Origin of the sequence: Dethiosulfatarculus sandiegensis (assembly GCF_000931935.2) — a bacterium.
GTDB classification, from domain to species: Bacteria; Desulfobacterota; Desulfarculia; order Desulfarculales; family Desulfarculaceae; genus Dethiosulfatarculus; species Dethiosulfatarculus sandiegensis.
Map to the genome: position 1 here is coordinate 155,344 of NZ_AZAC01000010.1, position 57,671 is coordinate 213,014.

Below are 57,671 nucleotides of genomic sequence, written 5' to 3' on the forward strand. Positions count from 1 at the left end.
TCAATATCTCCGCCATCGGCCTGCAGGGCTGGACGGACTTCCCTCTCCAGGGTTTCTTCGGTGAGCTTCATTTTTTGGATATTGGTGAGCCTGCGCGGTTTGGGCTCCGGTCCGGGCTCCTGGTCCAGGGGCTTGGCCCCGCTCCAGATCTTGTCCAGAAGGGCTGCGATCTGGTCGGTGCATTTGCCGCAGCCTCCGCCCGCCTTGGTGAAGTTGGTAATCTCCTCCACTGTGTGAAGGTTGTTGGTCCTGGCTACCTTTTCTATTTCCTTGTCAGTCACCCCAAAGCACTGACAGACAACTTCGCCCTCAAGGGAAGGCAACGGCTCCAACCCCCTGGCGTTTCTGATGGCTGCTTCAAGCGCCTGCTCGCCCATTACCGAACAATGCATTTTTTCCTGGGGCAGGCCTCCCAGGTAATCGGCTATCTGTTTGTTGGTAACCTTTTCGGCCTCATCCAGGGTGAGGCCTTTTATAATTTCCGTGAGAGCCGAGCTGGATGCAATGGCGCTGGCACAGCCAAAGGTCTGGAATTTGGCGTCTTCTATACGCCCTTGGTCGTCCAGCTTGATCATGAGTTTTAGTGCGTCTCCGCAGGCTAATGACCCCACTTCCCCCACTCCGTCGGGTTTTTCAATTTCGCCCACGTTAACAGGCTCGGTGAAATACTTTTTTACCTTGTCTGTATATTCCCACATATTAAAAACTCCTGGCCTGCTTTGGTTCCGTTTATATAAGGCCGATTGGGTAAAAAAAGGCGGCCCGGGGCCGGCCGCCTGGTAATTTTTAGTGCCCTTCAGGGTACTGGCAAAGTTCAATCAATACACCGTGGGTCACCTTGGGATGTAAAAATAAAACCCTGGCTCCGTGGGCGCCGTCAAAGGGTTTGTCTGAAGTGAGGGGAACGCCTTTGGCCTTTAGTTCATCGCAGGCCTGCTCCACATCTTCCACTTCAAAGGCAATGTGATGAATGCCCTCTCCGCGTTTGGCGATGTACTTGTTCATGGTTCCTTCCGGGGTGGTGCTTTGCACCAGCTCCAGAGAGGTCTCCCCCACCGGTAAAAAACCGGTGACCAGCTCTCCCACGGTATCTTGGGAGGTTTTTTCCAAGGGCAGATAATCGGTGAAGACCTTAGCGGCGTCTTCCACGTCCTTACAAGCTATGCCAATATGAGCTAACCGCTTGATTTTCATGATGTTGTTTTCCTCTTTGAGCTGTATTTGATTGATGGTGTGCAGGCGACTTAAAAAATATCACCGCTTAAATATGATAGAACGTGCCTAAAGGCGTTGCAAGTCCTAGAACCTTATTTATTTACTGGGGTATAAAGGGCGGGCTGAGAATGGGTGTTCGGTGGTTATAAGGTTGTCTCTGCCGGTAAGAAGCCGGGCTCCCCTTATCGGGGAGACCGGCTTTTTCGTTAAAAAAACCTGTGAAAGGTCAGGGTGTGGTCACCGGCATGCCCATCAAGGGCCAGATGCCCCAGACCGCAAGTCCGGTGACGAGCATCAAAAGGATACTGGCGGGAATGCCGTAGAAGAAGAACTCGCCACTGGTGAACTGGCCTGAATTATAGGCAATGGCGTTCGGCGCGGCCCCCACCAGCAAGAGAAACGGCATGCCGGCCACCACCAGGGACGAATAGAGGATGATATCCGGAGACACATGCAGATAAGGCGCGATCACCAGGGCCACCGGCAGTGAGATGGCGATGGCCGCCACGTTCATGATGAAGTTGGTCATTATCATCACAAAGAAGGAGATGCTCATCACGAAGATGAACCAGTGGGCCTCCTTGAACATGGCCAGCCAGTTGATGGCCAGCCACTTGGCCGCCCCTGTCTCCCAAAGACAGAAGCCCATGCTCATGGCGCCGCCAAAGAGCAGGATGATGTTCCAGGGCACGCCTTCCAAGTCTTCCAGGTCCAGAATTTTGAAGACAAAGAAAAGCACCGTGGAGACGAGGATAATGCCTGTTTTATCTATAGCTTTGAGTTCCGGTACAAAGGAGCGCAAAGAGAGCATGGCGATCATGCCCAATACGATCAGGGCGGCCATGATCTCTTTTCTGGTCAAGGGGCCAAGATCATGGTTCAACTGGATCGCCTTTTCCCTGAGACCTGGGATGACCTTTTTTTCGGGTTTTAAAAAGATCATGAAAAATACCCACAGGAGAAAGGTCATTATCCAGCCAATGGGGGCCATGTAATAGGACAGCTCGAAAAAGCCCACATCCCTTTGCACAATATCATTGAAAAAGCCAATGGCCACAGCACCCCTGGCCGCACCCAAAAGGGTGACAATACTGCCGGCGCCTGCCACATAGGCCATGCCGATGAAAAGGCCCTTGCCGAATTTGGTGGGTTTGTCGCCTTCACCGTAAAGGGTGTAGATGGCGATGAGAAGGGGGAAAATGGTGGCCGCCACGGCAGTGTGGGCCATGATGTGGGTAAGGGCCGCTGTAACCACAAAGCAGCCCAGATAGATCATGCTGGTTCGCTCGCCCACAATAGCCAGCATCTTGTAGGCCAGTCGCTTGGTAAGCCCGGTTTTGGTGAATACCGTGCCTATCATGATGGAGGCAAAGATGAACATCACCGAAGGAGCCATGAAATCGTTAAAAACCGCCTTGGCCGGGCGCAAGAGGAAAAGGGCTTGCAAAAGGCCGATGGTGAGGCTGGTTACACCTATGGGAACCACTTCGAAAACCCACCAGGTGCCTGCCAGGAGAAAGGTGGCCAAGGCCCCCTTGGCTTGAGGGGAAAGCTGAAAGTGTTTGCCCATGGGATCTATCGCATCGGGCCAGGCCGGAGAAAATTCGACAATTGCAAACAGGGCTATACCGGTGAGCATCAGGATGATGCGCCACCAGTCAATTTTTTTCTTTTTGGTTTTGTACATTATGTCGGAACTCATATCCGGCTCCTTATAGACGGACAGATGGCAACTTCGCAGACCAGCATGTGTTTAAAAATAGTATTCAGAGTTCACAAAGTTTTATTCTGTAGCATATCTCTTTGAACACGTCGCTTAAGCGTAGGATGCCTACGACCTTTCCCCTTTTAGTGACCATAAGCGACTGGTTGTGCCCCATCACAAAGCAGTGGATCGCCTGGTCCAGGGTTGTTTCTATGTCTAAATATTCGTTTTTATCTACCTTGTTCATCATGTCCTTGACCTTCAGGGTTGCCGCTTTCTGGCAGACCTGGTCCAAGGGCGCTTGCAGAAGCTTATAATGCTGCATAATGGAACGGGTGAATTCGGGAGTGAAGCCAAAGCGGGAGAGCTTGGACGTGTCTACGATTTCATCGTATTTCGGTTCCAAGCCTTTTAATATGGCCCACTGGCTTAGCTTGCCGACCAGATCACCGGTTTTTTCATTGAAAACCAGTATGGCCCTGTGCTTGTAAGGCGACTTTTTAAAATTGATCTGGGCTTCTTCCAAGGCCAGCACCGCTTGTTGCAGGATGGCGTCCTCGGAAACCCGTGCATACTCTTCCACTGGGACCATGAGGTCCTTTATTTTCATTTCTTTCATGGCAGACCGTCCTGGATGGTGTTGTCATGACACTGTTGGCGGCATTCTACCCTGTCATCTGTGAAAAGATACACAAAAAAATGCCCCAAAATGAACTTTTATTTAGGGTGTTTCAAAAATTTATAATTTTTTCAGTGCGATACATTGTAAAAAAAACTGACACTTTTTTGGAAAAAATAACTGGTGTTTATAGGGGAATTTTGCTGGGACAAGTGGGTGCAGTCGAAAACCCGTTTTTTAAAAAGTGCATTCGGCTTACTTACCAACTCCTGTGGAAGTTCGCCGAATGTTGCTTGCAAGGGCAAAATTGCTGTCCCAAGGTGAGTTGAAAAAGACTGAACCAGCTTTTTTAACACCCGGCTGTTGACAAACAGCCGGAATGCGGGCCAAGGACACGCCCCTCGAAAATCGGCTATTTATCGAAGACTCCGAATGACGGCCCGCCAAATTGTGAGGCTGTCCTAAGACGAGTAATTCGAGCCGCTTGGCAAAACTCAAGTTTTTGCCAAGCGGCCTCTGACAAAGTCCGCATCAGCCTTTTTCAACATTTTGCTGGATTTCAGAAGGACGCACGCCTTCGGGTTTGGGCAGGCCGTCAAAGTAGACCAGGTTGTCTTGCCCGATTTGAAGCCTTCCCTGGCCCATCAGCTCCAGGGTCAGGGGAAGAACCACCCAGTCGCCCGCTTTTTTAAGCTCTTCCTGATGTTCATCGGCCACCCGGCGCAGTTTTGGGGGATTTTGCAGCAGCTCAGCCAAGGGGCAGGGCAGTTTAACCGGCAGGGGATCGCTCACCATTAAAAGAGGACCTGAATCCACCCCCTGATCTATCCACAAGGTGGATGAGCGCAGCTCGGTCTGTCCCGCTTTGATGGCATCCAACACCGCGTCATCCCCGACAAAGCGTCGCTCCCCGGATTCACTAACCAGGGAGAGGTCTGCGGGATGTACGTTTATGCCGCCGGTCAGGGTAGTGAAACTCATATAACCGCCCAGGGCGATTACATCGATCTCAAATGCTTTGAGCAGGGCTTTTGCCACTTGATCGTATTCATGCCTTGCTTTTAAGCCTTCCGGATGGGCAAGGCTTCTTTTAAGGCCTCTGATTTCATGAAACCGCCTGATATCAAAACTGAAATAGGGCAGCCCATACTCATGGGCAATTTTTTCTCCCTGGCAGGCTCCGTCGGCCCGGTCGCTGAAAATGAATTTGATATGGTAAAAAGGGCTTTTTCTTTCCAACAGGCGTCTTATGTTGCTGCCGCTGCCGCTCATAAAGGCCGCCACCCGAAGCCCCTGTTCACCTGCCCCCTTGTCTGAGGCCGGGTTTTGTGAAAGGCCCATTGACACTCCTTTTTTTGACGGTTCTTAAGGGTTTGAGCTGTAAGTGCATAACTTTGCGTATATAAATTTGAATCACTACATGTGGGAATCTGATTGTGTTAAAAAGTTGTTCAAAAAAGTACAATATATCGTTAATATGGGCCATGCAAAATACGGAGATGGTACAGTGATTACTATGCTTAAGGCCTTGCCTCCTTGGGCCTTCAAGGCCTTGGCTGTTGCAGCAGGCTTGTTTGTGGTTTTTTTGGTCGGACTTTTGGTCCTGAAGTATTACCGCAAATTAACAGATCGGCTGCCGCTTGACTGATTAAGGTGAGTCGGCTGCCTGTCTTGACAAAGCCGGTTCAAATATGAATTTATTAGCTTAATGGATTCATCAAAAGCCTGCCCCTCACTTTCCAGTCTGCCCTGGAAAGTGTCGCTATGCCATCTTAATAAATCAGGCTGAACTGTAGAGTACTGCAAAAAAGATACAACAGTTTGGCGGGTTGTGCACAAAAGCGGTTCTTTGCCGAGGCCTAGTGTACAAAGGGAGAAATCATGCGTAATGCCCTTCGTTTCAGGCTGATGATTCTACCGATTGTTTTTATTTCCATATTTGTGATAACCGGGGTGGCTCTGACGGTGTTTCAGGTCAACTCCCTTTGGAGGGGGCAGGAGCGGCAGATAAGCAAATCCCAGGTCAGAAACCTTAAAAAAAGCCTGAGCACCCTGGAGTCCAGGGCATTGATGGCAGCAGCCCTGGCTGCAGGCGCCCCAGGGGTCCAGGAGGCCTATGATCTGGCGGATAAGGGGCAGGAGGACCAGGCCCGCATAGTTCTCAGAAAAACCTTTGATCGCATACACACCCATGTGACCAGGGCGCTGAACTTGAAGTCCTATAAAATCCATTTTCACCTTCCTCCCGCCAAAAGCCTTTTGAGAATATGGCGCAAACCCGGCAAAAAGGACGGCGGAGACGATCTTACCAGTTTCCGGAATACCGTGCTCGAGGTGAGTAAGACCAAAAAGCCCGTCACCGGCATAGAGATTGGCCGGGGCGGTTTTGTGGTCAGGGGGCTGATGCCCATAGAGGATGATGAGGGTAATTACCGGGGATCGGTTGAGTCCCTGGTGGATTTCGCCCAGGTCTGCCAGCTCTCCCGGGGGACCGAAAACGAGCACACCGCGGCATACATGGTCAAGGATTTTCTTTCCATTGCCCGTCGCCTGGCTGCTCAAAACCCTCCGGAGGTAGGCAATCTGGTCCTGGTTTTCACGACCGACAAAAACGAGACAAGCCCGGTGGTGGACGCCTCCCTTTTGCAGAAGGCGCTTAAAGGCACTGTTTCTATCCACAAGAACGACAAGTACATAACCGCCGAACCCATTATCAACTTCGCCGGTGAGGTTGAGGGGGTCATGGTTTTTGTGCGCGACATTGCCCAGCTCGACTCAAATATGAGCTTTATAAGGAACAGCCTGATCTTCGGCGGGCTGGCTGCCTTGATCCTGCTTTCCCTGTTCTTCTGGCGCTCCAGTGCAGGGGTTATCCGCACCGTCACCCAGGCCATCAAATCCCTGAATAAAAACAGCACCACCATGCATAATTCCTCGGCTGAAATGGCCGACTCCAGCAATCGGCTGGCCGACGGGGCCAGCCAGCAGGCGGCGGCCCTGGAGCAGACCTCAAGCGCCTTGGAAGAGATCGCTTCCATGACCAAAAGCAATGCGGAAAACGCATCCACTGCCGATGCCCATATGAAAGACGCCAACCAGATTATAGGTGGGGCCGGCAAGACCATGACCGAGATGGCGGAGGCCATGGAACAGATAGCGGGCTCCGGGGGCGAGATATCCAAGATTATCAAGTCAATTGACGAGATAGCCTTCCAGACAAACCTTCTGGCCTTAAATGCCGCGGTGGAGGCGGCCAGGGCCGGAGAGGCCGGAGCGGGTTTTGCCGTGGTGGCCGATGAGGTTAGAGCCCTGGCCATTAGATCGGCCGAGGCGGCCAAAAACACCCAGGACCTGATCGGAGAGACGGTCAACAGCATTGAACAAGGGTCTCTTTTGGTGGCCAAGACTCAGGAAGGCTTTGCCAAGGTGGCCGAAGTGGCGGAAAAGGTGACCACCCTGGTCTCTGAGATTGCGGGGGCATCCAAGGAGCAGACCCAGGGAATAGAAGAAGTAAACCGTTCCGTGCGCGAGATGGACACCGTGGTGCAGGGCAATGCGGCCACAGCCCAGGAATCGGCTTCCGTGGCTGCGGAACTAACCGGGCTGGCTGATTCCTTGAATCGAATTGTGGGCGAGCTGGTGCTTCTGGTCGGCAAGGCGGCCCAGTCGGAAACCGGTGAATCCGCCCAAGTTTCTTTAAAAGAAGCCCCGGTGAAGAAACAGATGCTGCTAGAATAACCAAGAGCATCAGCTCTTTTACTTAGAGGTTCTTGACAAACTTGGCAAGACTTCGAGTTTTGCCAAGTTTGGGTTGAAAAAGGCGATCTTTGCTGTTTTCAAAACCCGAGAAGGGCCTTTTTTGGCAAAGCCTTTTTCCGGTCCCGAATTCCCGTTGAGGATGAAGCGCAACCTTGCCGGGAATGCCATATGGCAGCGGGCTTTGGTGGGGATAAGTGCCTTTTGACCCTGAGTTGAAAAATCAGGACAAGGAAACCCTGATCAGAATGGTGGAGGAACAGCGCTCCGCCCTGGCCACCTATAAAGAGACCCTTAGTCGCATCTACCGTGAATTCGACGCCAAAATCGAAGAACTTTCCCTGATCCGCCGGGTCTCGGACGCCCTGCGCAAGGCTGCGGATCTGAAAGGCCTCACCGCCGGATTGGTGGAGGTGGTGATAAGTGAGCTTCCCGCCGATTTTGTGGGGCTTTTGCTCACAGACCCGGAAATGACCTGCCTTATCCCTTCTGCCTTGTATGACCGCGGATGGGAGCAACCTGAAATCAAAATAGAAATATCCGATAAAAACAATATCCCCCTGGATCAAGGCGTGCTGGGCAGGGCCGTGGCCAACGGCAGTATTCTGCTTTTGCCGGATTGGGATCTCACCGATGAACAGCCCTGGCCCGGTGTGTTTCCCAAACAGGCCAAAAGCCTGTTGGCTTTGCCGTTGGTGGCCAGGCAGCAGATCGTGGGGGCCATGGTGCTGGTCAGCCTAGCAACCGGAGCCTTTGGTCAGGAACACACCCGGACATTGACCATTATCTGCGACCATGCGGCCCACGCCCTGATCAATTTCCGTTTGATCGATCAGTTGGGCGAGATCAATGAAAGACTCCTGGCCAGTGAGATCAAGGCCCACCAGGCCAGGGAATACCAGCAATCCCTCTTGGATAACGCGGCGGACCTGATCATAGTGGCCGATGCCTCAGGTTGCATAAGCTACACCAATAAAGCTGCCTTGGAGCTGGGGTTTTCCCCCCGTGAGATTGAGGGCAGGCCTCTTTGGGATCTTTTCAGCCAGCCGGAAAAGGCCAGGTCCTGGTTTGCCTCCTCGCGCAAACAGAGTCGGGAATTGGATATGCTGCCGCCCTATGGGGGGGAAAGGCAGGTTTCGGTGAGCTTAACCCCCATAAGCCGCACAGGTGAACTTTTGGTCATGGCCAGGGACATAACCAGACAAAAGGAGCTGGAAAGAAGCCTGCTCCAGGCTGAAAAACTGGCCAGTGTGGGAATATTGGCGGCAGGTGTGGCCCATGAAATAGGAAACCCCCTTTCCGCCATCAGCGGTTATGCCGAACTTCTGGCCAAAAAGCAGATAAACCAGGCTGAAAGGACCGAGTTTTCCAAGGCGATTTCTGAGCAGGCTGAGCGGATAAACCGCATTATCAGAGACCTGTTGGATTATTCCCGCCCCAGCCCGGACCGGAAAAGGGTTCTTCTGGTTAATCAGGCCATTGAAGCTGTTTTGAATATGTATTTCACCGAAAAGCGCCTGTTGAGTCATGCCATGACGATCAAAACCCGGCTGGCCAAGGATTTATCCGGCGTAAACATGGACCGGGATCAGTTGCAGCAGGTGGTCTTGAATTTGATCATGAACGCGGCCCAGGCCATGGATAAGGGCGGTAAACTCAGCATTGTTTCGGAAAATGAGGGCGGGTTTGTAAAAATCCGTTTCATAGACACTGGCCCCGGGATCAAACCTGAGCATCTGGCCCACATTTTTGACCCCTTTTTCACCACCAAGCCGCCGGGCCGGGGCACTGGACTGGGCTTGAGCATTTGTCAGCGCATAGTAAGCCAGGCGGGAGGGCGGCTCACTGTGGAGTCGCAACCTGGCAAAGGTGCTGTTTTCAGCCTTTTTTTACCTGTAGCAGACCAGGAAGGGAATTAAGATGAGCCCGGTGTCCCCAAATCTGAGCGGGCGGGTGCTGGTGGCAGACGACGAGCCTCATGTCCGCAGAGTGCTTGAGGTCATGCTGAACCAGGCAGGTCACGAGGTTTTCTTGGCCCCGGGCGGGGTCAAAGCCCTGGAGCTTTTTGCGGCGGATATTTTTGACCTGGTCATTTTGGATCTCCGCATGCCTGATATGGACGGGCTTACGGTGCTTGAGAAGATCAAGGAACAGGAGCCTGAGCAGACCGTGGTTATGATAACCGCCTACGCCAGCCTGGAGACAGGGCTCATGGCAATGAAACAAGGGGCCTTTGATTACATCACCAAGCCGTTTAAAGAAGAGGAAATACTGGTTTTGGTGGAAAAGGCCCTGGAACGCAGCCGTATGCTGGCCGACAACCGGAAATTGCGTTCAGAGGTGCAGGGGCGTTGGGACTTTGGCCATATAATCGGTGAGTCTCCTGCCATGCAAAAGGTCTTTTCGGTTATGCGCAAGGTGGCCGACACCAGGGCCACAGTGCTGATACAGGGGGAAAGCGGCACTGGTAAGGAGTTGGCGGCCCGGGCTCTGCATTACAATTCCAGCCGCAGGCACAGGCCCTTTGTGGCGGTTAACTGTGCGGCCATACCGGCCAATCTTTTGGAAAGTGAGTTTTTCGGAGTGGCCAGGGGGGCTTTTACAGGGGCCGACCGTTCCAGGCAGGGACTGATGGAACAGGCCCATGGTTCAACCTTGTTCCTGGATGAAGTGGGCGAGTTGCCTTTTGAAATGCAGGCTGGCCTTTTAAGGGTGTTGCAAGAGGGCGAGATCAGGCGGGTGGGAGAGACCAGGTTCAGAAAAGTGGACCTGCGCATTGTTGCAGCCACCAATCGGGATATCAAAAAAGCCGTGGACCAGGGAATTTTCAGGGAGGATCTGTATTACCGGCTGAACGTGGTGCCCCTGATTTTACCGTCCTTGCGAGAGCGAAAAGAGGATATCCCCCTTTTGGCCCGTCATTTTTGCTTAAAGGCCGCTAAAGCACATGGCCTGCCGCCAAAAGGCCTAAGCGCAGATGCCATGGATGCCTTGGTTGAAGCGCCCATGAAGGGAAATGTGCGGGAACTGGAAAACTGCCTGGAACTGGCTGTGCTGATGAGCGAGGCGGGCGAGATCGGTCTGGAGGATCTCTCATTAAGGCAGACAGGTAAAAACAGCGGCCTGATCCGGGCTGTGGTCCCCGAAAAAGAAGAGGATCTTAAAAAAGTGCTTATGCTGGTGACCCAATCAGCCGAAGTACAGATTATTGAAAGGGTGTTGGCCCACACCAAGGGAAACCGCACCCGGGCGGCGAGGCGCCTGGGTATCTCCCGCCGGGCTCTTTTGAATAAAATCAAGGCCCATGGTTTGAAGGTGTGAATATTATTTCCCCTTGGTGTGAATCATCCTGCGCACTTACCAATTTGATAATTTTTGTTACAGGCCAAGGACGGCCAAAGGCTTTGCCCATGCGGCCCAATTGAGTTTTCTTTTTGATTTTTATAAGAAATCAAATGCATTGGAAAACAAGAGGGATTGACTGAAAACACCTTTTGCTTCTTAATAAAAGTGTGAATAAAATTTGTGATTTTCTGGCAATCCCTGGGTGAATAAAGCCGCAAAATACAGTTAAATCAAGAAGTTGTCTTGATTGAGATCTGTTGGCGCAAGCCTTGCATCAGGGAAGGTCTGAATGGTGGATTTTTCAATGTCCACCCCGGAAAGGACCTGACCAACATGGCCTCTGATCACGATCTTAATAAATGCTACAAAGAATTGGGCCTGTCTCCCGGTTCTTCCTTGGCCCAAGTTAAGTTCGCCTATCATCGTCTTGCCAAGGAATTTCATCCCGATCTGAACCCCGGCACCCTGGGGGTGATGATGTCCAGGGTGAATAAAGCCTATCGCATCTTAAAGGCTTATCTGGAAAAAAAAGAGAATTACCAAACATACATATTCCAGAGTTTTGCCGATTCGACAAATGACTCAGGGGTTAGAAGCCGCAAAACCGCAGGCGGCCCTTTGGCAAGCAGCCCGGAATTCGGGCCTGAATTTCATTTAGGCCCTTTGGCCGGGGGCCAAGCCGCAGATGACAATTCCCTGAATCCCGGACCATTGGCCGCGCTTAAAGGGGAGGCCAATAACAGCTCCTGGCGTCTGGTGGGGTTAAGCCTTAAAAACGGGGCTTTACTTTACCGAATAGAGGTTAACGGCACACCAGGCAAGCTCAGCCTGCCGGTGAGAAAGACGCGCCCCTGCACCAGTTGCCGGGGAAGGGGGCTTAACGGGGAGAACCAAAATGAACTTTGCCTTCATTGCGGAGGCAGGGGGCGTATTACCTGTTCTGAGACTATAAGCGTGACCTTGCCTGAAAAATGGCGGTCCGGCCAGACAATCAGGACCTCTGTCAGGCACCAGGGCATGCCCATTGAAGTTAAACTCGTGACTCCATCCAAACGTGGAAGGGAGAGTTAAGAGATGGCCCAACACCAGTCACGGGGGGGTAAATGGGCAAAGGTATTGGTATTGGTTCCCGGTGAGAAAATTTTCAACTTAAACGGCTTAACCAATGAATCGGATTGGGTCGGGAAAAAGGCCCAACCCAGGCCAAGTCATAAGCCAAATCTCAAGTCTCCTTCAGGCTATGGCACAAAGGAAAAACAAGACCACGCGCCGACTGGTTTTTTTCTGGATCGTTATGTTTGTTGATTCGGGATTATGCCCCGGGCAACCCTTTTTAGGCAGTTAAGGGGCGGCCCGAGGATCAACGCATTGTTTTTCTAATTTAAAAATTTAACCTGAAAAATACACGGAAAGGTTTTTTCCAGTGCCGAGTAGTTACGCCGCATGGCAGGCCCGGCGCTGGGAATACCAGCGCAGGGGCATGAGCATCAGATAAAGCGGCAGCATGTAAAGGGCTGCCAGCAGGGTGGAGTCCGGCCCAAAGAATTGGGCAGAGAAAACCACGGTCAGTACATTGTTGATATAGGTGAACCCCACCGCGCCGCTCAAGCCGTCCAGTCTTTCGGGAAACATCTTGGCCGCCAGGATGGGAGCGCCCCCGAAGATCGGTCCCAGGATCATGGCCAAGGTTGTGAGTTCCAAGAGCCTGCCCTGTTGATTGATCAGAAAATCCGCATAAGGCGCAAACACCCCCATATTGATGGTTAAGAAAAGGCATACGGAGATATAGTACTGCACAGCTCCCAGGGCCTTGACCAGTCTGGGTGAGAATTTTTTGATTAAAAAGGCCGCAACAAGGGGCACAAAGATCACCATGCAAAGCATGCGGGCCATTTGGAAAAAGGAAAGCTCCATCTGGGTTCCATAGAGCACTTCCACCAAAGCCGGCATGGTTAAAGGCACGGTCAGGGAGCTCAGCACCAGGGCGTGGAGCACTGGAGTGGTGCGTGCGCCGAGCATGGCGGCGAAAAAGGGAGAGGTGACCCCCACCGAGGTGCCGCTCAACAAAAGAACCGGCAAGGCATATTGCGGCGCGATAATCATGGTCAGACCCCACAGGATCAGGGGCATGACAATGAGCTTCAAAATGGTCCAGAACCCCGCTTCCCATACATGCTCTTTTTTGATCTGGATCAGGACATTGAAATCAAGGGTCAAAAAAGCCAGAAAGAGTATGGTCATCATGCCGAAGATGATATAGGGGGTGATGGCGCCTCCGATTTTCGGAAACAGCACTCCACCCGCCATGCCGGCGAAAGCCATGATAATCAGGCCAATATCCTTGGTGCGCATGTTAAGGGAAGCTCCTTGTAAAATAAAACCAGGCCAGGCAGTATTAACAGGGTGTCTTGAAAAAACCATGCATGGTTTTTTCAAGACACCCTGTTGGTAGTCACTCTGGTTAAAAATAATTTTCCAGGGGAAAAATTGTATTATTCGTTTAAAAAAACCAAAAGATTCCCATATGTATTCTCCAAAAACTTAAAACGCAGGTGCCTGCCTGTCAACCGGAAGCTTGGTTACAGGCAACAAAAGGGAGGCCTTAAATGCTTAAAAAACTGGTTATGGCTAATCGCAGCTATCGCAGGTTTTATCAGGATGAAAAAATCAGCACCGATACTTTGCGGGAGTTGGTGGAGTTGGCCCGCTATTCAGCCTGCGGGGCCAATCTGCAGCCCCTGAAATTTGTGCTGATCAACCAGCCCGAGCTGAGCCAAAAGGTCTTCAGCCGCCTTGGCTGGGCTGCGGCCCTGAAAAATTGGCCCGGGCCGGAGCAAGGCGAGCGCCCGGCCGCTTATGTGGTCATTTTGAGAGATCATGCAATTGACCGGGGCTTTTTAAAAGACGATATTGTGGATCACGCCATAGCGGCCCAGAGCATGCTTTTAGGGGCAGTGGAAAAGGGTTTCGGCGGTTGCATGATCGGCATGGTCAACCGAAAAGGCCTGTCCAAGGACCTGGGGCTTGGCGAACAACATGAAATTCTTTTGGTGGTGGCCCTGGGCAAGCCCAAGGAAACGGTTCAAGTGGATGACCTTGAGCCCGGCGCAAGCACCAATTACTGGCGGGATGAACAAATGGTGCACCATGTTCCCAAGCGCACCTTGGATGAACTGATCGTGGCGGAGCATGGGGATGAGGTTTGATCATCTTCACCTTTTGTGTAGAGATCTGGAAAAATCCGTTTCCTGGTACCGGGATGTGCTGGGGGCAAAGGTGACTTTGCGCAGCGAGGCCACCGGCCGCAAGATAGTGCGTATGGATCTGGCGGGCATGAAACTGGCCCTGTCGCCCTGGAGCGGGCCGGAGCAGGGAGCTGACCGGGTTGCCGGGCCGGGAGCCTATCAGATTGGTTTTATGGTCGATGACCTGGAAAACACCTTGCGGGACCTGCAAGGTAAAAAAGTGAAACCCACGCGAGGGCCGCTTCAGATCAAGCCGGGGCTGTTGGCCGCTTTTATCCAAGACCCCGATGGGGTGGAAGTGGAGCTTATGCAGGAGACCGGCTGAATCAAGGCCGCAAGTGGCTCTAACTGAAAACGCAATTCCAAAATACCGAAGCATCGGCCCGCCAGGCTTGACGGACCGATGCTTTTTTTAGGTGTAGTCAACCCGTTAGATATTACTCCAACAGGCCTGAATATGGGTCTGATCCATTTTTTTGCTCGTCAGGCTCACCAAAAGGCAAAGGATTATGCTCAAAGGCAGGGCTACGATATTGGGGTCCACAAACTGCATATTCCAGAGCCAGGTGCCCTTGTCAGCCAGAAATGCCAGGCTCTTCACCCCGAATAGGGCCTGGCAAAGGCCAATGGGCCCGGATTCCGCGGTATGCACAAAGAGCAGGTAGAACAGAGAGATAAAAAAGCCGCCGACCATGGAGGTAATGGCGCCGGTAAGGGTGGTGCCTTTCCAGTACAGGCCCATGAAATAGGCCGGTAAAAAGCTGGCTGCGCACAGGCCAAAGAAAAAGGCGGTGGCCCGGGCAATGATGGAAGGAGGCAGGATCCAGCTCCAGAAGAGCGTCACCACGATTATGATCCCCACACAGCCGCGGTTGAGGGCGACCGGATTGGAGACGTTAACCTTCATTGCCCGCTCGTAAAAATCCCGGCCCAGGCTGGTGCCGCCTGCGTGATACTGGCTGGCCAGGGTGGACATGGCCGCAGCGAACATGGCCAGTAAAAACAGGATGCCGAACCAGTCGGGCAGGAAGTCGGTGATAAAGACCGGTATGATTTTGTCCATGTTGCCGCCCGCGGCCTGTATGGCAATCTCCCCCGTCTCCCGGAAGAACATCACGTTGCTCAAGGCCCCGACCACAAAGGCCACGCCGGTCATGGAAAGGAGGAATATTCCGCCATAGAGGACCGCCCGGTTCAAGTCCCGGTCCGAGTTAACGGTCATGAAGCGCACGGCCAGCTGGGGCTGGGCCAGAACACCGATTCCCACGCCATAGACAATGGTGGTGTAGATGATAAGCCAAAGGGGCGAGCCGAACTCGGCCCCTTGGGTCCAGCCCAACATGCCCATGGCCTTAAGCTTGGCCGGCACCTGGCCGGCCAGGCCGGTGAGCTCTTTATGCGCGTCGATCAGGCCGCCCAAATGTCCGTAGGTGTAGAAAAGCAGGATCATCATCATGCCGAACATCAAGGAGCCTTGAAAGGCCTCGGTGTACATGACCCCTTTCAGGCCGCCGGTTATCACATAAACCGCCAGGATGGCCGTAAAGGAAAATAAGGCCCAGGCATAGCTTATCCCCAGGTTGACTTCCATCATGCGGGCTATGCCGATCAGGACCGCGGCTGCATAGACCGGGATGAATAAAAATATCACCACCCCGGCAAAGCCCTGTACAAAACGCGACTGATAACGCCTGCCCATCAGCTCTGGAAAGGTGAGCGCCCCCAAGGACACCCCCATGCGCCTGGTGCGTTTGCCTAAAAAGACCATGGCAATAAATATGCCGACCATGATATTCAAAAAGGTGAGCCATAAAAGCGGGAACCCGAACATGCCGGCCGCACCGCCGAAACCGATAATGGCCGAAGTTGAGATGAAGGTGGCGCCGTAGCTCATGGCCATTACAAAGGGGTGCATTTGCCTGCCGGCCAGCATGTAGTCGCTTGCCTGTTTAGTCTCGCGCCAACCTTTGAAGGCCAGATAGAAAATTACGCAGAGGTAGCCCAGGGTCAGGATGATCTTGATAGCCATGACTGCTCCTTGAAATAATCGCGGGGAATTTCAGAGGGGGTGTTTAGTCCTTTTCCTTTTCGTCCAGGACGTTATCCAGTTCCTCGTTCAAGGGCCCGGTGTCATTCCACTTCAGCGCGCCATAGACTACGCAGAGGACCGATGCCGCGATACAAAGAATATAGACCAAGGCCAGTTCAGTACTTGCAATGCCGAGCATTTACCGCTCCTTTTCCAAGGGTGGGGCTGAAAGCACAGTCACTATGTAGCTTTTATTGAGCTATATTGTAACTACCACAGGTCTTGTGTAATTTGTCAAGAAAGTTCATATGTATTATGGGTATTAATGGTTTTAAGCGGGCGGAAAACAGCATGGGAAGGGATTTGTAATGAAAAAACAGGCTGGATATTGGGTGATGTGGTTGTCTGGGCTATTGGGACTGCTTGGGGTGCTTGTGCTTTTGGGGCCGCTGCCGGTTCATGCCAAATCTCTGTTTGATTCAAATAAGCCGGAATATGCTTCTTTGTCGGAAAAAATGCACGCCTTGGAAAAATCCGGCGAACTGCGTAAGGCCCTGGCCTTGATACCCCGGATTTATGCCTGCGAAGATATTCCGGTCTCTGCCTATTACAACACCCTGGCCAACCGGCGGTTGGCCCTTTTGCGGGGGATTTTGGGTAAAAATTCTCATGCCTGTTTACTGAAGGAGTTTTATCAGCTTCTTTCCAGGCCTGATCATGCCTGGCGAGACCTTTCCAGCCTGTCTCATTTGCCTCCGGCCAGATTTTTATATCTGTGCCTGGCCGGATTCAGCAAGAAACCGGTCCTGGCCAAGCCCGGCCTGGAGGGACTTGACCTCAAGGCCTGTGTACAGTCAAACGATCCCTGGCTGGTTTCAGCGGCCATGTTTGTGGGGCGGAAAAAGGTGTTTCAACTTACCTGGCCCGAAGTGAAGCAAAGGGCCAGGGCAAGAGCGGATCTGTGGGACGATATCTGCGCTCGGCAGGCCCTGCTTTTTTGGGCTTCATCCGACCGCCCCGGAGCAGATCGGCCCGAAGCCGTAAAACAGATCCCCGGGTTTTTACTTGGCCCGGACCAGGGAGCACTTAGGGACAGATTGGCCTTGGTGCCCCAGGGTGAGTGCCTGGTCCAGTTAGGGGTGTTTGATCCCCGAAATGCCTGGTTTGTCAGGCAGGATCCATTTTTTGAGGCGGATTTTTTACTGGAAAGAAAAAATTGCGAGCCCCAAAGGCCGGGGAGCACGGCTTTGCAATTAAGGGCCGGTGCCTTTACGGAGATCAGGGCCTCCAAAGGCGAGTTCACAATCAGTCCCAAGGGATCGGATAAAAAGACTTGGTCTCAAACCATCAAATGCCTTTCCGGAAAATGCATCAGGATTCTTTTGCCGGGAGATTAAGGCGCAGGAGGACTTTGACAACAGCCTGAATGCGGGCCATGAAACACCCCCAAAATCAGAGATTTTCGGGGACCCCGAATGACAGCCCGCCGAATTGCGAAGCTTTTATAAGACGGGTAATTCCAGCCCCTTGGCAAAACCCAAGTTTTTGCCAAGGGGACTCTGACAAAGTCCAGGAGGTCTTTGTCAGTAAGCTGGGGACTGCCGGAAAAGGCAGTCCCTTAAAGATTCATTTCATCCTGGCCAGGATTTTTTTGGCCAATTTGGCCTGGCTGGTTTTGGGATGGTTTTTTATCAGTTTTTTTAGGACGATTTTGGCTGTGCGCTTGTCTCCCAAGGCAGAGAAACTTAAACCCTGCTTTAAAAGGGCGGATGAGGCCTTGGAGCTTTTGGGATAGCGTTTGATCACCTGGTTGTAGGCCAGGATAGCCTCTTCGAATTTCTTTTCTTCGTAATAGGTGTCGCCAATCCAGTAGTGGGCGCTCGGCGTGAGCTGGGATTTGGGGAATTTCTTTATAAGTGCTGAATACTGGTCCCTGGCCGCTTGAAAAGATTTTTGCTTGCGCAGCTTATGTCCCAAAGCATAGTAGGCCTTGGCCGTAGTGGGCTTTTGGGCCGATGCCTGGGTATTGGCTGGTTTGGCCTTTGGGGCCGGCGCGGGCTTCAGGGTGGGCTTGCCGCTTTTCTTATCAACCCCAAGGTAGTTTTCCAGCTTTTCCAAACGGGCTACTATCTCGGCCAGTTTGGCCTGGTTTTTTTCTTCCACACTGTTGATGGCCTGGGAGTTGGGCAACTGGTTCATGCGGTAGGCGGTTTCCTCCACCTGCCCCCTCAGTTTGGCCAGTTCCAGGGAAAGGGCATTAACCTTGGCGGTGAGCTCGGCCTGGGGGCGCCTGCTTTGGTCCTGGCGTTTACTTAAGCTGTCTAGGGTTTTTTGGTTGTTGTATACCTGCCCCTGGAGGGCCACAAATTCTTCACGCTCAACAGCGGCACAGCCGCCCATAAAGACTAAAGTGGCCAAGAGGGCAAATAGAAAAGTGCTTTTTTGGTTCATGCCACTTCCCCCTCTTTTTCTTTAGTTATTTGCCAGCAGGCCCGGGCTGCCAAGCACCCGGGCCCGGCCTTTTATTATTTTATAACAAAATGCACCCGGCGGTTGGCGGCATAGGCTTCTTCGGTCACCCCCATAACCAGGGGTTTTTCTTCGCCGTAACTCACGGTTTCCATGCGGTTGGCCTCGATGCCCATGGCCTCGAGATAGGCCTGGCAGGCAAGGGCGCGCTTTTCGCCCAAGGCCATGTTATAGGAGTTGCTGCCCCTTTCATCGCAGTTTCCCTCGATGATGACGGTCAAACCGGGGTGGGACTGCATGTAATTGGCCTTGTCGTTAAGAATTTGCTTGGCCTCGGTCGAGAGGTCGTAACTGTCATAGTTGAAGTGCACATCCTGGTTTGCGAACAACTCGCGCAAGGAGGTCTCTCCCTGGCGGGCCTGCTGTTCCCTTAGCCTGGCTTCGCGCAGGCGGCGCTCTTCTTCTGCTTTTAACTTGGCCTGCTCTTCGGCGCTTAAGGTCTCTCCTGGTCCGGGAACCGCCTTTTTGGCGCAACCGGCGCTCAGAACAAGGCCTGCCATCAAAGCGGCCATCAAGGCCCATACTGCAATACGTTTCACCTTTGCCTCCTTAAAAACTTTTTTGTTCAGCAGCCGGCATTGGGGTCTTTCCTGCTGCGTATGATTTCAGCGGCCGGCCACCCCTCTGGGAGACCAGGAAGGGTCGGTGTTTTCACCGGCTAAACTGGTCAGCCTTTTTATGAGTTGGCCGCCTGCGGTCATTACATAAATCTGATACCGTCCGGTCCTTCTTCCGGCATAGGCTATAAGCCTGCCGTCCGGGGACCAGCTGGGGTCTTCAGCGCCGCCGTAGCCCCTGGTGAGGATCTGCACGTCCTGGCCTTCAGGGGTTATGGTCACTACCTGAAAAGTGCCTTCAATCATGGCCTGGAAGGCAATACGGTCTCCCCTGGGCGACCAGTCCGGCGCAGCGCAATATTTGAAACCAAAGGTCAGGCGGCGGAAAGACCCGTCTGTCAGGTCGGCTATGTAAATCTGCGGAGAACCGCCCCTGTCCGAGACAAAGGCCATTTTCTTTCCGTCCGGAGAGAAGCTCGGTGCAACCTCGATGCCCCAGCCGTTGGTCAGCCTTTTTAAGATGTTGCCCGCCAGATCAACCAGAAAGATATTGGTTTTGCCGGTATGGCTCATGGCTATGGCCAGGTTGTTTCCACCCGGCCTGAAAACAGGGGTTATGTTGACCCCCGGCTTGTTGATAACCATTTTGCCCTGTCCGCCGGCCATGGCATGGATAAAGACCCCAGGCCGCCTGTTTTTGTAAGAAGTGTAGGCAAGAAGCCCGCCGTCTGAGGACCAGTTGGGATAAAGGCAGATATCTTTTCTGTTGGTGAGTTTGCGAACCCGGGAGCCGTCGAAATTCATGGTGTAGATTTCTTTGTTCACCCCTTTGTCATCCTGCCGGGCCCCCACGAAGGCGATCCGGCTGGAAAAAACCGAACGATCTCCGGTAAGGGCAAGCATGATTTCATCGGCAAAGCGATGCATCATGCGGGTCAGGTCTGCCGGTATTCCGTCATATCGCCGACCAACCAGCAATTTGCCGTCTACAACATCAAACAGCCGCATCTCCATGGTGAGCTGTTTTCCCACCAGGCCATAGTTGCCCGTGACCAGAAGCTCGGCCCCCACTCTGGACCAGCGGCGGTAGTTCAGGTTGGTGGGGTCCGGCTGCCCCAAAAAGCTGTTGGGGTTCAGAAAATCAAACAGGCCTGTGAATTCCAGGTCTTTTTGCAAAATCCCGCGGGCCTTGGCGCCAATGGGGGCTGTTTGTTCCAGGGCCTGGAACTCGGGCAGGGCCAGGGGAAGCTTGCGGGAAAAGGGCTTGGTAACGTCAATATAAACCCTGGCTTGGGCTGTATGATACGTAACCAACGGTAATAAAAACAATAAAACGAAAAACAGGCTCAGAGATTTACGCATTATTTCCTTCCCAAATCAGCCGGATAAATCCTCGGGCTTAAATCTTATGCCTACTTCGTGAGATTTCTGTCGCAGTCCCGAAGGCAGGGGGGGATAGGGTGCGGCCCTTTCCACTGCCCTCACGCATGACTGGTCATAGCGGTTGTTACCGGAAGACTGTTCCAGCCAGGCCTTTTCCAAGGAACCGTCCTGGTTAATCCTTATGACCACCACAGCCTCCAGGCCCTGGGGATTGGCCACCAGGGCCTCGGGCACCACCCAGTGACGGCTGATCCTGCCCCAAAGCTGGGTGTAGTAGATCTGGTATTTAAGGGGCACGCCCTGATCACCGCCGCCTCCGCCACCGCCGCCGACCGGGCCCGCGGGTTGACTGCTTGCCCGTCCTGCGACCTTTCTTTCCACATTGTCCAAGGCGCTGGCCAGGCGTCTTTCCTGGTTAACCTTGGCTTTGAGCCGATTGATCTTGGCGTCCAAGTCCCTGTTGGTGGTTTTTGAAGAGACTGCTTTTTCTTTACGCTTCAGCCTTTTGGTCGGCTTTACTGTTTTTTTGTTGCCAATGGCCTCTTTGGGCTTGGGGCTTGGTTTGGGCTTTGGCTTTGGCTGAACCGCCACCGCCTTTGTAACCGGTTTTTTAGGTGCGGGTTTCGGCTGAGCCGTGGGCTTCGAAGCCTTGGCCCTGGCCACCGGCCCGGGGGGCAGGTGGGGAGATCCCACTAGTTTGACCTGATATACGGGCTTGAATGTATGACGCTTGGAGCCGGAACCCAGTCCCGGCCAGAAAATAATAACCGCCACTATAAGAAAGTGCAGGCCCAGGCTGAGCCCCAAACCCCACCCTAGCTGGTCTCCGGGTCTGTGCTTGATGTTTGAGGCAAGGCTTTTAATCACGATTTCTTCTTTTTGTCCGGAGGTGCGACCTTCTCCGGTTCGGTGACCATGCCCAGGTTCACCACTCCGGCCTTGCGGGTTTGCGCCAACACCTTCACTACTGTGCCATAGGCCACGTCCCGGTCGGCGCGTAGATAGACTCTTGTTTTGGGCTTTCTGGAAAGGATGTTTTTGAGCTTCAGCGAGAGCCCTTCCACCTCCACCTGGAATTCATCCAGAAACACCCTGCCGTCTTTGCTAACACTCAAAATCAGGAGCTCTTCACTTTGCTTGAGCGCCCCTGCGTCGGTCTCCGGCAGGTTCACGTCCAGGCCCTGGACCATCATCGGCGCAGCGACCATGAAGATGATCAGAAGCACCAGCATGACGTCGACCAGGGGAACCACGTTGATTTCGCCCATAACCCGACGTCTTCCGTTTTGCCCCACATAAGGCATCGATCAAACTCCCGCCGGACGAACGGACTCCACGGCCGAGCCTTGGCGCCGCATGATGTCGCGTTCAACCAGGTTAAGGAAATCTTGGATAAAAGAGTCCATATCAGCGTGCAGAACATCAAGTCTGCGGTTGAAGTAGTTGTAAAAAACCACTGCCGGAATGGCGGCAAACAGACCAAAGGCAGTCGCCACCAGGGCCTCGGCAATACCCGGGGCCACAGTGGCCAGGTTGGCCGCGCCGGTTGAACCTATGGACCGGAAGGCGTCCATGATTCCCCAGACCGTTCCGAAAAGCCCGATAAAGGGGGCCGTGTTGGCGCAGGTAGCCAAAAAGGTCACCTTGCGCTCCAGGCTGGTCATTTCCGCCGCTTTACCCCTTGAAAGGGCGCGCCTTAAGTTTTCCATGGAGCCTGCCGGCAATGAGCCGCCCTCGCCCAGGCGCATTATGCGGCCCAATTCGGTATAGCCCAGTTGGAAAATAGCCGCCAGAGGGCTTGACTCCAGATGCTGGGTTTGGGAGTTGGCGACTGAAAGGGAATTGGCATGCCAGAAAAGTTGGTGGAACTCGTCATTCTGACGCCGGGCATCCCATATGGCCTTGGCTTTGGAAAGAATAACCCCCCAGGCGATAACGCTGAACATGAGGAGTAAAAACAGCACAAACTGAACCACCAGACCAGCACCCATGACCATTTGCCAGATGTCGGCGTTATCGCCTACCAGGTTCTGGGTTTGGGCCTGGGCCGCCAAGGCGGCGGTTGGGTCGAAGATTCCCAAGATGTAGTTGATCATTTTTGCTAAGTCCCATTATATTGGGGTCAATATAGCCTCAGCCCATGGTTTAAGTCAAGGCCGGGAAAATACTTGTGATACAGCTTTCCTTTTCGGGTTTCAAGTCTGGCATTGAGACGCCCCGGCCCCGTTTTAATCTTTCAACGGGTCGGGTATTAAATTAAAAAAACCTGGTATCTTGTCCAAAGGAGGTCTCAGACCACAATCCCTGGTAGGGCAACTCTTCTTCACATTCTAGCAGTAGTCCTGCCATACGCCACTGGTCCTTATTACTATTTATTCAGGTGCACACCTGTTTCGGGTTGCAGTTTTCCCGGCTTTGTCTTTGAGGGACAAAGAGTTGCAACCCCTCTTAAAATCGTTTAATTTGAGTTCGGGAATCTTTTTTTGGATTAATGCAAGCACTAGCTTCCTTTTTTTGGAATAAGAAAAATGACCGGCCAAAAACCTGATTCAAGCAAAAACTATTCCAATGGACCCTTGAATCAAGACCAGCTGATCCCTCCCATGTTGGGCGGGGAGCTGGAAGACCTGGAAAGGGAATTGGGTAAAAAAGCCCATCCGGATTATCGTGACCTTTCCTGGGCAGAGAGAACCTTTTTCTTCACCCTGGCCTGGGATCAGGCCCAGCGCAAGCGCCTGGGCAGTCTCAAGACCTATTTCAGTTCTTTTGAGCCCCGTTGGCTCAGACCGGATTGGGTTCACTTTAACCAGGCCCGCGTCCTGGCTGACGGGGCCCATGCCAGATATGAAGATTGGATAGCCTTTCAGATTGAACGCGCAAAGGCAACAGATCTTTTTGATCTGGACCTTTCCTTTTTGCACGATACAGAGGCCCTTAGTCAAGGTTACCGTTTGTTTTTAGGGAAAGAACACAACCCCTCCCGCGAGGTGAGGCCCTTGTTGAAGCTTTGGGCCAAGGTGGACCTGGCGGCTGAACAAAGGGCCAGGAAAATGGTTGAGACCGCCAGCCTGGGGGTGGATGAAGAGACCACCTGGGAGGAAAAATTAAAAGCCCTTTTGGTTTTGGCCACCAAGGATTCCCTGACCGGCCTGGCCAATGAAGATTCCCTTAAGAAAAGCCTGACCCAGGAATGGGACCGTTTGTGCCGCCAGCAGGAGCCCCTTTCCCTGGTGCTTTGCTCCCTGGATAATTTCCGCCATTTTGTGGAAAAAAGGGGCAACCAGGCGAAAGACGCCTGTTTGCGCCTCATGGCCGGCATGCTCAGTATGGAGTTGAGGAGGCCGGCCGACCTGGCCGCCTGCCTGGCTGAGAACCATTTTGCCCTGCTTTTACCCCACACCCCTGCCGAGGGGGCCGTGGTGGTGGCTGACAGGATCAGGCGGGAGGTGAGGAAAAAGGGCATTGTGCATCCGGAATCAAGCATGGGTGTGGTTACCGCTTCCTTTGGTGCGGCCACCCTTATTCCCCAAAAGGCATATTCTGCAAAAGACCTCCTGAGGGCGGCGGCCCGCGCCCTGGGCCGGGCAGTGGAAGACCAGGTTGTCCAGGGAGAGGTTTGAAAGGAAAAAATATGGACCCCAGAATCAGTATTATCACCTTGGGAGTATCAGATCTCGACCGGTCCGTTGAATTTTACGAAAAGGGTTTAGGCCTGCCCAGGTTGCCCGGTATGGAAGGCATTGCCTTTTTCCAGACCAAAGCCACCTGGCTTGCCCTTTTTCCCAAAGACGCCCTGGCCGAAGATGCGGGCGTCCCTGCCAACGGCAGCGGGTTTCCCGGCTTCACCCTGGCCCATAACCTGGGCTCCACCAAAGAAGTGGACAAGTTGATGGACCAGGCCCAAAAGGCCGGGGCCAAAATTCAGAAACCAGCCCAAAACACCTCTTGGGGCGGCTATTCCGGCTATTTCGCCGACCCGGACGGCTACCTCTGGGAAGTGGCCTATAATCCGCATTTTGAGGTGGAGTAGGGGACTCGGGAAGCCGAGTAAAATTGTTCCGATCGGATTGTAATAACCCCCGGAGCCCTTAAGGGCTCCGGGGGTTATTTTTTCTCGAATGCTTTTCCGCTCTAGGCCAGCTGAAGCTGGGTGAACTCGGCCAGTTGGGCAAAGAGTTCGGCGATGTTGCTTAAGAGCGCAAGCCGGTTTTTGCGGACGTCTTCGTCTTTATCCATGACCAGAACTTGGTCAAAGAACTGGTCAATGGGGCCTTTAAGGGCTGAGATCTCCTGTAAAAAGGCCACATAGTCTCCATCGGCGAACCTGGCGGCGGCGGTTTCGCGCAGGGCCAGGAAGGCTTTGTGGAGTTCTTTTTCCGCCTGTTCGGTCATGACGCTTGCGCTGGGCTCTTCGCTCGGAACCTGGTCTTTTTCCTTGCGCAGTATATTCATCACCCTTTTCATGCCCACGGCCAGGGGCTTGAACTCAGGCGAATCCTTGACCTGGGCCAGGGCTTTGGCCCTTGCCTGGGTGAGGTAAAGATCGTCCATGCCCGCGGCCAAAACAGCCTGGGCCACGTCTGTGGGAACTCCCTGGTCAGTCAAAAGCCCCTGGAAGCGGGCGGCTATAAAGCCTTTCACATCTTCTTTGACCTCTGCTGCGGGGCGCTCGAGCCAGGGCTCCAGGGTCTCCAAAGCCTGATCCAAAGCAGTATTCAAAGAAAGGCGCAAGGATTTTTCCGTGAGGTTGCGCAAGATGGCCAGAGCCGCCCTGCGCAGGCCATAGGGATCTGCCGCGCCGCTGGGCTTCAGCCCCACGCCAAAGCAGCCGCAAAGGGTGTCGAGTCGGTCGGCCAGGCCGACAACCAGGCCGATCATGCCCTGAGGCAAGGGGGAGTTGGCCCCACTCGGCAGATAGTGCTCGTAAACAGCCTGGGCAACCACCGGGTCCTCGTTGTCCTTAAGGGCATAATCAGCCCCAACCTGACCCTGCAGGTCCGGGAACTCGCCGACCATCTCGGTAACCAGGTCGCACTTGCACAAACGGCAGGCCCTTTCAACCTGGGCGCACTGGGATTCATCCATGCCCAGAACCCGGCAGATATGGGCCGCAACCTTGGTGAAGCGCTCCACCTTGTCAAAGCTGGTGCCCAGCTTGGCATGGTAGGTGACGGTTTTAAGCTCTTCCAGGCGGTTGATCAAAGGCTCTTTGGTGTCTTCGTCCAGGAAGAAGCGGGCGTCGGCCAGCCTGGCCCTCAGCACCCTTTCATGACCCTGGGCCACCACGGCCAGATCCTTGGGACGGGTGTTGTTAACCGCCACAAAGGCGGGCAGAAGATTGCCGTCCGTGTCTTCCAGGGCAAAATAGCGCTGGTGGGAGCGCATGGCGCTGATGATCACCGGCCTGGGGACCTCCAGAAATTCCTGATCAAAGCCGCCCTTGCAGGCCACGGGCAGTTCCACCAGGTTGGAGACCTCGGTCAAGAGCTCCTCATCCGGCACCAGGCGTCCGCCTGCTTCGGCTGCCGCCTTTTCCACCTGTTCGGCCACCATTTCCCGCCTGCGCTCAGGGTCAAGGATCACAAAGGCTTCTTCCAGTTTGGACTGGTAGTCTTTTGCGTCCTTTACCTGAATCGGCTCCGGGGCCATGAAGCGGTGCCCCCTGGTTTGGTCGCCTGTTTTGATTCGGGCCACCCTGAAGGGAAGCACCTGGCCATCCAGGATGGCGACAAGCCAGTGGATGGGCCGGGCAAAGCGCATTTTCTGGTTGCCCCAACGCATGGTTTTGGGAAAGGAGAGCTTGTGCACCAGATCGGGCAGCAGCTGTGAAAGCACTTCCAGAGTGGGCCTGCCCGGAACATTGCGCACAAATCCAACCCTGGGGCCTTTTTCCGTGTCAATCTCCTTGAGGTCTGAGACATCCACGCCCTGGCCCTTGGCAAAACCCTGGGCCGCCCTGGTGGGCTGGCCGTTGGCGTCAAAAGCGTTTTTAACCGGAGGGCCCAAGAGGGTTTCATCCACATCGGGCTGACGGTCGATCAGGCCTTCGACAATAAGGGTCATCCGTCTGGGGGTGCCCATGGTGCGGATGGAGGTGTTTTCCAAACGCTCGTCTTTGAGCATCTGACCTGCCAGTGCGGCCATCTCCTTCAACACGGGAGGCAGAAAACGGGCAGGCATCTCCTCGGTGCCGATTTCAAATAAAAGCTCTGCCATTATTCCGCCTCCTTTTTCTTCAAAAGGGGATACCCCATCTCTTCGCGCTGGGCCAGATAGGCTTCCGCGGCCATGCGGGCCAGATTCCGGATGCGGCCGATATAGCTGGTTCTCTGGGTGACGCTTATGGCCCCCCGGGCTTCCAGCATGTTGAAGGTGTGGGAGCATTTGAGGCAGTAGTCATAGCCCGGCAAAACCAGGCCCATTTTCAGGATTCTCTTTGATTCCTTTTCATAAAGGTCAAAGAGCTGCCAGAGCATATCCGTGTCCGCCTGCTCAAAGTTGTAGGTGGAGTGCTCCCACTCGCCCTTTTGGTGCACATCGCCGTATTTCAGGTTCTCGTTCCAGGCCAGGTCATATACATTGTCAACCTGCTGCAGGTACATGGCAATGCGTTCCAGGCCATAGGTTAGCTCCACGCTGATGAGGTCCAAGTCCACTGAGCCCACCTGCTGGAAATAGGTGAACTGGGTGGCTTCCATGCCGTCCACCCAAACCTCCCAGCCCAGGCCCCAGGCGCCCAGGGTGGGGGATTCCCAGTCATCCTCCACAAAGCGGATATCATGCTCCAGGGGATGCAGACCCAGGGCCTTTAAGGAATCCAGGTAAAGCTCCTGGATGTTCAAGGGCGAGGGTTTGATCAACACCTGGTACTGGTAGTAGGCCTGCAGACGGTTGGGGTTCTCCCCATAGCGTCCGTCCGTGGGGCGGCGGCTGGGTTCCACATAGGCCACTTTCCAGGGTTCCGGTCCCAGAGCCCGGATGGTGGTGTGGGGGTTGAAGGTGCCTGCTCCCACTTCAATATCGTATGGCTGACCGATGAAACATCCCTGATCCGCCCAATAGCGATTCAGGGTCATGATCATCTCTTGAAAGGTCATTGGCGTGTTCTTGCTCATTTCCTGCTCCAATCACGCTCGTTGATTGCGAAGTCTGGATGCTAACACTCTCCGGCCCGGCTTGCAAGCCGCCGTGATTTGCTCCGGGATAAACATCCTTGAATAAGTTTGCCGAAAACAGGGCTCTTATTTTTTTCTGTTTTTTAACGCCCGGGCATCGGGCGTGAAAAGATACAGAACCGTAACCAGGGCCAGGCAGGCCGCTCCAACATAAAAAATGGGCGCGAAACCTTCCGGTCCGGTGATGCCCTTGGGATCTCCCTGGATCACCAGGCCCAGGGCCTGGGTGAAGATTGCGCTTCCCATCATGGTAAACAGGTTTATACCTGTCATGGCACGGGCGGTCATCTCCGGCGGGGCCAGTTCCTTTATATGGGCGTACATGATCTGACCCGGCCCTGAAAAGAACCCGATCAGGAAAAACATGAAATAGACCAGTAAATGACTTATATCCTTGCTCCAAAAGGCAATGGATAGGCTTATCAGGGCCGAGATGATAAGTGAGGGCCAGATCACATGCTTGCGGGAAAGCAGCACCCGGTCGCTTAAGCGGCCGCTCAAGGGCATGCCGATCATAAGCCCCACGCCCATCCAGAAAAGGGCGTTTCCGGTTGAGATCTGGTCCCAGCCCAGGCCGTATATGAGAAAAGGTCCTGCCCAAAGGCCTTGAATGGCCACAAAAAAGCCGTAGCGCACAAAGGTGGACCAGCTGATGGCCCAAAAGGAATAGGTCTTGAACAGGTTGAAAAGCCCTTTCGGCGATGCGGCGTTGCCGCTTTCCGAAACCCAGCTTTGAGGCCTGTTGCGCACCACCATAAACAGGAAAACCACCTGCACAAAATTCAGGGCGGCCAGGCTGTAAAAGGTCCCCCGCCAGCCCAGGAGTTCAGCCGCAAAGGCCAGGGGGGTGGTGGCCAGGATATTGCCCAGTGTGCCCAAAGCGGTTATCAGGCCGGAAACAAAGCCAAAGCGGTTGATCGGAAACCAGGAAGCCATCAGGGTGAGCGAGCCCATGAGGTTGCAGCTCATGCCAACCCCCAAAAGCAGCCTGCCAAGCATGGCCTGCCAGGGGGCTTCGGCCGAGGCAAAGGTCAGGGCCCCGGCCACGCCGGTGAGCCCCAGTCCGGTCATGATGATTCTGGGGCCGTAGCGGTCCAGCGCCAAACCCAGGGGAATTTGGCTCAAGGCAAAGGCATAGAAAAAGGCGGCGGCCAGCTGCCCCAGCTCCGCGCTGGTAAGTCCCAGCTCACTGGTGAGTTGAGGGGTGATAACCGCTGTGGATACCCGGTAGAATAAAGAGAGCAGAAAGCCGAAGCTGGTGAGGGTCAAAATACCCCAGCGCCTTTTGCTTTGAGGGGCCGGGTCAAAGGCCGGATCCAGGCTGTATGTTTCAGGGCAGGAAGGTTGGGGATCTGTGCGCTTCATTTGGTTTTCCGCTCTACCCAAATCTAAAAAAACACGCCCGGCTCCTGGATAATACCCGTAGCCGGGAAAAAAAGACTATTCCAATCAAGTCAAAGGGAAAGATGTATAAGCAATTTTACCCCAAAGATAGAGAACTTCATACCCTTTGCAGGGTTCTTTTTGGCCGGACTTTGGTTGACAACCCAGAGTTTTAGGGCATAACAGGTAATCATGAAAAGCGGATTCATAGCCATAGCAGGGGCCCCGAATGTGGGCAAGTCGACCTTTTTGAACCAGGTCCTTGGTTTCAAATTGGCCATTACCAGTGATAAACCCCAGACCACCCGCCACAGGCTCTTGGGCGTGCACAATGACCGGAAAGAGGATCTACAGATAGTCTTTCTGGACACTCCCGGTCTGCACGATCCGGACAAGCCTTTGAACAGGGTTTTGGTGGACACCGCCATGGCGGCCCTGGAAGACGTGGACGCTGTGCTCTTTATGGCCGACGTCACCAGAAAGGGTTTGGAGGCCTCGCAAAAGGTCGCTGAACTTTTACAGAAAAGTAAAAAACCCACCCTTTTGGCAGTTAATAAGATTGATCTTCTACCCCAGAAAAAGGCGCTTTTTCCCATCCTGGACCAGGCAAATTCCTGGGGAGAGTGGAGTGCCCTGGTGCCGATCAGCGCCATGAAAGGCGACGGCTGCGAGCTGGTGGTATCTGAGTTGGCCGGGCTTTTGCCCGAGGGAGACCCGCTTTTCCCGCCTGATGTGATAACCGACTTGAGCATGCGTTTTCTGGCTGCCGAGATGATCAGGGAAAAGGTCTTCCGCTTGACCGAAAGGGAGGTCCCCTATTCAGTGGCCGTGACAGTGGATGAGTTCCTGGAGCCCGAGGAAGAAGACGGCACCACAGCCATAAGCGCCACCATCCATGTGGAGAGATCCGGCCAAAAGGCCATCATCATCGGCAAGCGCGGGTCCATGATCAAGAAAATCGGCACCAAGGCCAGGGAAGACCTGGAAACCATGATAGGCACCAAGGTTTTTCTGGATCTTTTTGTGCGGGTGGAGCCCAAATGGTCCACCAATGCCGGCGGCCTGCGCAAGATGGGTTTTGACTCTTAAGTCAGACAGGTGATAAGTAAATAAACCACGGCTCAGGGCAGGTGCCCCGGGCCCCACATAGGCCGGCAATGTCCGGCCTTTATTTCTTTGATCAAGTCCTTCATGCCGGTGATCGGATAATCGAAATTCGTCACCACCCGCCCCAGTTCATCCAGGGCATGGGCATCGCTTCCTCCCAGCATGATTTTACCCTTGGCCTGCCCCAGCCCCAGGGCAAGCCGGTTTTCCCCGGACTGATTGCGACCGTTGATCCCTTCGATATAGGCCACATAGGGTTTGTTTAAAAGGGCAAGCTCCACCGAACGGTTTTTGCGAAAGGGATGCGCGGCAATGGTAATGCCGTTATTGTCTTCCACCTGATTGATCAGATCCGGGGCGTCAAGGTCCGAGGCAAGCTGCAGGTTATCTCCCAAAACCAAAAAATCACCCTGATCTGTGGCATATTCCATACCCACCAGGAGCATCAGCCCGTCCGGTTGTAAACCCGGCCTTACCCAGCGCATTGCTTCAGTGGTGTCATGGTCTGTGATCAGGACTCCATCCAGGCCTTTTCGTCGGGCATGCGCCAGAATATCGCCCAAAAGCAGCCTGCTGCAGGCCGAGTAGGTGGTGTGCACGTGAAGATCAAAGAGCATGTTGTTCCTTTTTGCTGAATTCAACAGGAAAATTCAATTACGGTTCTTTCCGTACGCTCCCCGGGTAAAATAAACTTGTTGCCATTATTAATTGTATGCTTTTTTAAAAATAGGGTCTTGCTTCTTAAAAGCAAACCCTGAACCGCATTCCGATTAACAAGTCATTTAAACAGGGGGTGTTAATTGCCCAGCCGCTGTTTACTGGTTCTTTTGGATGGCCTTTCGGACCGCTCCCACAAAGCGCTGGCCGGAGATACGCCTTTGGCCTTTGCCCACACCCCCAACCTGGACCGGCTTGCCGGTTTGGGCTCAACCGGGCTTTATCACGGGGCCATGGTGGGCCAGGCCCTGCCGAGTGAAGAGGCCCATTTCAGCCTTTTCGGCTATTCTCCGGCCGAGTTTCCGGGCCGAGGGCTCCTGGAGGCCATGGGTGCGGAGATAGATATAACCGAAAATCGGGTATATCTCCTGGCCCGCCTTTTAAGCCTTTTTGATAATCAGGGCAGGCTGCTGGTAAAGGAATATAAACCTGCCCTTGCCCAAGAGGCGGCAGCGGAACTTTTTCAACAGATTGAACGATTCAGTGACCTGGGCATGGAGGCCCGCCTGGTCCCCACCAAGGGCCTGGAGTCTGTTCTGGTCCTGGGGCCGGAGGCCAGCCCGCATATCTCGGATTCAAGCCCTCTTGGCCCGGGCAAGAACCTGCAAAAGGTCCTGCCCCTGGCTAAAGCGTCAGACCCGGCCCTGGCCGAGAAAACAGCCGGGTTTTTGAACCGCTACCTGCTCTGGTCTTATGAAACCCTGAAAGAATTTGGAGTTAAAAGGGAGCTTGTCAAGGCCGGTGAAAACCCGGTGAACGGACTGGCCACCCAAAGGCCGGGCCAGGTGCGGCCGGTGCAGCCTTTTGAGGAAAGATGGGGGCTGAAAGGGGCCATTGTGGCCTCAGGGCTCATCTATCTGGGGCTGGGCCGCCTGCTCGGCATGCGGGCCAGGGCGGTTGGCGAGACCGATAACTGTGCAAAGGATCTGGCCCAGCGTTTGGAAGAAGGGCTTTTTTTGCTTAAGGACCATGATTTTGTGCATGTCCACACCAAGGCTCCGGATGAGGCGGGCCATAAAAAAGACCCTATGCTCAAAAAAAGCATTATCGAAAACCTGGATAAGGGGTTCGGTGGCTTGATGGAGAGAATTTTGGATGACCCGGAGCTGTTGGTGGTGGTCACCTCTGATCACGCCACCCCTTCGGCAGGCCCTTTGATCCATTCCGGGGAGCCGGTGCCCTTTTTATGTGTGGGCAACGGAGTTTGGCAAGACCAGGTGGAGAGGTTCGACGAGGTTAGTTGCGCAGCCGGGGCTTTTGGCCTTTTGCGGGGCCCTGAGTTGATGCATCTGCTGCTTAACTGGCTGGACCGGGTGAAATTAAGGGGGCTTTTTGACACGGCCCATGACCAGCCTTATTGGCCGGGCAATGCTGTTCCCCTTACCTTGCCGGGAAAAGGAGGCTGACAGTGCACGATCTGGGAGTGATACACGGCAGGTTTCAGGTCTTGCACAATGATCACCTGAAATACCTTCTGGCCGGTAAAGAGCGTTGTAAACACCTGGTGGTGGGGATAACCAATCCGGATCCCCGCGCAACCGCCGAAGACAAGGCAGACCCCAACCGGGCCTCTCTGACTGCCAATCCCCTAACCTGGTATCAGCGCATGGTGATCATAAGAGAGACCCTCTTGGCCCAAGGGCTTTTGGCCGCTGAATTCACCCTGGCGCCTTTTCCCATAAACCTACCGGAGCTCATACCCTGTTACCTGCCCATGGACGGGGTGTTTTTTCTGACTATTTATGATCAGTGGGGAGAGAAAAAATTGGCCCTTTTCAAGTCCCTGGGGCTGAAGACGGAAGTCATGTGGAGGCGGCCCATAGAGGAAAAGGGGGTTAGCTCAACCAGGGTGCGTAAGCTCATGGCTTCAGGAGAGCCCTGGGAGCACCTGGTTCCCAAGGCCGCCTGCCGGGTGATGAATGAAATGGACGTACCCGGCATTGTCAGATCCCTACATAAAAAGAACAGGTATTAAAAGGCCTAATCGTAAATCGGCCGGTAGTAGCTGTCTCTGCGAACCGCCTTGAGCCCGGCTGCCTGGATCATCTTGAGGAGTTGGGGTTCGGTGAGTCCCTGGGCAGTGGTTGCCCCGGCATCGTGACTTATATGTTCTTCCACCACCGTGCCTTCCAGATCATCCGCTCCAAAAAGCAGTGCAAGCTGGGCCAGTTTGCGCCCCAACATCACCCAATAGGATTTAATGTGGGGGAAGTTGTCCAACAAGAGCCTGCTTACCGCGACCACCCTGAGGTCGTCCAAGCCCGTGGTGGGCTCCAGATCACTTAAGAAGGTGTTGGTGGGGTGAAAGGAAAGCGGAATAAAGGCGTTGAACCCGCCGGTTAAGTCCTGCTGCTCTCTCAAGGCCAAAAGATGATCCACCCTTTCTTCCGGGGTTTCTATGTGGCCGTAGAGCAGGGTTGCGTTGGTGGGGATGCCCCTTTTGTGGGCCAGGGCCGAGACTTCAAGCCAGCGTTTGCCCGAGGCTTTTCGAGGGCAGAGCTCCTGCCTGACCCTGGGGGAGAAGACCTCTGCTCCTCCGCCGGTCAAGGCCCCCAGCCCGGCCAGGATCAGGGCGTCGAGCACCTCTTCAGCCGACAGGCCGGAGACTCTGGCAATGTGGTCTATCTCCACCGCCGTGAAAGCCTTTAAGGCGGCGGTGGGATGCACCTTGGAGAGCGCCTGGAAAAGCTCCAGATAATAATCCAGGGTCAGGGTGGGGTGACAACCGCCTACAATGTGGAATTCGTCCACCTGGCCCTGGGGAATTTCGGCTGCCTTGGCCGCTGCCTCGGCCGGGGTCAGCAGGATGGCGCTCTCATGGTTTTCAGTGCGCCAAAAGGCGCAGAACCGGCACTGGTTGGCGCAGATATTTGTGTAATTCAGGTGACGGTTAAGAATGTAGTAGGTTTTGTCCTGGTTTTTGGCCTGACGGGCGGCCTGGGCCATTGCGCCGAGTCCATATATATCAGCTGTGGTCATTAATAAAAGACCGTCTTGACGGTTAAGGCGTTTGCCCTGGGCCAGTTTTTTGGCTGTGGGCAAAAGCTCCTTGTCCTGAATCTGGTTGGGGTCGAAATCCAGGGGCGGCAAACAAGGGGCGGGCGGAAAACCGGTGGAATGAATATTTTTAGGTGCCAGCACGATAGATTCCCTTGTTTTAAGTTTTAAATAAAACCCTGTGAAATGCCTTGGCTGAATTTAACCTACTCTATATTTCATTTGGATTGTTGGCAATCATATAACGCAAAATATAAAATCACGGCCAGATTATCATCTGCCTGAATAAAAGTCATCTTTTCTATTCCCGAGGTCGGATAACTGTAAATAATGAAACAATGTTTTATTTTCAGGATTAGGAAAATATTGGCGACGCCATGGCCGTTAAACTGTAAAAAGCTGCATTAAGACCTAAAAAATTTGTATTTTTAATAGGTTAAAACTTGGCTTCAAGGCCTTTTATGGGCTACAAATGTATTTCCAGATTGAGCCGCTTCTTATTTTTGTAAAGCAAGAGTTCTTCTTTGAGTGACCCCCAAAATGGATGGTTCCTATCCCACACTGCCTCTTCTATTGCGTTTTTTTTGTTTGGAAAATAGTTTTTTAAAATTGTCGCGCAATTTACCCGGTTAATAGTTTGGCGGTCAGTTATGCCGAGCTCATATATCCATATTTTTTCCGTATTTTCCGCCAGAAGATTCAAAAGGGGCCTTACCCGGGTGATAAGCGGGATGACCGGGCATAAAAGGGCCGTGGTTCTTATTCCCGCCTTTTTTAGTTCAGCCAGAGCCCGAACCCTTGTCTTGGTGGGAATGGTGTTGGCCTCAAATAGTTTTCTTTGCCGTTCATTTGTAAAGGCAACAGATATGCCCACAGACGCTTCCGGCATTTGGCCGAGCAGGTCCAGATCTCTTAAAAACAGGTCTGATTTGGTCAGGATGCTTGCGGTAAAGTCTTTTTCCAAAAGCAGGCTCAACACTTTTCGAGTCTCAAGGCACATTGCTTCGCAGGGTTGGTATGGGTCTGAAAAATAACCAAGGTAGATTCTTTGGGGCTGAATTCCGTTCAGTTCGCGGGCAAGTTGTCCGGTTATGTCCCGGTGTTTTTGGATATGGTTTTGCCAGTCGGTTTCAGCCTGATTAAGGGCGTAGCAATAACGGCACAGGTGGGCGCACCCCACATAAGGGTCGATCTGAAAGTTATGGCCGGGAAGACTGCACCGGGTAAGCACCGGTCGTTCGGAGCAGATACTAAGCTTCATAATTTTCCCCTGGTTTTGGGGAGGTTATGTCTTAAGCAGCCTTGACCCAGTCGATCAGCCAGTCTGTCCACTCATCAAGGCCCTGGCCTGTTTTGCAGGAAATCTCAAATATTTTCTGGTTTGGATTGAGCTTGAGCGCGGTCTGGCGGATGCGGTTTAAGTCCACATCCAGATAAGGGGCCAGATCCATCTTATTTATTAAAAGCGCTCCGGCCTTTTGGAAGAGCTGGGGATATTTGGCCGGTTTATCGTCACCTTCGGTCAGGGAGAGCACCGCCACCTTGAGGTCTTCCCCCAGGTCAAAATCAACCGGGCAGACCAGGTTGCCAACATTTTCAATTATCAGCAGATCCAGGTTTTCCAGGTCAAAGGCTTCCAGGGCCTTTTGAATCATCGGCGCATCCAGATGGCAGCCTCCCATGGTCTCGATCTGAAGCGCCTTGACCCCGCAGGCAGCCACCCTTTGGGCATCTTCCTGGGTTTGGATATCTCCTTCTATAACCGCAATCTTGAGATTTTTGGTGAGGTTGGCCAGGGATTTTTCCAGAATAGAGGTCTTGCCCGCCCCCGGACTGGAGATGAGGTTTATGGATTTCACTCCGGCCCGGGCGAGTTTTCCGCGGTTGGTTTGGGCAAGGTCCTGGTTCGCCTTCAGCACCGGTTGGGAGAGATCTATTCGTTCCATTTCAAATTCCTTGCTAAGAGGGGGCCTCATCCACCTCTATATAATCCACCATAAGCTCCTGGCCCTTGTCCACCTCCACCCGGTCTGAAGAACAATAGGGGCAGGTGAATACCGGCTCGGAAAAACTTATCTCTTTCTTACAATCAAGGCAGCGTCCGCTGACAGGCACTTTTTTTATCTCAAGCACCGCCTGGGCCGCTTCTGTATCCTCTTTGACCAGGTCAAAACAAAAGATAAGCGAATCCGGCGCTACATGTGTAAAAGCGCCCATGCTTATGCCAATCTTTGCTATTCTGGCCGCCTGGTTGCTCCTGGCCACCTGGACCACCATGTCCAAAAGTGACTGAGCCAGGGATAATTCGTGCATAACTGGTTCTTTTCAGTAATTAACCGGTTACCTTGGTTACAATAAGGATATTGTATCCAAAGGTGTATCGCCGGGCCAGATACGGTTTCCAGGTTTGGGGCAAAATTCGTCTGAAAACTAACACGTATGCCGGTAAAGGGTCAAATTGCGGTGTGTTGGCATGCATGTTGGGGTCTGGTAAAATCGGCAGATGGGAGTGTACTTATCGGCATTGCGCTGCTTTTTTGGAGGCTGTTCCCGATATTGCCTCCTCACTCGGAGGTCTGATTGTCCACCCGCAAACCCCGCAAAAAAAAGAAATCCGCCTGGAAAGTCATCAAGAAGATCTTTTTGTGGACCGGTCTTTTGGTCTTGATGGTGGGCGCCTTGGCCGGCGGCGTGGGTCTGGGCGCCTTGTATTGGATGAGTCAAGGCCTGCCCCGCATTGAGCGTTTGGCAGACTACCGTCCCCCGGCCGTTACCCAGGTCTTGGCCAGAGACGGAAGCCTGATGGTGGAGTATTTTCATCAGCGTCGTTATGTGGTCCCCATCAGCGAAATACCGCCCCTGGTCTGCAAGGCCTTTGTTTCGGCGGAAGACGGCAATTTCTATAACCATCCCGGGGTGGATGTCTGGGGTATTGCCCGGGCCTTTTATGTGAACTTCAAGGCCGGGCGCACAGTGCAGGGGGCCAGCACCATTACCCAGCAGGTGGCCAAGATGCTTCTGCTCACCCCTAAACGCACCTGGGAACGCAAAATAAAAGAGGCCATTCTTGCTTATCGCATGGAGAAATATCTCAGCAAGGATGAGATCCTTTACCTTTATCTGAACCATATTTACCTGGGGCACGGCGCTCACGGTATTGAAGCCGCGGCCCAGATTTATTTCGGAAAACACAGCCGCAACCTTAACCTGGCCGAGGCCGCTTTACTGGCCGGGTTGGTAAAGGCCCCCTCCCGTTACAGCCCGATCAGGCACCCCCGCCGAGCCAGGACCAGGCAGGAATATGTCATCACCCGCATGGTTGAAGAGTCTTATCTGACCAGTGAGGAGGCTAAAGCCGCCCTCAACCAGAACCTGGATATACGCATCCATAAAAAAGACAGGGTGGATGCCCCTTATTATCAGGAATATGTGCGCCAGTGGCTGGAAGACAAATTCGGGCGCACCCAGTTATATGAGGGTGGCCTCACTGTGATAACTGCCTGTGATCCCGCACTGACCAGCTATGGCCAGGTAGCCATAGCCAAGGGATTGGAAGACTTGACCAAACGTCAAGGCTTCCGTGGCCCCAAAGGCTTTATGAAAAGCGATCAGCTAAGGGAAGTAATAGAGCGCCCCATTCTGCCAGCCGGTCTGGAAGCCGGCCAGGAGGTGAGCGCTGTCGTGACCACGGTCTCACCCGATGAAGAGCAGGTCTCTTTTCGCATGGGCAATGCCCGGGGACTCTTGGACCCGGTGGACGCCAAATGGGTGAGAAAAGGCAGAAAAAGCCCGGGACTCAAACCCGGCGATATCATGGACGTGCGTTTGGATGCCTTTGACCCCGCCAGGAACCTTTGGCATGTGGGGCTTTGCCCCACACCTTCGGCCCAGGCCGCCATATTGGCCATAGAGGCTGTCACCGGCAGGGTTAGGGTTATGATAGGCGGTCGGGATTTCTGGGAAAGTCAGTATAACCGGGCGGTTCAGGCCCATCGCCAGCCCGGTTCGGCTTTCAAGCCCTTTATTTTTTCCGCGGCCCTGGATCATCCGGTGCAGAAATGGAATTCGGCCACAGTGGTTATGGATTCGCCTGTGGTCTATGAAGACCCGGGCCAGCCCGGGGCCAAGTGGAAGCCCAAAAACTATGAAAACCGGTTTTACGGCCCCACCACCCTGCGCACCGCATTGGAGCATTCCCGAAACGTGGTTACGGTAAAGATCCTCTCAGCCTTGGGTATGGATTACACCATTGACTATATAAAACGTTTTGGCATCCAAAGCCCACTGACTCCCAACCTTTCCTTGGCCTTGGGCACCAGCGGGGTGAGCCTTTTGGAATTGACTCAGGCCTATTCGGTTTTTGTGAACCAGGGGCTCTTGGTGGAGCCGGTATGTGTGGAAAAGGTTATAGATCGCCATGGCCAGGTAATTTTCGAGGCCAAGCCCCATAAAGAACAGGTCATTCCCGAGCAGACCAGCTTTTTGGTCACCCACCTTTTAAGGGGTGTGGTGGAAAACGGCACCGGCCGAAAAATGAAGCAGTTGAATCGGCCTGTGGCAGGCAAGACCGGAACCACAAACGATCTGCGCGACGCCTGGTTCCTGGGCTTTTCCCCTCAGTTGGTTTGCGGGGTCTGGGTGGGGCAGGATGACAACCAGCCCCTGGGGCGGCGCGAAACCGGGGCTAGGGCAGCCGGTCCCATCTGGTTGGAGTTTATGAAGGAGGCTCTCAAGGACCTGCCTCCCATGGATTTTACGGTTCCGGAAGGAGTGGTTTTTGCGAGGATAAATCACGATACCGGTAGGGCCATACCAACCGGTAGTCCGGGCGGTTTTTTCGAGGCCTTTAAGGCGGGAACCGAGCCCGCGCCTCAGGATGCGCCCACGGCTGGTGAAACCACGCCCAGGGCCGAAGATTTTCTGCAGGCGGAGACCTTTGCCCCAGCTCCAACTCCACCGCCCGAGCAGAATTAGCCAGGTTATGGATAGACAAAAATAAACGCCGCTTAACCTGTGCTAAGCGGCGTTTATCTATTCAGCTCCAAGCGGGCTAGAGGTTGCCCAACTCGTCTTTGATGATATGCAGGACAGTGAAGTCCCGTTCCAGGGCCTGGATCAAGGTCTCCATCTTGGATTCGGGCAGATCCGCCACCCTGATGCTTACATGCCTGGTGCCTTCTTCGCACATTTCATAGGAGGTGACAATGCTCACCATCCTGCCGCCATGCTGCCTGATGACATCGGCCACTTCCTTGATGGAGCCGGGCCGGTCTTCCAGCACAAAGGCAAAAAGCACTCCGCCCCTGTAAACACCTGTGATGGTGGTCAAGACCCTGAAAACATCACCCTGGGAAAGGATGCCCACCAGTTTGCCGTCTTCCACCACCGGCAGGCCGGTGACCTTGTGTTCCAGCATGATCACCGCCGCTTTTTCCACTGTGTCGGAGGGTGCGATGGAGATGACCTTGCGGGTCATGATGTCTTTGACCTTGAGTTCGCTCAGCAGGTAGTAAAGCTCATGTACATCAAGGGTGGTGGCTTTACTGGGGCTGGCTTCCTTGAGATCCCGATCGCTCACAATACCGATAACCTCGTCGTCGTCATTGATCACGGGCAAACGGCGGACATTGTTTTCCTTCATGATCTGTGAGGACTTCATTACAGAAGTGTCCGGCTTCACAGTGATGGGATCGGTGGTCATCCAATCCTTGACCAGCATGGGCATTCCTCCCTGGTTGGCAAGAAAGAAGCAAACTGGGAGGCTTTTGAGGTCGCCTCCCTGCAGTCTTGCAAGTTGGTTAATACCAGAATTTACAGAGCGCCCGAAGACGCCGGATTTTTTGACGGTGCAATACCTGTTGCATCCGCTGTTGCAAAATGGCTGTTGCCCTGTTGCAAGCCGCACCGCTTTACCTGTCTATCTGGTGTTTAACGCCGATTTATATAGATCAGGCCTTTAAAGGCTCTTTTCCCAAAAGGACTGCTTTCAAGCAGAGAAGATTAATAAGTGTTGCGTGACTCTTATATCAATCTGTGTCACGTCCTTGCTTCCCGGCTTACTGGAATGAATCACCAATTCCACTCTAACACAGTTGTGGCACAGGTTCCATCAAGATACAATCCATCACTGGTGATTTGTCAAGTTATTTCCTTTTAGTTAACGGCACGTAGCCTCTGCTCGCGGGTGAATGATATATGGGCGGTAAAAACCCCTTGGATATGGGAGCCTTTTTAGGCGACCAAAGCCCTTTAAAAGAAAAAATCAAAGGATTTTCTCCCAGGGAGGGGCAGATCCAGATGGCCGAGGCTGTGACTGATTGCCTTTCCAAGGAAATCCCCCTTTTGGTGGAAGCCGGCACCGGCACCGGTAAAACCCTGGCCTATCTCACTCCTGCCGTGGCCCTGGGGCTGAAGGTGGTGGTGAGCACCGGCACCAAAAATTTACAGGATCAGGTGAACAATAAGGAGCTGCCCCTTTTAAGGAACTGCGTCAAGCCGGACCTGCGCTGGGCGGTTTTAAAGGGGCGGGCAAATTACCTTTGCCTGCGCCGTTATGAGGCTTTGGCCGCCCAACCCGAACTTGCGCTGGCCGGAGGGGACAAGGGCCTTGAAATGCTTGAGACCTGGGTCAAGGAGACCAGGACCGGAGACCTGGACCAGGTGCGGGGCAAAGGTCTTACCAGCCAGCTCATAAGCGAGATCACCTCCAATTCCGAGCAGTGCCTGGGCGGACGCTGTCCGCGCAGGGAATCCTGTTTTTTAATGGAGGCCAGGAAAAAGGCGGCCGAGGCGGACATTGTGGTGGTGAATCACCATCTTTTCCTGGCGGATCTGAAGCTCAAGTCAGAGGGCCATGGCGAGGCCCTGCCCAGGTATCAGGCGGTTGTTTTTGATGAGGCCCACCTTATGGCCGATGTGGCCACCCAGGTCTTTGGGGTGAGTGTTTCCAGAAGGCGTTTGTCTGTTCTGCTGCGCGATCTGGGCAAAGAGGCCGGGCAGAGCGCTGCCGTGATGCAGGCCGGCGCCGCCTGTGAAAAGGCCGGGGCCGGACTTTTTGCCAAGCTTTTAAGCTTGGCCGCTCCGGCCGGAACCATGGCCCTGACCAGCAAACATTTGGAAAAGTTGGCCCCTCAAGGGGAGAAATTGAGCCAGGCCCTGGAAGGGCTCATAACCACCTTGGGCGGCAATGAAGAACAAGAGGCCCTGGCCGAAAGGGCAAAGTCCATAGTCCATGATTTAAAGGCCGTGGCCCAGCCTGTTGCCGGTTTTACCGTGGCCTGGGCCCAGGCGCGGGGCAAGGGCGTGGCCCTTAATCTCTCCCCGGTGGAGGTAGGCCCCCATCTGGAGGCCGCGCTTTACCAGGAATACGGAGCCCTGGTCTTTACCAGCGCCACCTTGGCCCCGGCCGGAGACCTGGAGCCGGCCCGGGCCAGGCTGGGCTTGCCCTATGAAAGCAAAAAGCTGGTGGTTGCCTCGCCCTTTGATCCGGCTCATCAGTCACTGCTTTATGTTCCCAAGACCATGCCCCCGCCCCAGGCCCGCAATTTTGTGCAGGAAGTTGCCAAGGAAGTGGAGTCCCTGCTCGAACTTAGCGGGGGCCGGGCCTTTGTGCTTTTCACCTCTTATAGAAACCTGGAGGCGGTGAGCAGGCTTTTGATTCCGGAGCTGCCTTATCATTGCCTGGTGCAGGGACAAGCCCCCAGGACCAGTCTTTTGGAGAAGTTTGTAAAGAAATCCCCCAGTGTGCTCTTTGCCACATCCAGTTTTTGGCAGGGAGTGGATGTGCCGGGAGAGGAGCTCTCGGCCGTGATAGTGGACAAACTGCCTTTTTCTCCGCCGGATGATCCCTTGGTGGCGGCGCGCATGGAAAAGCTGGAGCAGGACGGCAAGAGCGGTTTTGCCCATCTCATGGTTCCCGAGGCCATACTCACCCTGCGTCAGGGCCTGGGGAGGCTGTTGCGCACCGCGGAGGACAGGGGGCTTTTGGCTGTGCTGGATGTGCGCTTATTTACCAAGGGCTATGGCAGAAGGTTTCTAAAGGCCCTGGAACCCATTCCCCACACCAGAAAGATTGAGGATGTAAAGGCATTCTTTAATCAGGAAAAAACAGCCGGCTAGCAGAGATGGCAAAAGGCCTTTATCTGATCCCGCAGGCCGATCCTATAGGGAGAGGGACAAGGCCCCCAGCCAGGCCAGGATAAAAGGAGCGGCCATGGCCCATACCACCTTGCGGGGATGGATTGCATGTAGATTGGCAATTGCCGCCACCATAATGACCAGGTTCCATATCATCCCCAACTGCCTGCCGATAAACGGCAGGGCGAATAAGGGGAATACCGCCAGGCTGTAAAAAACCGCTCCCACTGTGGAACCCAGGCTTTTCAAAGGACGCCAGAGAAAAAGATGCAGTATAAGAGCCTCTAAGCCTAGAAGCAAAACCAGGTTAAGGGCTCCGGTCAAACTCTGGGCGCAAAAGGTGTTAAGAGTAATCCTGCCGCTTAAAAAATTCCCCATATTCAGAAAAAAAGAGGCAAAAAAAGAGGCGGGCAGGGCAAAGGCCAGGCCTTTTTTCCAGGTTGGACGGGAAGGGCCTGAAAATGATTTCCCTGGATGAAAAAGGATCTGCCTGATGGTGCGCAAAAACGCGCCTGCATCCATGCGCCCTTCCCAGGGCAGGGGATGGTTCCCGGGATCTACCCTGTCTTTTGGGGAGCCGCCTGGGTATTGGCTGGGGTTTATTTTTGTATAAAGGTTTTGCGGGGCGTTAATCATATGTTGGTTAACCGGTTCGGACCAGTTTGGGGGCTTTAGTAGCTCATCATTGATTTTTGGGCGGCCAAAAAGCCCAGCAATGCTCCGGCTCCGGTGAATATGATCACAGCCAACACCAACAGGAAAATAATGATAAAGGGCAACAGGTTGGCCATAAAGGCCCTGAAGCGGGTGGTTTCATGCACCACAGCCAAACCGTTTACCAGGATTACCATGCCCCAGACCAAACTTATGATCACACCTACATATGGCAATAGAAAGAAGATGGAACTGGCGTTGCCATAGCAGACTACTCGGAAGGTGGCCAGGAATCCGTTTTTGGTGCCTCTCAAGATAAAGAGCATGAAATGGATCACGGCCGTTCCCACAAATAAGCCTATGATCACAAGAAAAGGGGTGAAAAGCAGATTCACGAGATGGCTTTGAGCCTGGTTTCCCAGAAAATTCCAGAATAACTGAAAAGAACCTCCCAAGGTGCCGAGAATAAGGGCAAAGCTGATCGGCCAGGCCAGGCGTTCGGCAGCGGGTGCGCTGAAGGTTTCGGAAGGCTTGAAAAGCACCTGTTTTATGGTGCGGAAAAAGGCGCCAAGATAATTGTCCTGGTTCTCCCAGGCAGGCCCCTCAGGTGTTGGTCCCGCGGTTTCTTGGGTTTCAGGACGAGCAGGTGTGTCCTGAAAATTTGCTTCGGCTTCTTGGGGAATCGGGGGTGTTTCCGGTCTGGAAAAAGAAGTTTGCCAGGCAGGAGATTCAGTGGATTCAGGTTCCCACGCTTTCGTGTTTTGCGATATAGACTCATCTTCGCCTTGGGGAAGATCCAATAGAGCAGAGCACTCCGGACAGCGGATTATATTTGGGTCATCCGTTTTGGGGGCTTGGGTTGTCTCAATGGAAGCACCGCAAAATGGGCAAACCTGGATCACTTTTTTTCCTCCCCACGGTTTAATGATTTAAGCCGAGACCATCTTTTAAGAAAGCCGTGCACTCCACCGGTGATCTTTTCTTCCCTGGCCGCTTCCTCTATCTGCATGGTCTTGTGCCCGCTGCCTTTGGAAACAGCCTGTTTCAGGCATTCCACCCTGTGGGTGCAATCCCAACACTCGTCAGGGACCTGGCGCATCTTATTTTCCCCTTTGGGAAAGACTTTTTCCAGCACCCCATAACATTCCGGTTTTGTATTGCTTTTTTGGTCTTGGCTCAATTGATCCGCCTCCGATATTAAGTGGCAGGATATGCCCTGAGAACGGCCAGGTCAAGAGTGGGAGTATTGATTAGCTGAATAATTGGGTATAAAGGGGCAGTTACCATTCCGGGAGGTTGCTTGCCAGGGAATAATATACTCAAATAGGAAAAATGAAAGAGGTTGTATCCAAAGTATTCTTGAATTGATTTACTGAGATATGGGTCAATGAAACCAATATAGATAGCAATGTAATTTTAGACAAATCACTAATGACTATTACCGACAGGCGATATGCGTTACTAACTTCATTGAAAAGTAAAACTTTGGTTTTGCAAGCCGGAAAAGGCCTGTATGGCCTTTTCCGGCTTTGGTTGAAAAAGTCATACTATTTTGAAGATAACAAATATAAAAGCAATGAAAAAAGGACTATAGGTGCTAGGATGGAAGAGAGAAGAGCTAAGAAAGTTTTAGCCCTGGTTGATTGATGAGCAGCAGCTGTGCCGTTAACAAGAATAGTAAAATTCCATATGAGCCCTACTAGATTACCGATTAATGGAATTAAGTTAAATATAAAAATAGTTGAAGAGTAAGCAGTAATTCGTATGGTGGCTTTAATACCATTTCCCCCTGCTCCGAATGTTTTTAAAAAGAGATGTATGTATGCACCTCCGATAATTAAAGATAATGGGCTTATCAGTAAACCCAGCCCATAGATGAGAATTATATAGCTGGTTTCAAGATACTGGAAATATGGGGAATAAAGAAAATCAATAGCTAAACCAAAAAGAAGGCACAGGAAAAAAAACCAAAAAAACCGTACACTGGATCCATGGTAAGGACGGATAAATGTTAAATAGGGTTTAAAAAGAGATTGAAACGTGGTTTTGAAAAAGGCTGTAAAAAAATTACCGTTTTCTTCCCAGGCTGGACCTTCAGGAGTTTCTAAGTGTTTGAAATTTTCCAAAGGTTGTGAATATTCATTATCTTTATCATGATTGTTGGGTTGCGGTTCGAAACTATTGTTCTGAGGATTAGTTTCAACTTGTTCATTAGCCAATTTATCTGGTTGCATACTTTGAGAGTCAAAGGTGCTTTCCAGTTCCGCTTTGCAATTCGGGCAACTTGTAACAGGTTCGTTTTCTGAAATGGTGATGCGGTGCCCGCAATAAGGGCAAAATTTTTTTTGCATAGTTTGCTCCCGCCTTTCAAAGGGTTCTCAATGTTTAATTAAACTTAAAAATCCAATTGATAAAATCAAGAGAAAAAGGCCAACCAAATTGGCACAAATAATTGCCAAAAAAGTTCTTGGTTTAGCAGTCTGGTGAGTGGCAGCCAGACTGTTGGTCGACATGATAATATGCCATATAACAAAAATCAGATATCCTACCATCGGTACGATATAAATAATACAGAGGGCTGTAGAATATAAAGTTACTCTTATGGTTGATTTAACCCCGTTTGCACCAGCCTTGAATAATTTTAGAAATAAATGAAGGTACAAGCCGTAAAGAATAAGTATTATAGATCCAAGAATTATCGTAATTAAGGAAATTGCAGCAAATGAAACGAAATCTCTATGAATGGCAAAAATAGTAAAAGGAATGATTAGAAGGAAAATTGAAAAGACTAAATAAAATAAAACAGGTTTTTTTAAAGAACCTTTAAATGGTTCTTTAAATGTATCATAGGGTACGAAAAGTACCTGCCCAATGGTGCGGAAAAAGGAGTTAAATCGATTGCCTTTTTCTTCCCAGGCAGGTTTGTGAGGCTTTGGAGAGGTTTTAAGGCGACTTTTGGGCGGGGAGTATCTGGGACGGCTGGTAGCACAGGTTGGATGAGTATTTAAAGGCAACATTTCAGCAATAGATTGAATTTGTTTAGAGCCTTTCTCGGGTTGCTTGGAAGGGGGTGGAGTTGTTGAGAGTTTAATTTTTGCCTTGCAAACGGGACAATATACCGTGCCATCTTTTTCAATAGGCGTAAAGCGGGCCCCACAAAAAGAACAAAAAGACTTAGACATCAAATTTATCAACCCTTTTAAATTTCTTGTGCTTGGATCTGTTTTTGTATATTTTTCAAAATAGAATGTAATTGATCAGGATCACTAAGGATTAGGTCACATACAAAACCAGCTATGGCAACTGGTATTAAAATTAAAACCGAATAACCTAAAATGACTCTCCATCGTTCCGTTCCATGGACTATAGCCAGACCGTTTACCAAAATGAAAAAATACCAAATACCTGCGATAATTATCCCTGTTTTCGGAATGATACAAAAAATACCGCCAGCATGAGAATAGCATTCAACTCTATAGGTTTCCCAGAATCCATTTTTGGTTCCTCGCACAATGAATAGTAAGAAATGGTTAAAGGCAGCTGATAAATACAACGCAGCAGAAGAAAGTATAATTTGAAAAACAAGATAAGTATTGTTTATATGATAGATTTCTGAAAAATAAATTGAAAATATAGCTACTATTTGCCAAGTAAGAGCAAAAAAAGTAGCTTGCAATTTTCCTTTATCAGCAGGCGCTGAAAAGGTTTTTGAAGGCATAAACAAAAATCTAAAAGTCGTTTTGAAAAAAGAAATGATTCCTCGGTTGTTAGGCACCCAGACAGGATTCTCAGCTTCTTTAGTGAAATGTTTGCTTTTGATCTTTGTTTTTTGGCATTGGGTTGGTTTTGAATTTTTATTACAAATGATGTCTGAGTTAGAATTTAGAGAAGGTTCAATGTCGAACATCCCTAATGCTCCGTTGCATATAGGGCATATGACTGTTTCCTGAATAGTGCTTTCATCTTTTTGTAAATCAATTACGTTAGCGCCGCAAAACGGGCAGATCCGTTTCATGCTTACGACCATAGTTAATTTAAAAGTTACATTCAAAACTTATATTAATTTAGTATTTGTTTCATATAATAGAGTAACAATATGTTGATAATAAATGATAAAAAACTGAAACAAAAAGCTACAAATGTATCCATGTTGTGAACTTTTGCCAATCCTCTGGTTTCTATTACAAATTTCCAGATAATAGAGATGGCAAATAAGAAATAACTAAAACAAAAGAGATAGGCAGCCCAGGAAAATCCAATTACTTTAAATGAATTCCAGTAGCCATTATTTTTAGCCCTAAATAGCAAAATTAGTAGATGAGTAATAGATGATTGAATATGCAAAATAACTGGAGAGATTACCGAAAAAAACAATAGAGTAGCTATTTTTTGAGGTTTCAACCTTTCTTCTGTAAACCCAAACAATATTTCTAATAATAAGATAATAAAAATGCAAAAAATCGAAAAATAAATAGTAGCAATCACGCTTTTGTTGTCCATATATTTGAAAAAATAGGACGGTTTAAATAAAATTTGCACAATCCATAAAAAGGCTTTTTCAACGGGGCTACTGATAGTGTCATCAGCTTCTTCTTGGGCTTTCTTTCTCTCTAATTCTTCAGCTATTTCCTTTTTTGCTTCTCTGTTAGAAATCGGGTCATACGGTGTTTGTTCTGCTTTCCCAGGTAATAACTGTCCGAGATGCAATTTTGCCTTACAGCGAGGGCAAAGGTATATACCGGGTTGTTTTGTGCTCAGAGCCTCTTCCGGCTCAAATGAAATCTGGCAATAAGGACAAAATTGAATTGTCAATTAATTCCCCCAGAAAAATTCAACCCTGTTGAGCTTTTGAAAACTGCATATCAATTAAACCGTATTTTACTATTTCAAATAAGTTGTCCTCTAAGCCTTAAAAAATTTTCAAGATAACTGGATATAAAGTATCTGATTACAATGAAAATTCCAAAATCTATAAATGTTATAAATGAGGCCTTGACTTTACTTATTTTATGTACTTCAGAGAGGCCTAGTATTTGAAGGATCATTGACCAGATAAAGATAGGATATTCAAGGACAGGTATTATTAAAAAGATTCTGGGAGCTTGTTCAAAGCAAAGAATTTTTGCTGTGGACCAAAACCTTGGGTTCCCTCTTAAAAAGTAATATATTAGGGAATGAACTATACTTGCCCTTAGAAAAGTAATTATTGTATAAGTATAAATATTAAACCATAATGGTGGTGATAGGTTGGCGCTAGGTAGATAATTAAATACAAAAAAACAAATATAGTCTAGGATGTATCCTATTACATAAAGTAATATTAAAAAAGAAATTGCAGATTTCTTATTGATTTCTTCAGAATTTTTAAAAAAAGAGACAGGTTTAATAAGTATCAACTTTAAGTAATCTATAAGATCCTCGATGTGATTACCAAAAGTTCTATATGATTCATCATTTTGTTTGTCTTCAAGTATATGGTGCTCAGGATTTAATTCTGCTCCACAATCTACACAATAGATTTTTTTATTGAATAGTGATTTCTCAGATTGATTCATTTTAAATAACGCCCCACAAAACGGGCAATGTATCTTGACCAATAGAACTCCTCCTCTCTAAATAAAGTTTAGCAATAAGAACAAAATTGAGTTGCTACTTTGGGCCCCCTCACATTAATTTTTTAATCTATTTTTCCTTTACTTGGCTAACTATTTAGATAAATCAAACTCATAGAAATGGAACTACCATATCAAATTTTTCGAACAGATAGGTCGCCATAAAAAATTTTACTGAAATCAGTAAACCATAATCACTGAATGTAAGAAAAAAGCATTTGCTTTAGTTGTTTTATGTGCTACAGATAATCCGATTGTTTCTATTACAAAGGACCATATTTTGATTATTTTTCCGGAAAATGGTAAAATCAGTAATACCCTTGTAGCTTCTTCAAAGCATAATACTTTGGCAGTAGTCCAGTACTTAATATCTCCCATTTTGAAACCTAATAGTAACGAGTGTATGATTAAGGCTCTTACTAAAATGATTAATGTAAGGTCAGTAAAATCCAGAAGAATTTTATTACATTTTCTTTTTCAATGTCGTCAATGTCTCTAAAAAAGAAAGAGGAGCTAAGTAATATTGATTTTTTATTAATTAAATACTCTTCAATATGACTTCTGATAGATCTGTGAGAGCTGCCAGTTCGAATTTCTTTTTCGACTTTTTTAGGGTATTTCAATCTCAGGGTCAAGTTCAGCACCACAGTTGATGCTAAATATTTTGCTTCCATGCTTAGATATATCTTTTAAATATTGCCCACAGAATGGGCAATAGATTTTTTCATTTGGATATTTTCAACTTTTTTATTGTTTTATTTTTTTACTTTTTTGTTCCCTTCCAAATGATTAGACGCCCAGTATTTGTCTGTGTATATAAAATATATAATTAGCAATTAATATTGCACCAACATTAAATATAATTGTTGGTAAAAAAGACTTGGCTTTGCTGATTTTATGGACCTCAGCCAATCCTATTGTTGTATATATTACGTAACCTATACGAATAACCAGTTGAATATTTGAATACGGAATTAGCATCAATAGAAAACAAGCCTCTTTGAAACATACGACTTTTGAAGTTTCCCAAAAATTTTTATTTAGTCCTCTAAAAATGAATAAAAGTGAATGAATAAATGCGGTTTCTATTAAAATGCCTATGGGAATTAATATTATATAAAACCATAAATTTGTTGGGCGTACTATTCCGGAATAACCAAAAACATGTGACCATAACGTATTAAGAATTATGCCGATTGTCATTATGAGCATAGCGAACTGTATCGCGACATTTTTATTAATTTTGTTTACTGTTTTAAAAAATGAGATTGGATGAAAAAGAATTGGTTTTACCAGCTCCAGCCGCGTAGCAATTTTGTTGCCAATAGTTTCGTCTGGATCCTCTTTAAAAAAGGTCTCTTCTTCTTTAGCGTTTGAAGTTTTGGGTGTTTCTGTAACAAGAACTACCTCACCACCACAATCCGGGCAATAGACTTCCTCTTGGTTTTCAGTTAATCCATTCTTATCTATTTGAAAGGCAGATCCACAGAAAGGACAAACCAGATCCATTTTTTCCCCCACATGTTGTTTTATTCAGAGTTGCATCACTTTTTACTAAGACGTGAGACTTTCAGTTTTATTTCATGGTTTAAGTTTTTTAGAGATACACATATATCATTGATAATTAGATATCTGTAATTAACTCAAATTATCAACAAGTTAGCCGATAAACTCAAAAAATGAACATAGACTTTTAAACTTAAAACGTCAAGTCAATGATTGATTTAAACCTAAGGCAGGTAAGCCGCCCGGAGTAGTTGTTTATATTCCGAGCGGCTTTTAATTGGATCAGTTTTCAGGGAAGTCGGTTTGATCTTTTTCAAGTATTATTTTAGCTATATCCACCATTTTTTGGTTTTGGTTACGGCTTAGATTTCTTAACCAGGTCATGGCCCGATTTTCTCCATACATTTTCTCTCTCATAATCACCCATTTGGCCCGTTCTATCATTCTCCTTTCCTCCAGATATCGGTTGGATTTTTCCAATTCGCCCAAGAGATTCCATATACGGCGATGATTGGCCAAGGCCACCTGCAATGAAGCATCAAGAGCCGCCGGGCTTGACGGAGTCAGGCAAAGGCCCAGCGCCTGGCTGAGACTGAGGATGGCCGGGTCCAGGCTTTCCGGTTTTTCAGCCAAAATTAAAACACCAGTCTCATTGGCCTTAAAAAGAGCGGCTGTTTTAAGGTTTTGGGCCTGGTTTTGACTGTTCAAATCCCAGATGACCATTGCACCTGACCCCAACACTTCCGTGGGTATTTCCTGGTCAATTGGCCAATAGACCACTGCCTGGGGCATATTTTTTAATACGCTGTCCAAAAGGTCGTGCAGGGGAGCGTCTTTATCCTGCAACACAAATATCAACTCGGTTTCCATGATAAGCCTCCTTTGAAAAGGCTTGTCATGGCAATATCTGGTCCAGAATTTTGTTGATGGAATTTGGTTGTAAAATCAGGCAGAAAAAAGGGGAAGGCATTCATGCCTTCCCCGAGTTTTCGGTAAGTTTAAACCTGAACTACCGAAAGATTAGACCGTCATCTTGAAGTTGCCGGCAAAAGCCTGCCGGGAAACCCAAAGACGGATCGATCTGTTGTTTTTCAGGTCCTGCGATTCAATACATACCAGGCCAGGGAATGGAGCAGGGCAAGGTGTTGGTTGTCTTTTTGGGATGCAAGAACCCATTGTAAAGACTCCTGGGCCTTGATGGCGTGTTCAGTTGCCTTTTGATAGGTGATATCAACACCGCCATTATCCCGCACCAGGGCCTTGGCCTCTTCCAGGACTTCCGTCTGGGTCTTGCCCAGTTCCGTCAGTTCCAGAAGTCTTTGCGAAACCTCTTTGGGCGCGTTATCCCGCACATGAATAAAGGGCAGGGTTATTTTACCTTCGGCCAGGTCGTGCCCCACAGGCTTGCCGAATTCGTGTTCAGTGCCCACATAGTCCAGGGCGTCGTCTATCATCTGGAAAGCAAGCCCCAGTTCCATGCCATAGTTGTAAAATGCCTGAATCAGATCCTGGTCCGCCTTGGCGTAAATAGCGCCCATCTGGCAGGAGGCAGCCAACAACACAGCGGTTTTGGCCCGGATGATTTCCAGATAACCTTCCATATCCAGCTTCAGGTCACCTGTGTGCAACAGTTCCAGCACCTGGCCTTCGGCCATATAGGTTGTGCAGTCGGTGAGCGCCTTGACAAAGCTCGGTATGCCGGTGTCGGCAGCCAGGGAATAACTCTTGGAAAACAGGAAATCACCTACCAGGATGACCGCGTCGTTGCCGTATTTGGTGCGTGCGGCCGGGCGTCCCCTGCGCAGGCCTGCTTCATCCACCACATCGTCGTGCAAAAGGGTGGCTGCATGCAGGAATTCAAAAATAGAGGCCAGGGTAGGTTCAGGGCTGTTTCCCCCGGCTGCGTGGGCGGCCAGCAAGAAGAGCACCGGCCTTAAGCGTTTACCCCCGCTGAAGATGATGTAGTCGCTGACCTGTTCAATATAGGATACGTGGGATTTGAGGTTGTCCGCCAGAGCCTGGTCGGCAGGCTGGGCCATCTTTAAAACCCCGGCTTTTATTTCATCCAGGCTCATGGTGGTGCTCAACCCGGCGGCTGAGGTCTGATCTTGTGTGGTCACTTGTCTTCCTTTTACATTACGATACAGTGTAACAACCGGCGAATCCTTGCTCCGGCAGCCCGGAAAGGTGCGGTGGTTGACTCTTGGCGCGTGCGAATGCCTGGGGCGAATAGGGTAGTCCACCCCTTATAAGTGAATTACTTGCATCCTCAAATATATCAGACCACAGTGGTTGTCAAATGGACAACCCCCCACTTGAAAAATGAACCCGGTTTTTTCTTTAAAAGTAAACCAAAAGACCTTTTGGGGAGGTTTTTTAACCTAGTTCAGGCAGGGGTAGGGTGGTGAAGGTCCGGTTAGGTTGTAGAGATGAGCTTGATTCGGCTGCCGTCTTTAAAATTTTAAAAAAACAGCCGAGCGGCTGATCGGGAAGTTGGAAAACCTGGCCCGGAAGATTTTGCTCACCTTGCCGGGTGGCTTGTTGTGGTCCCTGCTTTGCGAAAATTAGGCCGCCCGGTGCGTAATTGAGTTTATCTCCGCCGGATATAAAAGTAAAATCCCTCCCTGGATTTTCCCCTTTCAATCCTAGTTGGGATGGGCCAGGGCCAGGGTGTTGTAAATAAGCGGATAGCTCTCAACTGATTTACGGTTGTTGAAAAGCATAAGCGCAGCCATGCTGACCTTGGGAAGTCTGGGGCGCAGGCTCTCATAAACCCCGCAGGACAAACTAGAGATCTCAGCTGTTTCTCTCTCTGAGGCCAAACGCATTTGCAGATACTGGGCCAATATGGAGGGGCTGGGCTGGGCCAGGCTGGCCTGTACGGCGCGGTATTTTTCTTCCGGGTCAGGGGTTGAGATTTGATGTTGCAAGAGCATGATTTCCTCCGGTTAGCTTGGTTAACCTAATGCTCTAGCAAAAACCGGGCCTGATCGGAAAAACCACTAAATATAAAATAATAATAAGGTGTTATATCTATTGTGCAGTTTTGAGCCCTTTGGGTGGGGTAATACTTTCTTCCCTTCAACCGGCAAAAAACGTCATCTCCGCACTACCTCAACCGCAAAATCAATGCTAATATAGACCACCGTAAGAAAAGCCTGGGTGGTGGAATTGGTAGACACAGGGGACTTAAAATCCCCAGGTCGTTAGGCCGTGCGGGTTCGAGTCCCGCCCTAGGCACCAAACTGGTTATAAGTAGTTGAAAACACTACATTGCTAGACAGGCTCCGTCTCGGTTTGCGGCTTTTCCATGAAGGTCGTCCAAATTTGGAGGCCGGAGCTTGTATAATTTCAGCCGTTCGCCCTCATACCTCACCAAGTACAATCATGTTCTTTACTTTCGTATAGTGATACCTACTGAGCTGCGCCCAAAGTTGAGGCAGTCAGAGTTCAGGATGAGCCTTAAGACCGCCTACTTGCGCGTTGCCCGCCCTGCCGCTACAAGACTAGGCGTGGCTGCTAAGTCGATCTTTAAGGAACTGAGACGGGAAAATTCTGCAATGCGAACCATGCCCCCTAAAGAGATTCAAGCCCTGGCGCTTAAGTACCTGCGTGATGTGTTGGAAGATGATGAATTCCAAAGGTTTGCCCCTATTGGTCCGGATGTTCAGTTAAGAACCCGCAATGATGGAAGGCAAAGCCATGTGGTTATATTGAACCGACCTAAGTTCTCAACCGACACCCTGGAGAAAAGAAAAAAGCAGCTGGCAGAGAACAACACCAGCTCAATTGAAGTTCAGGTCAGGCGATACCTGAAGAAAGCCGAGATAAAGGAAGATGAGCTAAACCCCCTGAGCCATGCCCAGCTTTGCAGGGAGTTTTTAAAGGCCGATATCAAACACCTGGAGATAGCAGAGCAACGGAGCAAGGGGAACTATGATTTTGAGGATGACTACTTCAACAGACTAAAATCATTGGGGTATTTGCAGGGAGAAAGACCGGCTGCCTCACAATGCCAGGAGGTGACGCCAGTAAACCCCATAAGCCCTGGACCATCTGAACCCATGCTCTCCGAGGTCATAGACGATTACGTAGCCGAAAAAATAAATGATGGAAAGTGGACTGTTTCCAGTCAGCAAGACTTCACACCAATTCTGAGGCTGTTCCAGGAGGTTATAGGAGATCGCCCGGTTGATCGAATTAACCATGAGGCGGTGAGGGAGTTCAAACGGTTCACCAAGGAGTCTTGCCCTAAAAACAGGAACAAACTAAAGGCTTACAGGAACAAGAGTGTTGCTATCCTGAAAACCCAAAAGGTTCCTGACAAAGACAGGCTTTCCGACAAGAGCATTAATTTCTATTTCTCCACCGTGTCAACCTGCCTGAACTGGATAAAGGACCAGGGGTATAAGCTGCCGGATGGTTTACCCCGTATTTTGAGCCACCAGGTTAAAAAGCTGCCTCATGAGCAAAGGGACTTCTTCACCCAGGAAAACCTGAAGACCATCTTTAACGCTCCTCTCTATCAGGAGGATAAGCACAATAAATCCTACCAGTTCTGGGTTCCGCTTATCGGCCTTTACAGCGGCATGCGGTTGGATGAGATAAGCCAACTGGACCTGAAAGATATCCGCCAGGAAAACGGTGTCTGGGTTTTTGATGTGAACGATAAGGGAAACAAGCATCTTAAGAATCCTTCTTCAAGGCGTTTAATTCCTATTCATGATTTCCTGCTCAATGACTTAAACCTGGTGGGTTATAGAGATTACCTGGCTAAACTTGGGAAAGTTAAAGTGTTTCCTGAACTAAAGCAAAACGGTAGAGGCAGGTTCGGGGCTGCGGTGTCCAGATGGTTCAATGAACGCTTACTTATGACCTTAGGGCTAAAAGATGAGGGGAAACTTTCCTTCCATAGTTTCAGGCACACATTCATAAACACCCTTAAGCTTTTAGACACCGAGGAGCGGAAAGTAAGCCAGGTTGTTGGTCATAAAAAAGAAAGTTCAATGACTTATGATCGCTATGGTAAACCATATCCGCCTGAAATCATTTATCGCGACGTGATACAAATGCTGGATTATGGGGTTGATTTGTCACACCTGAGCAGATCCAAGTTCGTCAGAAGGAATTGAGCCTGAGGGTGGGTTGATTGTAAGAGTTAGTTGCTTGATAACAGTTAAAAAGAGGAGGTATAGAAAAAGCCAAAGGTTGAATGTGCTATCAGTCTGCATGGCTTTTAAATAGCCTTGCCAAGGCCATAACTTAATAAACCCTATGATGAGCTATAGGTAAATACGAAAAACTTCATAGTGGGGCTATGCGTAAGCCTGGTGGGAATTATGGGTTCAATAAAGGGTTTTGGTTTAGCTAAACCATTTAGATCCGTGTGGTTTTTCTATGCCGCTTACAAATAAGGTCTTTTATAGCCAGCAGGAGAGGGTTTAAACAAAAGGGGTAGATGACCCAAGGCACAGGGACAACAAACATGCTGTTAACCGGCAATGCAAACACGGACATAACGTGATCCTTTTTAGCTCTAAACTTCCAGATTTACTTTCTGAGAAGACTTATTGGGCTGCCCCTAGCTGCGCCATTAGTTTTTAAGAATCTTTGCGTGGTGAGCCTATACGGCGCTTTAAACAAGTTTTAGGCTGTAGGGTTGTAAACAAAAAAGCCCCATGCATCCAGGGGCAGGCATTGCCAAGGACACACAGGGCGGTGTGGTTTGACACACTCAATGATTATATATGGTTAAAGCCGTTTAAGGGTGCCAGGGTTCCCAAGTTACCACTCTTAAAACAACTCACTATTTTAAACCGTTATCAACACTCGCCTTTTATGACTACCCTTTGAGATCCACTCTTCACCAAGGAAAGCTTTAATAGGTTTAACTGGGAAGAACCGGGAGGAGGGGAGTTAACATGGTTCCCCCTCTAAGACAGGTGCTTTAAATCTAACTTAAAATATATTTAAATTATATGGATCCCCCCCCTCCCCCCTTAGGTCTTATCTTTAACACAGGTGTTTTAAATGAAGTTTTAAACCTAGTTTTAATTTAAGTTATTATTAAAGATATTCCTCTGGGTAGTTCCCCCTCTTTTAGTTCTAAACTAGTTTTAAATATATTTGAATTATATCTACCCCCCTTTCCCGTTCTACTAAGAATGCAACTTAATTGATTTAGCCGATATATCAACTAGTTATGAGGGTTGAAATGTGACAGCAGGCCTATGTTTGGTTAACTAACTGTTATTAAATGACTTTTATGTTTATCTGTTTAAATTGCTCACTTTGGAGGTGCTGACCCGTAGGGAGGTTTGTTTAACCCCATGGTGAACGGGCTATAAGGCCAAACAGATATCAAAAGAAAAACAAATCGAATAAATCTGAATAGTTACACCTAAATAATAAGGGCGTGTTTCCACCGTGCCTGTGGTGCGGTATGGGGCAGTGTGAGTTATAGCCTTGTAGGCTGATAAACTTAAAGTTCTTTCTTAAGGTTGGCATTTATTGGCTGGGATTTGGGAATTTGGGAACCAGAGTAATCAGCCTACAAGCAAACCTCATCCTCAACAGCGGCTATTTCATCAGCAGTTATGCCAATGTAGCGCCTGGTGATAGCCGGGCTACTGTGACCGAACTTGGCTTGGATCAACTCTAAGGGCACACCCTTTTTCCTGGCATGATAACCCCAGGTCTTCCTAAGGGTGTGAGTTCCACAGTCCTCATTGACACCCGCCTTTTTGCACCAGACTTTAAGCAAGCGCCAGACCTGGACGCTATCGACCGGTTTGGAGGATCTCAGGGATTTAAACAGGTAGGTGTCCCTCTCCGGGTAGTCTGTCTGATTAAGGAACCACTCTAAGGCTTCCCTGGCAGGCTTGTTGATAACGGTCTTCCTTTGCTTCCTGGTTTTCTTCTCCCTGATGGTGAAGGAAGGTTTAACCTGGTACTGCTCGTCTATCACATCACCCACCGTTAAGGCTAGTAGGTCAGAGATCCTTAGGGCGAAGTTAATACCCAGCACAAAGAGCAGGTAATCCCTGGGGTGACCTTCGATCTTGAGCATGGATCTGATTACAGCAATCTTTTTAGGGTCTCGGATAGGCTCTACTGCTCTGGACATTTAGCTTACCTCCACACAATGTTTAAGCCTCATATAGTAGTTTTGTTGTGCGGATTCAAGGTGAAGGTGGAGTGAATGGAGGCGAATGTGGACTAATCATGTAATTACAGTAAGTTGTGTTTTTAACTGGAGCACAAGAAAATATGCATTTTATTGTGTTGTTGAGGTGAGGGGGTTAGCTAATGTTCAGAGCTGCTGGTTACCCGGTGTGGCGGGGTGGGTGAGGACAGCTCAAGGAGAAAGGCTACAAAGACCAGTCAATGGGGTGGGTGCCTTGATTAATCCTGTGCATGATACGTAAAAGCCCTACCGGGGGAAGCGCCAGTAGAAAGCCTAAGCGAATAGGCCTTAAAAAATTTGTGTGGTAAAAATTTGCCCGGCCTTCCGATTTAACAAATAGCTTATGGATTAAATGATACTTAGGAAGTTTTAAAATTTGCTGTGTATTTTTGTGTAGTTAGCTGAGTAAATCGGAATGCCTCGGGGCAAATTTGGCAGGATTAGAGGGTATTCATATAAATTTTGGGTGTGTTTTTATGTTTTTTTAATTTTGGAAGTGCGTAAAGCTAATTAAAACACAGTTCACTAGCAGTCGGGGAAAAAATGAATATTGAAGACTTTGAGAGTTTAATGCGCGCGTTGGCGAAATGGGTGGCTAACGAGACTCTTGATTTAAATCTTATAAACCAACCGGATACGAGAGGCTATGTAAGTCTACAAGAATTTGACTATGAAAATTATCTTGAGACTAACCAACAGCTGAATCAAGATGATTTGCTCTCTGCCGCTAAAAAGTTAGCTGAGATGGAATACTTACAAATATCAGACGCATGCGATACCGACGTGAGGGCAACGAAAACGTGCGTTGCAGATGC

At 50.5% G+C, this 57,671-nt stretch carries 54 protein-coding genes, 1 tRNA gene and 1 pseudogene (2 of these 56 only partly in view); 19 read left to right on the plus strand and 37 right to left on the minus strand.

Annotated elements, in window-relative coordinates; genetic code table 11:
* The 5 genes from nifU to X474_RS07375 form a co-directional block, all read right to left on the minus strand.
* On the minus strand, nt 1–698 hold the 5' portion of the coding sequence (gene nifU, locus X474_RS07350; RefSeq protein WP_044347922.1) for a Fe-S cluster assembly protein NifU. Its footprint begins 151 nt before the window's first position; only the first 698 of its 849 coding nucleotides appear in the window; it begins with the start codon at nt 696–698; its stop codon lies off the left edge, out of view.
* Between the two features lie 88 nt (nt 699–786).
* Complete coding sequence (gene mce, locus X474_RS07355; protein ID WP_044347820.1) at nt 787–1,194, minus strand: methylmalonyl-CoA epimerase; 408 nt, start codon at nt 1,192–1,194, stop codon at nt 787–789.
* A 247-nt stretch (nt 1,195–1,441) separates the two neighbouring features.
* Nucleotides 1,442–2,917, minus strand: coding sequence for an SLC13 family permease (locus X474_RS07360; protein ID WP_044347821.1), 1,476 nt, complete (start codon nt 2,915–2,917; stop codon nt 1,442–1,444).
* A 64-nt stretch (nt 2,918–2,981) separates the two neighbouring features.
* Nucleotides 2,982–3,539: a CBS domain-containing protein gene (locus X474_RS07365; protein ID WP_044347823.1), complete on the minus strand. Its 558-nt coding sequence runs from the start codon at nt 3,537–3,539 to the stop codon at nt 2,982–2,984.
* A 531-nt stretch (nt 3,540–4,070) separates the two neighbouring features.
* Complete coding sequence (locus X474_RS07375; protein ID WP_044347825.1) at nt 4,071–4,880, minus strand: formyltransferase family protein; 810 nt, start codon at nt 4,878–4,880, stop codon at nt 4,071–4,073.
* 79 nt (nt 4,881–4,959) lie between these two features.
* Between X474_RS07375 and X474_RS26050 the strand changes: the two genes are divergently transcribed.
* The 5 genes from X474_RS26050 (at nt 4,960) to X474_RS07395 (ending at nt 11,711) form a co-directional block, all read left to right on the plus strand.
* The gene (locus X474_RS26050) at nt 4,960–5,187 is read left to right on the plus strand and encodes a hypothetical protein (protein ID WP_156360665.1); all 228 of its coding nucleotides are present in this window, start codon (nt 4,960–4,962) and stop codon (nt 5,185–5,187) included.
* Nucleotides 5,188–5,420: 233 nt separating this feature from the next.
* Entirely contained in the window at nt 5,421–7,277 is a 1,857-nt protein-coding gene (locus tag X474_RS07380; protein ID WP_052514973.1) for a methyl-accepting chemotaxis protein, read from the plus strand.
* A 215-nt stretch (nt 7,278–7,492) separates the two neighbouring features.
* A complete protein-coding gene (locus tag X474_RS07385) occupies nt 7,493–9,214 on the plus strand; it encodes an ATP-binding protein (RefSeq protein WP_044347826.1) in 1,722 nt (573 codons plus the stop codon).
* Between the two features lies 1 nt (nt 9,215).
* Nucleotides 9,216–10,616, plus strand: a complete 1,401-nt coding sequence (locus X474_RS07390; protein ID WP_044347827.1) for a sigma-54-dependent transcriptional regulator — start codon at nt 9,216–9,218, stop codon at nt 10,614–10,616.
* 267 nt (nt 10,617–10,883) lie between these two features.
* Complete coding sequence (locus tag X474_RS07395; protein WP_044347828.1) at nt 10,884–11,711, plus strand: J domain-containing protein; 828 nt, start codon at nt 10,884–10,886, stop codon at nt 11,709–11,711.
* 363 nt (nt 11,712–12,074) lie between these two features.
* On the opposite strand, the gene X474_RS07405 is transcribed toward X474_RS07395, so the two are convergent.
* Nucleotides 12,075–12,992, minus strand: a complete 918-nt coding sequence (locus X474_RS07405; RefSeq protein ID WP_044347830.1) for a bile acid:sodium symporter family protein — start codon at nt 12,990–12,992, stop codon at nt 12,075–12,077.
* Nucleotides 12,993–13,246: 254 nt separating this feature from the next.
* Here X474_RS07405 and X474_RS07410 point away from each other — a divergent pair, with 254 nt between their 5' ends.
* Both X474_RS07410 and X474_RS07415 read left to right on the plus strand, forming a co-directional pair.
* A complete protein-coding gene (locus X474_RS07410) occupies nt 13,247–13,846 on the plus strand; it encodes a nitroreductase family protein (RefSeq protein WP_044347831.1) in 600 nt (199 codons plus the stop codon).
* Nucleotides 13,836–14,210, plus strand: a complete 375-nt coding sequence (locus X474_RS07415; protein WP_044347832.1) for a VOC family protein — start codon at nt 13,836–13,838, stop codon at nt 14,208–14,210. The genes X474_RS07410 and X474_RS07415 overlap by 11 nt, the downstream gene beginning before the upstream one ends.
* Nucleotides 14,211–14,315: 105 nt before the next feature.
* Here the strand turns inward: X474_RS07415 and X474_RS07420 are convergent, their stop codons facing one another.
* Together X474_RS07420 and X474_RS26450 are read right to left on the minus strand one after the other, a co-directional pair.
* Nucleotides 14,316–15,914, minus strand: coding sequence for a sodium:solute symporter family protein (locus tag X474_RS07420; protein WP_044347834.1), 1,599 nt, complete (start codon nt 15,912–15,914; stop codon nt 14,316–14,318).
* Nucleotides 15,915–15,957: 43 nt separating this feature from the next.
* On the minus strand, nt 15,958–16,113 hold the full coding sequence (locus X474_RS26450; RefSeq protein WP_197282016.1) for a symporter small accessory protein: 156 nt from the start codon (nt 16,111–16,113) through the stop codon (nt 15,958–15,960).
* Nucleotides 16,114–16,282: 169 nt separating this feature from the next.
* On the opposite strand from X474_RS26450, the gene X474_RS07425 reads away from it, so the two are divergent.
* Nucleotides 16,283–17,311: a hypothetical protein gene (locus X474_RS07425; RefSeq protein WP_044347835.1), complete on the plus strand. Its 1,029-nt coding sequence runs from the start codon at nt 16,283–16,285 to the stop codon at nt 17,309–17,311.
* A gap of 229 nt (nt 17,312–17,540) precedes the next feature.
* Here X474_RS07425 and ybgF read toward each other — a convergent pair whose 3' ends face one another.
* The 6 genes from ybgF to tolQ all read right to left on the minus strand — a co-directional run bounded on the left by ybgF (nt 17,541) and on the right by tolQ (nt 22,479).
* Nucleotides 17,541–18,365: a tol-pal system protein YbgF gene (gene ybgF, locus X474_RS07430; RefSeq protein ID WP_052514974.1), complete on the minus strand. Its 825-nt coding sequence runs from the start codon at nt 18,363–18,365 to the stop codon at nt 17,541–17,543.
* Nucleotides 18,366–18,439: 74 nt separating this feature from the next.
* Nucleotides 18,440–18,982, minus strand: coding sequence for a peptidoglycan-associated lipoprotein Pal (gene pal / locus X474_RS07435; protein ID WP_052514975.1), 543 nt, complete (start codon nt 18,980–18,982; stop codon nt 18,440–18,442).
* A 66-nt stretch (nt 18,983–19,048) separates the two neighbouring features.
* Nucleotides 19,049–20,362, minus strand: a complete 1,314-nt coding sequence (gene tolB, locus X474_RS07440) for a Tol-Pal system beta propeller repeat protein TolB (RefSeq protein WP_044347836.1) — start codon at nt 20,360–20,362, stop codon at nt 19,049–19,051.
* 15 nt (nt 20,363–20,377) lie between these two features.
* Nucleotides 20,378–21,250 (minus strand): cell envelope integrity protein TolA, encoded by an 873-nt coding sequence (gene tolA / locus X474_RS07445; protein ID WP_044347837.1) that lies wholly within the window; start codon nt 21,248–21,250, stop codon nt 20,378–20,380.
* Complete coding sequence (locus tag X474_RS07450) at nt 21,247–21,687, minus strand: ExbD/TolR family protein (RefSeq protein WP_044347838.1); 441 nt, start codon at nt 21,685–21,687, stop codon at nt 21,247–21,249. The genes tolA and X474_RS07450 overlap by 4 nt, the downstream gene beginning before the upstream one ends.
* Before the next feature lie 3 nt (nt 21,688–21,690).
* Complete coding sequence (gene tolQ, locus X474_RS07455) at nt 21,691–22,479, minus strand: protein TolQ (protein ID WP_082464218.1); 789 nt, start codon at nt 22,477–22,479, stop codon at nt 21,691–21,693.
* A 432-nt stretch (nt 22,480–22,911) separates the two neighbouring features.
* On the opposite strand from tolQ, the gene X474_RS07460 reads away from it, so the two are divergent.
* A complete protein-coding gene (locus tag X474_RS07460) occupies nt 22,912–24,003 on the plus strand; it encodes a GGDEF domain-containing protein (protein WP_052514976.1) in 1,092 nt (363 codons plus the stop codon).
* Nucleotides 24,004–24,014: 11 nt separating this feature from the next.
* Nucleotides 24,015–24,413: a VOC family protein gene (locus X474_RS07465; RefSeq protein WP_044347929.1), complete on the plus strand. Its 399-nt coding sequence runs from the start codon at nt 24,015–24,017 to the stop codon at nt 24,411–24,413.
* A gap of 101 nt (nt 24,414–24,514) precedes the next feature.
* Here X474_RS07465 and glyS read toward each other — a convergent pair whose 3' ends face one another.
* The 3 genes from glyS to X474_RS07480 form a co-directional block, all read right to left on the minus strand.
* A complete protein-coding gene (glyS, locus tag X474_RS07470; RefSeq protein WP_044347839.1) occupies nt 24,515–26,599 on the minus strand; it encodes a glycine--tRNA ligase subunit beta in 2,085 nt (694 codons plus the stop codon).
* Nucleotides 26,599–27,480, minus strand: a complete 882-nt coding sequence (gene glyQ, locus X474_RS07475) for a glycine--tRNA ligase subunit alpha (RefSeq protein WP_044347840.1) — start codon at nt 27,478–27,480, stop codon at nt 26,599–26,601. Before glyQ ends, glyS begins: the two co-directional genes overlap by 1 nt.
* A gap of 144 nt (nt 27,481–27,624) precedes the next feature.
* Nucleotides 27,625–28,923: an MFS transporter gene (locus tag X474_RS07480; RefSeq protein WP_052514977.1), complete on the minus strand. Its 1,299-nt coding sequence runs from the start codon at nt 28,921–28,923 to the stop codon at nt 27,625–27,627.
* 210 nt (nt 28,924–29,133) lie between these two features.
* On the opposite strand from X474_RS07480, the gene era reads away from it, so the two are divergent.
* Complete coding sequence (era, locus tag X474_RS07485) at nt 29,134–30,030, plus strand: GTPase Era (protein ID WP_044347841.1); 897 nt, start codon at nt 29,134–29,136, stop codon at nt 30,028–30,030.
* Between the two features lie 32 nt (nt 30,031–30,062).
* Here era and X474_RS07490 read toward each other — a convergent pair whose 3' ends face one another.
* Nucleotides 30,063–30,665, minus strand: coding sequence for a PHP domain-containing protein (locus X474_RS07490; RefSeq protein WP_044347842.1), 603 nt, complete (start codon nt 30,663–30,665; stop codon nt 30,063–30,065).
* 183 nt (nt 30,666–30,848) lie between these two features.
* On the opposite strand from X474_RS07490, the gene X474_RS07495 reads away from it, so the two are divergent.
* Both X474_RS07495 and X474_RS07500 read left to right on the plus strand, forming a co-directional pair.
* Nucleotides 30,849–32,171, plus strand: a complete 1,323-nt coding sequence (locus X474_RS07495) for a BPG-independent phosphoglycerate mutase family protein (protein ID WP_044347843.1) — start codon at nt 30,849–30,851, stop codon at nt 32,169–32,171.
* Nucleotides 32,172–32,173: 2 nt separating this feature from the next.
* The gene (locus X474_RS07500) at nt 32,174–32,740 is read left to right on the plus strand and encodes a nucleotidyl transferase family protein (protein ID WP_082464219.1); all 567 of its coding nucleotides are present in this window, start codon (nt 32,174–32,176) and stop codon (nt 32,738–32,740) included.
* 5 nt (nt 32,741–32,745) lie between these two features.
* Here X474_RS07500 and mqnE read toward each other — a convergent pair whose 3' ends face one another.
* The 4 genes from mqnE to hypA all read right to left on the minus strand — a co-directional run bounded on the left by mqnE (nt 32,746) and on the right by hypA (nt 36,075).
* Nucleotides 32,746–33,906: an aminofutalosine synthase MqnE gene (gene mqnE / locus X474_RS07505; RefSeq protein ID WP_231688303.1), complete on the minus strand. Its 1,161-nt coding sequence runs from the start codon at nt 33,904–33,906 to the stop codon at nt 32,746–32,748.
* Nucleotides 33,907–34,228: 322 nt separating this feature from the next.
* Nucleotides 34,229–35,023 (minus strand): SPL family radical SAM protein, encoded by a 795-nt coding sequence (locus X474_RS07510; RefSeq protein ID WP_044347844.1) that lies wholly within the window; start codon nt 35,021–35,023, stop codon nt 34,229–34,231.
* 31 nt (nt 35,024–35,054) lie between these two features.
* The gene (gene hypB / locus X474_RS07515; protein ID WP_044347933.1) at nt 35,055–35,708 is read right to left on the minus strand and encodes a hydrogenase nickel incorporation protein HypB; all 654 of its coding nucleotides are present in this window, start codon (nt 35,706–35,708) and stop codon (nt 35,055–35,057) included.
* Nucleotides 35,709–35,721: 13 nt separating this feature from the next.
* The gene (hypA, locus tag X474_RS07520) at nt 35,722–36,075 is read right to left on the minus strand and encodes a hydrogenase maturation nickel metallochaperone HypA (protein WP_044347845.1); all 354 of its coding nucleotides are present in this window, start codon (nt 36,073–36,075) and stop codon (nt 35,722–35,724) included.
* A gap of 267 nt (nt 36,076–36,342) precedes the next feature.
* Between hypA and X474_RS07525 the strand changes: the two genes are divergently transcribed.
* Nucleotides 36,343–38,736, plus strand: coding sequence for a penicillin-binding protein 1A (locus X474_RS07525; protein WP_052514978.1), 2,394 nt, complete (start codon nt 36,343–36,345; stop codon nt 38,734–38,736).
* A gap of 76 nt (nt 38,737–38,812) precedes the next feature.
* Here the strand turns inward: X474_RS07525 and X474_RS07530 are convergent, their stop codons facing one another.
* A complete protein-coding gene (locus tag X474_RS07530) occupies nt 38,813–39,481 on the minus strand; it encodes a CBS and ACT domain-containing protein (RefSeq protein WP_044347846.1) in 669 nt (222 codons plus the stop codon).
* A 476-nt stretch (nt 39,482–39,957) separates the two neighbouring features.
* Here X474_RS07530 and yoaA point away from each other — a divergent pair, with 476 nt between their 5' ends.
* On the plus strand, nt 39,958–41,880 hold the full coding sequence (gene yoaA, locus X474_RS07535; RefSeq protein WP_044347848.1) for a DNA repair helicase YoaA: 1,923 nt from the start codon (nt 39,958–39,960) through the stop codon (nt 41,878–41,880).
* 42 nt (nt 41,881–41,922) lie between these two features.
* Here yoaA and X474_RS07540 read toward each other — a convergent pair whose 3' ends face one another.
* The 13 genes from X474_RS07540 to X474_RS07585 all read right to left on the minus strand — a co-directional run bounded on the left by X474_RS07540 (nt 41,923) and on the right by X474_RS07585 (nt 52,606).
* On the minus strand, nt 41,923–42,420 hold the full coding sequence (locus tag X474_RS07540) for a hypothetical protein (protein ID WP_156360666.1): 498 nt from the start codon (nt 42,418–42,420) through the stop codon (nt 41,923–41,925).
* A 149-nt stretch (nt 42,421–42,569) separates the two neighbouring features.
* Nucleotides 42,570–43,454: a YIP1 family protein gene (locus X474_RS07545; RefSeq protein WP_197282017.1), complete on the minus strand. Its 885-nt coding sequence runs from the start codon at nt 43,452–43,454 to the stop codon at nt 42,570–42,572.
* Nucleotides 43,451–43,732: a hypothetical protein gene (locus tag X474_RS07550; RefSeq protein ID WP_044347854.1), complete on the minus strand. Its 282-nt coding sequence runs from the start codon at nt 43,730–43,732 to the stop codon at nt 43,451–43,453. Before X474_RS07550 ends, X474_RS07545 begins: the two co-directional genes overlap by 4 nt.
* 367 nt (nt 43,733–44,099) lie before the next feature.
* The gene (locus tag X474_RS25540; protein WP_082464221.1) at nt 44,100–44,903 is read right to left on the minus strand and encodes a YIP1 family protein; all 804 of its coding nucleotides are present in this window, start codon (nt 44,901–44,903) and stop codon (nt 44,100–44,102) included.
* 27 nt (nt 44,904–44,930) lie between these two features.
* Nucleotides 44,931–45,734, minus strand: coding sequence for a YIP1 family protein (locus X474_RS26055; RefSeq protein ID WP_156360667.1), 804 nt, complete (start codon nt 45,732–45,734; stop codon nt 44,931–44,933).
* Between the two features lie 17 nt (nt 45,735–45,751).
* Entirely contained in the window at nt 45,752–46,567 is an 816-nt protein-coding gene (locus X474_RS07555) for a YIP1 family protein (RefSeq protein WP_156360668.1), read from the minus strand.
* 44 nt (nt 46,568–46,611) lie between these two features.
* On the minus strand, nt 46,612–47,364 hold the full coding sequence (locus X474_RS07560; protein ID WP_044347857.1) for a YIP1 family protein: 753 nt from the start codon (nt 47,362–47,364) through the stop codon (nt 46,612–46,614).
* Between the two features lie 74 nt (nt 47,365–47,438).
* The gene (locus X474_RS07565; protein ID WP_156360669.1) at nt 47,439–48,107 is read right to left on the minus strand and encodes a YIP1 family protein; all 669 of its coding nucleotides are present in this window, start codon (nt 48,105–48,107) and stop codon (nt 47,439–47,441) included.
* Nucleotides 48,108–48,592: 485 nt separating this feature from the next.
* Nucleotides 48,593–48,838 carry a hypothetical protein gene (locus X474_RS26060; protein WP_156360670.1) on the minus strand — a complete coding sequence of 82 codons (246 nt, stop codon included), beginning with the start codon at nt 48,836–48,838 and terminating at the stop codon, nt 48,593–48,595.
* 115 nt (nt 48,839–48,953) lie between these two features.
* A complete protein-coding gene (locus X474_RS07570) occupies nt 48,954–49,673 on the minus strand; it encodes an MJ0042-type zinc finger domain-containing protein (RefSeq protein WP_044347860.1) in 720 nt (239 codons plus the stop codon).
* Nucleotides 49,674–49,952: 279 nt separating this feature from the next.
* Nucleotides 49,953–50,540: an ANTAR domain-containing response regulator gene (locus X474_RS07575; protein ID WP_052514979.1), complete on the minus strand. Its 588-nt coding sequence runs from the start codon at nt 50,538–50,540 to the stop codon at nt 49,953–49,955.
* A 221-nt stretch (nt 50,541–50,761) separates the two neighbouring features.
* Nucleotides 50,762–51,790: a polyprenyl synthetase family protein gene (locus X474_RS07580; RefSeq protein WP_052514980.1), complete on the minus strand. Its 1,029-nt coding sequence runs from the start codon at nt 51,788–51,790 to the stop codon at nt 50,762–50,764.
* Nucleotides 51,791–52,315: 525 nt separating this feature from the next.
* Nucleotides 52,316–52,606, minus strand: coding sequence for a hypothetical protein (locus tag X474_RS07585; protein ID WP_044347862.1), 291 nt, complete (start codon nt 52,604–52,606; stop codon nt 52,316–52,318).
* A 220-nt stretch (nt 52,607–52,826) separates the two neighbouring features.
* Here X474_RS07585 and X474_RS07590 point away from each other — a divergent pair.
* From X474_RS07590 to X474_RS07595, 3 genes and pseudogenes are all read left to right on the plus strand, one after another.
* Nucleotides 52,827–52,913 (plus strand) — tRNA-Leu (locus X474_RS07590).
* A 98-nt stretch (nt 52,914–53,011) separates the two neighbouring features.
* Nucleotides 53,012–53,206, plus strand: a pseudogene (locus X474_RS27215) (DUF6538 domain-containing protein); the annotation flags it as partial.
* Nucleotides 53,207–53,230: 24 nt separating this feature from the next.
* Nucleotides 53,231–54,802 (plus strand): site-specific integrase, encoded by a 1,572-nt coding sequence (locus tag X474_RS07595; RefSeq protein WP_197282018.1) that lies wholly within the window; start codon nt 53,231–53,233, stop codon nt 54,800–54,802.
* A gap of 1,418 nt (nt 54,803–56,220) precedes the next feature.
* On the opposite strand, the gene X474_RS07600 is transcribed toward X474_RS07595, so the two are convergent.
* A complete protein-coding gene (locus tag X474_RS07600; RefSeq protein WP_044347864.1) occupies nt 56,221–56,796 on the minus strand; it encodes a tyrosine-type recombinase/integrase in 576 nt (191 codons plus the stop codon).
* Between the two features lie 603 nt (nt 56,797–57,399).
* Between X474_RS07600 and X474_RS07605 the strand changes: the two genes are divergently transcribed.
* On the plus strand, nt 57,400–57,671 hold the beginning of the coding sequence (locus tag X474_RS07605; RefSeq protein WP_044347866.1) for a hypothetical protein. 451 nt of this gene lie beyond the right edge of the window; only the first 272 of its 723 coding nucleotides appear in the window; its start codon is at nt 57,400–57,402; its stop codon lies off the right edge, out of view.

Bases quoted from the DNA above. Each gene is read 5' to 3' on its own strand.
- mce (WP_044347820.1), bottom strand. From the start codon at position 1,194: ATGAAAATCAAGCGGTTAGCTCATATTGGCATAGCTTGTAAGGACGTG.
- X474_RS07360 (WP_044347821.1), bottom strand. From the start codon at position 2,917: ATGAGTTCCGACATAATGTACAAAACCAAAAAGAAAAAAATTGACTGG.
- X474_RS07365 (WP_044347823.1), bottom strand. From the start codon at position 3,539: ATGAAAGAAATGAAAATAAAGGACCTCATGGTCCCAGTGGAAGAGTAT.
- X474_RS07375 (WP_044347825.1), bottom strand. From the start codon at position 4,880: ATGGGCCTTTCACAAAACCCGGCCTCAGACAAGGGGGCAGGTGAACAG.
- X474_RS26050 (WP_156360665.1), top strand. From the start codon at position 4,960: ATGTGGGAATCTGATTGTGTTAAAAAGTTGTTCAAAAAAGTACAATAT.
- X474_RS07380 (WP_052514973.1), top strand. From the start codon at position 5,421: ATGCGTAATGCCCTTCGTTTCAGGCTGATGATTCTACCGATTGTTTTT.
- X474_RS07390 (WP_044347827.1), top strand. From the start codon at position 9,216: ATGAGCCCGGTGTCCCCAAATCTGAGCGGGCGGGTGCTGGTGGCAGAC.
- X474_RS07405 (WP_044347830.1), bottom strand. From the start codon at position 12,992: ATGCGCACCAAGGATATTGGCCTGATTATCATGGCTTTCGCCGGCATG.
- X474_RS07410 (WP_044347831.1), top strand. From the start codon at position 13,247: ATGCTTAAAAAACTGGTTATGGCTAATCGCAGCTATCGCAGGTTTTAT.
- X474_RS07415 (WP_044347832.1), top strand. From the start codon at position 13,836: ATGAGGTTTGATCATCTTCACCTTTTGTGTAGAGATCTGGAAAAATCC.
- X474_RS07420 (WP_044347834.1), bottom strand. From the start codon at position 15,914: ATGGCTATCAAGATCATCCTGACCCTGGGCTACCTCTGCGTAATTTTC.
- X474_RS26450 (WP_197282016.1), bottom strand. From the start codon at position 16,113: ATGCTCGGCATTGCAAGTACTGAACTGGCCTTGGTCTATATTCTTTGT.
- X474_RS07425 (WP_044347835.1), top strand. From the start codon at position 16,283: ATGAAAAAACAGGCTGGATATTGGGTGATGTGGTTGTCTGGGCTATTG.
- ybgF (WP_052514974.1), bottom strand. From the start codon at position 18,365: ATGAACCAAAAAAGCACTTTTCTATTTGCCCTCTTGGCCACTTTAGTC.
- tolB (WP_044347836.1), bottom strand. From the start codon at position 20,362: ATGCGTAAATCTCTGAGCCTGTTTTTCGTTTTATTGTTTTTATTACCG.
- X474_RS07450 (WP_044347838.1), bottom strand. From the start codon at position 21,687: ATGCCTTATGTGGGGCAAAACGGAAGACGTCGGGTTATGGGCGAAATC.
- tolQ (WP_082464218.1), bottom strand. From the start codon at position 22,479: ATGATCAACTACATCTTGGGAATCTTCGACCCAACCGCCGCCTTGGCG.
- X474_RS07460 (WP_052514976.1), top strand. From the start codon at position 22,912: ATGACCGGCCAAAAACCTGATTCAAGCAAAAACTATTCCAATGGACCC.
- X474_RS07465 (WP_044347929.1), top strand. From the start codon at position 24,015: ATGGACCCCAGAATCAGTATTATCACCTTGGGAGTATCAGATCTCGAC.
- glyS (WP_044347839.1), bottom strand. From the start codon at position 26,599: ATGGCAGAGCTTTTATTTGAAATCGGCACCGAGGAGATGCCTGCCCGT.
- glyQ (WP_044347840.1), bottom strand. From the start codon at position 27,480: ATGACCTTTCAAGAGATGATCATGACCCTGAATCGCTATTGGGCGGAT.
- X474_RS07480 (WP_052514977.1), bottom strand. From the start codon at position 28,923: ATGAAGCGCACAGATCCCCAACCTTCCTGCCCTGAAACATACAGCCTG.
- era (WP_044347841.1), top strand. From the start codon at position 29,134: ATGAAAAGCGGATTCATAGCCATAGCAGGGGCCCCGAATGTGGGCAAG.
- X474_RS07490 (WP_044347842.1), bottom strand. From the start codon at position 30,665: ATGCTCTTTGATCTTCACGTGCACACCACCTACTCGGCCTGCAGCAGG.
- X474_RS07510 (WP_044347844.1), bottom strand. From the start codon at position 35,023: ATGAAGCTTAGTATCTGCTCCGAACGACCGGTGCTTACCCGGTGCAGT.
- hypB (WP_044347933.1), bottom strand. From the start codon at position 35,708: ATGGAACGAATAGATCTCTCCCAACCGGTGCTGAAGGCGAACCAGGAC.
- hypA (WP_044347845.1), bottom strand. From the start codon at position 36,075: ATGCACGAATTATCCCTGGCTCAGTCACTTTTGGACATGGTGGTCCAG.
- X474_RS07530 (WP_044347846.1), bottom strand. From the start codon at position 39,481: ATGCTGGTCAAGGATTGGATGACCACCGATCCCATCACTGTGAAGCCG.
- yoaA (WP_044347848.1), top strand. From the start codon at position 39,958: ATGGGCGGTAAAAACCCCTTGGATATGGGAGCCTTTTTAGGCGACCAA.
- X474_RS07540 (WP_156360666.1), bottom strand. From the start codon at position 42,420: ATGGATGCAGGCGCGTTTTTGCGCACCATCAGGCAGATCCTTTTTCAT.
- X474_RS25540 (WP_082464221.1), bottom strand. From the start codon at position 44,903: ATGCAAAAAAAATTTTGCCCTTATTGCGGGCACCGCATCACCATTTCA.
- X474_RS26055 (WP_156360667.1), bottom strand. From the start codon at position 45,734: ATGTCTAAGTCTTTTTGTTCTTTTTGTGGGGCCCGCTTTACGCCTATT.
- X474_RS07555 (WP_156360668.1), bottom strand. From the start codon at position 46,567: ATGAAACGGATCTGCCCGTTTTGCGGCGCTAACGTAATTGATTTACAA.
- X474_RS07565 (WP_156360669.1), bottom strand. From the start codon at position 48,107: ATGAATCAATCTGAGAAATCACTATTCAATAAAAAAATCTATTGTGTA.
- X474_RS26060 (WP_156360670.1), bottom strand. From the start codon at position 48,838: ATGGAAGCAAAATATTTAGCATCAACTGTGGTGCTGAACTTGACCCTG.
- X474_RS07570 (WP_044347860.1), bottom strand. From the start codon at position 49,673: ATGGATCTGGTTTGTCCTTTCTGTGGATCTGCCTTTCAAATAGATAAG.
- X474_RS07575 (WP_052514979.1), bottom strand. From the start codon at position 50,540: ATGGAAACCGAGTTGATATTTGTGTTGCAGGATAAAGACGCTCCCCTG.
- X474_RS07585 (WP_044347862.1), bottom strand. From the start codon at position 52,606: ATGCTCTTGCAACATCAAATCTCAACCCCTGACCCGGAAGAAAAATAC.
- X474_RS07595 (WP_197282018.1), top strand. From the start codon at position 53,231: ATGCGAACCATGCCCCCTAAAGAGATTCAAGCCCTGGCGCTTAAGTAC.
- X474_RS07600 (WP_044347864.1), bottom strand. From the start codon at position 56,796: ATGTCCAGAGCAGTAGAGCCTATCCGAGACCCTAAAAAGATTGCTGTA.